The sequence below is a fragment of the Marinifilum sp. N1E240 genome (assembly GCF_009295825.1).
Classification (GTDB): domain Bacteria; phylum Bacteroidota; class Bacteroidia; order Bacteroidales; family Marinifilaceae; genus Marinifilum_A; species Marinifilum_A sediminis.
Genome location: NZ_WHKF01000003.1, coordinates 230,686 through 288,356 on the forward strand (window position 1 = coordinate 230,686; position 57,671 = coordinate 288,356).

Genomic DNA, 57,671 nt, shown 5'->3' on the forward strand with positions numbered 1-57,671 from the left:
CAACGCCCGGCTTCCCCAAATCAGTGCGGAAATCCATAGCGAAATAAGCTAAATCTTCCATTACAATCGTATCGTACTCATTTGCCAATTCCCCAATTGTTCTTAACTCTTCCTCATTGAAACAGATCCAAGCAGGATTGTTTGGGTTGGAGTATATAATACCAGCAATATTTCCTTTCGCCAAAAACTCTTCAAGCTTAGCTCTTAATTTATCTCCACGATAATTGTATACATCAAATGATTCATATTTCTGTCCCATTACCTCTAATTGAGTCTTTTGAACAGGAAATCCCGGATCAATAAATAAAATCGTATCTTTTTTTGCATCGCAACCACCAATTGCCATAAATGCAGCATAACCTCCCTGCATAGAACCAACTGTTGGCACAACACCATCTGGATTTAGATCTACATTCATGAAATTCTTCACAAATTTAGAACCCTCTTCCTTTAACTCGCGAACCCCTTCTAACATAGGATAGGCAGATGCAACTCCATCTTCTAAAGCTTTCTTCTCTGCATCAATTCCGACCTTGGTCGGTTTCAAACCAGGAACTCCCATTTCCATTCTTATGAACTTCTCTCCCGATTCTTCTTCGATCATGTTTACAACGCGAACAACATCACGAATTGATGCATCGCCCATATCATCGATTCCACAAATCTGTAATTTATTATCTACTATTTTTTTATTTATAGGAGTATCAATCATGGTTCTATATTTTCTCTGTTTATTTGGGTTAACAGCGTGAAATAAGATTCTAAATATGCTACTTTCAGTCTTTAAGCATTCAGATCCATCTCACTTAATAATCTTATGCAATTTTACGAATTTTAATAACAATTTAAAACAGTTTAGTCTTATTTGATTGCAATCTAAACAAAGTAATCGTTTTAAATCTATCAAATCATTACCTGTGGTAGTAATTTGATTTTAAATCCAGAAAAAAAGGCTGATCGGTAAACCGTCAGCCTTTAAATATTATCTGAATATTAATAATCTATTCGAATTCTGGCAAAATAATCTTTAACCAGTTTGCGACTCTTTTCTCAGTCATATCCGATTCAAAATCCTCATCAAGAGGCAAACCGATAAATTTCCCGTCAACAAATGCTCTGGATTCATTAAATTCATATCCTTCATCACTTACCTGACCAATAATCTCAGCTCCTGTTTCTTTTATAACATCAGCAAGATCTCCCATTGAATCTACAAAGAAATCAGCGTAAGCAATATGATCACCCAAACCAAAAAGAGCTACTTTTTTGCCTTTTAAATCTAAGCCATTCAATTTTGGTAAAAAGTTATCCCAATCGTTTCCTGTATTATCAGAAGACCATGTGTGTTTTCCTAATGTAGAAATTCCCATAATAATACATGAATATTGCGCGACAACATCCGCATCAACATCCTTTACTTTATGAACTTCTACTTCAGTAGTTGTAATTTTATCAGCTACAATTTTTGCCGCTCTTTCTACATTTCCGCCTTCAGGCCCGTAAAACAATCCAATTTTACTCATAGGACTATATTTTAATGATAGTGTGTTATTGTTTTTATCTTACACAAAGATAAAATTATTTGGAACTTTTCAAACTTGCAATGGCAAGTAAAACACCCAATACAATTCCTAATACCGCAGCAAATAGAACTTGAAAATCAGCAGGCAATAAAAAGGTAATTGTATGAGCTGGAATCCAGAAAAATGGAATAGTTTTTTTGAACACAAAATTCCATTGTACTCCCCAATCCATATTCACAAATATTTTAGAAAACTGAATTGGTCGAAATAAACCAAGAATCGTTCCTCCATTATTCACAATATGGATATCGGTAATTTTATGAAGCGTCATCATTACAGGAGCATAAATCAAATTCATGAAAGCACTTATACTAAATGCAACCAATAATTTACTTCCGGTTAATGGACCTTTCATTGCTTCAACAGCACCTTCCACACCTAAATAAGATAGGAAAATTGGTGTTCCTGTTGCAAAAATTACAAACGCTAATTTAATGGTCAATCCTAAAAATCCCCAAACAATAGCTCGGGGAATAACACCAAAACCCTTTTGATAATAATTACCTGTACGAATTCTTAAACCGATAACCTCTCCAATGGTTGCCAAAATTGCAAATTTCACAAAACTGGTAACCATTCCATGGGCTTTGTTAAAATCAATATAGGCATCAAATACGGTCTGTGATATGAAAAAAGGAAGGAACAATAGCACAAATCCCATCCAAAATAATAAATCTTGTTTTTTCATTTTATCAATAGTTAGATTTAATTTGGAAGCTATATTTTCAACTTCCCTTTTGAAGAAATAGCATGAGAAATTTCCCATGCTATTGTCTTTTTATTTTTCCGCTTGCTCTGTGTAGTTGCCAACACCTTTTAAAAATCCACTTTTCACCTCTTTCCATCTTATAGCAATTCCAATTAACAGAACAACCACAAAACAGATCATCATCTTCTCATTCTTATTAAGGTCTTTCCACTTTCTCATTGCAAACTATAATTTAAATTCCGAACTGAATTCGGTATTATTTTTCAATTCTGATTCTTGCATCAACTGCAACAACCGCATCTTTGTTTCCCAATAACGGATTTAAGTCCATTTCGAAAATTTCAGGAGCAACTTTCATTAAAGCAGCTACTCTTGTAATTGATTCAGCAAACTTATCTTCGTTAACTGGTTCCTGTCCTCTTACGCCTTTAATGATACCGTAAGATTTCAATCCCTGGATCATTTCATGAGCTTCATCCTTAGCTATTGGAGCAAGAGATGCTTTCACATCTTTCAAAACCTCGATAAAGATACCACCTAAACCACACAATACCATGTGACCAAATTTATCTTCACGCTTTGCGCCGATAAATACCTCTGTACCACTTAGCATTTGTCCTAACATTACAGCGTAGGTATCTTTAATCTGCATCATTCTTTTAAACTCAGAACGAACAGTTGCTTCATCTTTAACGTTAAGAGTAACTCCCCCAACATCAGATTTATGAACAGGTCCAACAACCTTCATCACCAATGGGAAACCAATTTCTTTTGCAAGAGTAACTATCTCCTCTTCGGTATCAGCAACACCTTCTTTAGCTCTTTCAATTCCAGCAGCATCTAACAAATTGTGAAGTTGTTCAGGACTTAAATATCCATTTTCAGCTTCATCAATAATCTTACGAATTCCTGCTTTATCAACCTCAGGCATTTCAATTTCTTCCGGCTGTGGTTTTGTTGTGTGATACACTTTAGCCAAAGCATCACCAAATACTACTTCATCTGGGAAATTGATTCTTCCTTTTGCCAGAAAATGCTCAATTTCATCCTTCACATTAATAATAGATGGAAGAATAGGATAAATCGGTTTTTTACACTCCTTCATTTTCTCGTGAAGAAGATCATATACATCATAAACCGGGAATAATCCTGGACTACCAAAGATTACTGCCATCGCATCGATGTTATCAAAATCATTTTCACAAGCATCAATAATATCGCCTAATTGCTGAGCTGTACCAGTTGCGAGAAAGTCAATCGGATTTGCTACAGACGATCCTCCGTATAATTTTTCTAATAAAGCATCCGCCTTTGGTCCTTCAATATGTGGAACATCCAAACCATTGTTAGAAAGTGAGTCTGTAAGCATAACTGCAGGTCCGCCAGCATGAGTGATAACTGCAATATTTTTTCCTTTCAATTCAGGATGCATAAAAATAGAGGCAACAGTGGTTAACTCTTCTCTACCACTACAGCGTACAATTCCAGCTTTTTTAAATAATGCATCCACAGCAACATCAGAACTAGCTAAAGCACCGGTATGAGAAGAAGCAGCACGACTACCAGCTTCCGAACTACCAGATTTTACAGCTGCAATCTTACATCCTTTGCGGATCAAAGAAGAAGCATGTTTCAATAACATTTCTGGTTTATCGATATTCTCAATATAAAGAAGCTTTACTTTGGAACTTGTTTCCGGATCGAAGCTCTCATCCATATATTTCAATATCTCCTCAACACCCATTTGTGCCGAATTACCAACCGAATATACGCTTGAGAAAGATAATCCTTTAGGAACACCTGATTCCATAATGAAAACAGCAGTTGCTCCAGAACCAGAAATAAAATCACATCCCTGAGGATCTAAACTTGGGATTGGAGTGGTAAATACTCCATTATAGTTAGAGTTTAAAACACCAACACAGTTAGGTCCAATTAAAGAGCCATCAACTGAGTTTACGATATCAACAATTTCCTGCTCCAGTTTCGCACCTTCTTCATTTTCTTCACTAAATCCAGCTGAAAGAATAATAAAAGCTCTGGTGTTTCTTTCTTCGGCAAGAAACTTAATTGTAGATGGACAAAATTTAGCTGCAATTGCTAAAATCGCTAAATCAACCTGAGGCAAATCCTTAGGATCTTTAAAGGATTTAACTCCTTGCACCTCGTCCATTTTAGGATTCGCCACATAAAGCTCACCCTTAAAATCTCCATCAATAAGGTTTTTCAATACCTTTCCACCAGGTTTTTGTACATCATCGGAACCTCCAACAACAACAATACTTTGGGGGTTAAGTAACTGTTCGTTTATCATGATTTGTTATTTATAATTTTGCGATTTTCCGACAAATATAGTAATAATACACTCCTAACAATTTGATTTTTCATACAATCCGTAAGTAAAAATCATTTTATTGCTTCTAATATTACAATTTAGAATATTTCTAAGATTCATTTTTTCAAACGATTGCAAAAAACATGTAATTTCGGAGATTCAAGTGCGTAACTCCAATTTGTAACCAATGGTACAAAAAGCTAGAAATTTATAAGTATTTTTGCCATTGAAATTAAAGAAGATTGTAACTAATGACAAAAAGTGTTGAGCAGATCTTACAGCAAGATCAATTTACCAGAGAAGATATCATTCGCCTGCTAAAATCTAAAGATGAAGACGAAAAAGCTTTATTTGTCAAATCTTCAGAAATCAAATTAAAGTACATTGGTAAGAATGTACACTTTCGTGGATTGGTGGAATTTTCAAACATCTGTAAAAAAGATTGTTTGTACTGCGGTATTAGAGCCGGAAATCAGAATGTAGACAGATATGATATTGCGGACGAAGAAATATTAAAAGCTGCAAAATTTGCCTACAAGAACAATTACGGATCAATGGTTTTGCAATCAGGCGAAAGATCCGATCAAACATTTGTTGACAGAATTACCAATCTTTTGAAAGAAATAAAAAAGCTTAGTAATGACGAACTTGGAATTACCATTTCGCTTGGTGAACAAAGCAAAGAAACCTATCAAAAATGGTTCGACGCAGGTGCTCACCGTTATCTATTAAGAATTGAATCGAGTAATAAAGAACTCTACAACAAAATACACCCAGACAACGAAGAGCACTCTCACGAGACACGACTTAAATGCCTACAATCGCTTCAGGATATCGGATACCAAACCGGTACAGGTGTAATGATCGGTATTCCATTTCAGACCTATGAAGATTTGGCAAATGATCTTCTGTTCATGAAAAAGTTCGATATCGATATGGTAGGAATGGGACCATTTATTGAGCATGATGAAACTCCAATGTATGAGTATCGTGATCAATTAATGAGCTTAAATGATCGTTTTCGCTTGACTCTTAAAATGATTGCAGTATTAAGAATCATGATGAAAGATATCAATATTGCATCTGCAACTGCTTTGCAAGCAATTGATCCATTGGGAAGAGAAAAAGCACTTCGCCTTGGAGCCAATATCATTATGCCAAATATTACTCCTACAAAAGAGAGAGCCAATTACCTTTTATACCAAAACAAACCTTGTATTGATGAAGGTGCTGATGATTGCACCAATTGCATGGAGGCAAGAATTAACATGGCAGATGGTGAAATTGGCTATGGAGAGTGGGGAGATTCGAGACACTATGCCAGCAGAAGGAAAAATTCTTAAAAAGAAGAACTCATATTAAGACTTAAAAAATAATACCTAAAGTGTTTTCAACTTTAGGTATTTTAGACTCTTCTCTACTCTTGCCATAATAATTCCAATCGTTGGTTAAGTGAAAAAATTTTTATGACTGCCGATTGTCATTCATTCTGCAGCTAGAAATTTCCCAAGCACATTGTTCGAGTGACAATTCTCAAATTGAATTTAAGTGGATAGGTTGATCGAGAGAAAAAAGCCTTTTAAAACTTCCAAGGGCATTGTCAGTTGTAAAAAAGAGATTTTGAACTTAAAAAGGTGCCTTTTCACAGATAAAAAACTACTTTTCAACTTCAAAGACATGTTGTCATTCAGAAAAAATGCATTCTTGAAATTAAAATACACGTTTCCTTTCGAAAAAAATGGCTTTAAATTTCAAAAGGCCTCTTTTCATTCGAAAAACGCCTCTAAAAATTTCCAAATTGGCATTGCCACACGATCAATGTATTAATTTGTCTTTAAAAATGACATTGCCACCTGAACAATATGCCTAAAAAAAATTCATGCGATGCTCATCGTTGGAGAAACGATGTTATGAATTTGACCATTTGTATTCAAAATATCAGTAACATTTGAATAAAAATCTTAACATGTCAATAACAAAAAACTAAGCCATACCACCATACAAACACTTTCAATTCCTTTAAAAAAATTGTACCTTAAATCGCATTAGTACATTTGAGATCAGTAAAGGAGTTTTTTATGAGAAAATTGATGTTCGCCTGGATTTGTCTTTGCTTGATTTTATTCCCCAATTATCAATCGAAAGCTCAACAATACAGTTTCCAAAACTATTCTTTGGAAGAAGGATTGCCACAATCCGAAATCTTTAGTCTGATACAGGACAAAAAAGGAAATTTGTGGCTAGGAACCAATGGCGGTGGTATTTCCCGCTTTAATGGTAAGGATTTTATTTCATACAACAGAAGGCATGGACTTGCGGATAACAACATTCGCTCACTTTATCAGGATGCCAATGAATTGTTGTGGATAGGTACTAGCATTGGAATTTCCAATTTTAATGGGGTGTCGTTCAAAAACTATGGTGTGAATGATAGTGTTCCCAATGCTGTTTACATTAGAATCCTGGAAGATAAAAAAGGTCGGATCTGGGCAATGGGAGTCGATCAAGCCAACCGACAACTCATTTACAGAGAAAAAGGTCAGTTTAAAGATTTTATAAAAGAACACGAAGATGTTCTAAATAGAAATCAGGTTCGCAACATCTTAATGGATAATTTTGGCACAATTTACATTGTCACTATTGATGGACTCTTTGAATATAGAGATGAAAAACTTTCGAGGTCACCACTTAATGATATTCCAGAATTTGAAGGACAAATTGTTGTACCCGCATTAATGGATGAATCAGATCAATTGTGGTTTTCAAATTTCATTCCGAATTATGGCTTAGTTTTTTATAAAATGATAAATGGAAAACCTATTAAAATTGAGTTGCCGAATGGCATTCCTCCGCAAAATATAGGTTCCGTTACTCTTGATTCAGAACAAAGGCTTTGGATTAGTGTTTTTGGAACAGGTGTTCTCGTAATCGATAAAAATCACTCCAAAATAATAGATGCCAGCCGAGGACTGATCAATCCATTTATTAACAACATTGTAGAAGACCGCGAAGGAAATATATGGATGACAACCAGTGGCAATGGACTTATAAAATATGGCAATAACAAATTCCTATCTCTCGATTTTACTAACGATGTTGGAGGCAATATTGTTCGTGCAATTATGCAGGATTCTAAAAATAACTACTGGTTTAGTATATCAGGGAAAGGTGTAGTTCAGTACAAAAGAAACGAAAGAAAAGCATTTACACCACAAGATCATCCTGGCTTATTAAACATTCGTGATTTTCATGAATTACCAAATGGAAACATATTAATGTCGGGCTTCAATGGACTAATTGAGTTTAATGGAAATTCTTTTCGTGATGTTACAGATCGTTATGGATTACCTGCAGGCAGCGGTGTGATTGATATATTGGAACAAGATGGCGAAATGTGGCTTACCACTCAAGGGTTTGGAGTAATTCATTACGATAAAAAAGGAAAAAGAACTCAAATATCAGCCCAAAGTCATGGTCTAAAAACCAATCAGATAACCAATGTTTTTGTTGATTCTAAAAAGCGCGCCTGGTTTTCTCACTTTCAGGGATTAAGTATGTTCGAGAAAGATACCGTCATCAATTACGATGAAAACAATGGGCTGAATTACAAATGGGTAATGCAGGTAACTGAAGATACATCAGGAAGAATATGGGCTGCAACATTTAGCGGTGGCATTAACATTTGGGATGATAAAAAGTGGACTTACCTAACTACAGAAGAAGGACTGAGTTCGGATATTGCCTACTCGATATTAAAAGACAAATATGGCTCAATTTGGGTGGGAGCTCAAAATGGAGTTGATCGAATTGACTGCGATAAATCCGGTGCTATCAAAAACATTCGAAACTATAATAAATTTGATGGTTTTATTGGAATAGAAAACAATGGTTCATGCAACTACACGGATAAAAAAGGGAATTTATGGTTTGGTACCATAAATGGCGCTATGATGTTCAATCCCACTAAGGACATCATAAATCCAAATCCCCCGATTATTCAACTTACCGATATAAAGTTATTTTTTAGAAAAGTTAACTGGCGCGATGAAAAATACAGCCAATGTTTATGTGGAGTAAATCCATGGTTTCCTCTTCCTCAGGATTTAAGATTAACTCATGATATGCATCATCTTACCTTTAATTTTGAGGCTTTAAGTTATAAAGCTCCAGAAAAGGTAAAGTACCAGTGGAAACTGGAAGGCTTAGATCAGGATTGGTCACCAATTACATCAAAAAATGAAGCTATTTATTCACGTATACCACCTGGAGAGTATACCTTTAAAATAATTGCATCCAATAGCGATGGAAAATGGACTCCTAACGCCTACGAATACCATTTCGAAATTCGACCTCCATGGTACAACACCTGGTGGGCAATTAGTACGGGTATTATTCTTCTTGCTCTGCTAATTTATGGAATAATGCGAGTAAGATTGAGAAACATACAACAAAAGAAAATTGAATTAGAACATCTTGTAAAAGAAAAAACTAAAGAAGTTAGGCATCAAAAAAGAGAAATTGAGTCACAAAATAAAATTCTGGAAAATCAGAAGGATGAGATTTTACAACAATCTCACAACCTTCAAAAATCATATATGAACTTGATTCACTTGAATGATATTGGCAAAGTGATAACCGCAAATTTAGCGGTGGAGAGCATTATTGATACTGTATATGAATCGGTAAACGAACTAATGGATGCCTCAATATTTGGCATTGGAATCCATCACAAAGAAAACAACAGTTTACTATTTCCTAGAATAAAAGAAGATGGTAAAAACCTTGATTCTGTAGATTTTGCCTTGGAAGATGAAACAAGGTTAGCGGTATATTGTTTCAAAAAGAAAAAAGATGTTTTCATTTCTGATTTGGAAAAGGAATATCACAAATACATTACTAAAATTATTCCGGTAGAAAAATCAGGAACTCCAAAATCTGTTATCTATTTACCTCTAAAAATAAATGATATTGTAACAGGAGTCATCACGGTTCAAAGTTTCAGGACAAATGCATATCAGGAGTATCATTTATCACTACTCCAGAACATTGCAGTTTATGCAAGTATTGCTGTAGATAACGCTCAATCGTACCGAAAAATACAGGTTCAGAGCAAGCGCTTACAAAAAGCTAACAGAGATATTAACCTTCAAAAAGAAGAGATACAGCAAAAAAATACAGAATTAACAGAACTGAATCACGAGAAAAACCATTTAATTGGAATTATTGCCCACGATTTAAAAAATCCATTAACATCTACAATATCCATTACTGAATATCTTAAAGATAAAATGAATTCGAATGGAGAGTCGGAAGATTTTGAAAATGTAAGCTTCATGCTGAATGCCTTGCAGAGAATGAATAGGATGATTTCTAAAATTTTAGATATTGGAGTTATTGAATCCAAATCAATAAATATGCAATTGGAAAAAACCAATTTAAGAAAATTAATGGAGATTGTTAACATTCATTTTAAGGATCATTTGCACAAGAAACATTTAACACTTACTATCGATGCTGAAGACTCTTTTGCTATGGTTGATCCTAATTACATGACTCAGGTTTATGAAAACTTAATCTCTAATGCGATAAAATTTTCACCATTAAACAAGAACATTAATGTTAAGATCTGGGAGGAAGGAAAAAAGGTGAGATCACTTGTAAGTGATGAAGGACCTGGCATTCCAATTGAAGATCAGAGCAAGCTATTCGGAAAATTTCAAGTTTTAAGTACAAAACCAACGGCAGGAGAAAAATCGACAGGCTTAGGTCTATCAATCGTAAAAAAATATGTAGAAGCAATGCAAGGTAAAGTTTGGTGTGAAAGTGAACCTGGAAAAGGATCAAAGTTCTTTATTGATATTGATAAAGCAATATAAATAGAAAATGTCCGGGCAAAAGCTCGGACATTTCTTTTTATTCTTATTGCCTAATCAAAGCAAGCTAAAATAATTTTTAAAAGTAAAGATCACGCTCACCCTTTTTCACCAATTCAAGACGAGTCTCTAATTCTTCAATCTTTTGGATATCCTGTAATTCTTTCTTTTTTATATCAATTAGCTTGTATCCCTTTTCTTTCATTTCCTCAGTACCATAATCTTCCAGATATTCTGCAAGTGTAAGTATGGCATTCTGAGCACAATATCTCTTGATGAATCCAGGGACAGAAAATTCCATAAAGTGCTCACCTGTTCTTCCTTTTCGGTAACATGCAGTACAAAAAGATGGCAGGTATTTTTTATCCAACAATTCATCAATTACTTCTCCCAATGATCGAGTATCGCCAATTTCGAATTGTTCATGTTCTAATTTTTGTTTCTTCGCTGAATCCTCCGAGTAGCCACCTAACTGGATATTTGTTCCTGCATCAATCTGCGAAACTCCTAAACGAATAACTTCGGCTCTAATTTCCTGAGACTCTCTGGCAGTAAGAATCATTCCCGTATATGGAACAGCCAATCGCAAAATTGCAACCAATCTAATAAACTCATCATCACTAACCTCGAATTTAGGATCAATTGTAGAATCGGATGCTGCTTTTATTCTTGGAAATGAAATTGTGTGCGGTCCAACATTATAGCATGCCTCAAAATGATTCACATGACGAACCAATCCCATCACGTCAAATTTCCAATCGTACAAGCCAAATAATGCTCCAATTCCTACATCATCAATTAAAGCTTCCTGAGCACGATCTAAACCAGTTAAACGCCAGTCAAAATCCTTTTTTTGTCCACTAATATGATATTTTGCGTAAGCTTCTCTATGGTATGTTTCCTGAAAAATCTGATACGTACCAATACCTGCTTCCTTTACTTTTTTATATCCTTCGATATCTAAAGGGGCGGCATTTATATTTACTCGACGAATTTCTCCATTACCTGATTTCACCTCATAAACCGTACGAACGGAGTCAGCAATAAAATCGGCATCGTACATTGGATGCTCTCCGTAAACGAGTATTAATCTTTTCTGACCATTATCTTCAAGCGCCTTCACTTCCGATTTAATCTGCGAATGAGCCAATGTAGTTCTTACCTGCTTCTTATTCGAAGCTCTAAATCCACAATACGTACAATTATTTACACATTTATTGCCAACATATAAAGGAGCAAAAATTACGATTCTATCACCGTAAACTTTTTCCTTTAATGTTCGTGCTCCTTCCTTTATTTCTTCAATAAGCTCAGGATCTTCAGTTTTTAATAAAACGGCAGTTTCCTGAAGACTCAAACGATTTTTATCCAACGATTTTTGAATAATTCGACGAACATTTTCTTTTGAGGCATCAGCTGCTTCCAGAATTTCCCAAATTTCAGATTCATCAATAAAAGGTTTCATCCTTTCATCCTTTATCCGATACTCTTGAGGTTTGTAGATCATTTTCATTTTACACGCTGTATCTGTTCGAAACAATAGCTCAACAAGCCATATTGTTTCAATGTATTTTGTTTGTTTTCAAAACAAAATTAATCATTATTATTTTGGAATAAGAACAAATTGGAGTTTGAGGTCCAAATTTTCTATTTAAAAATTAAAACACAAAAAAACCCTCAACATATGTTAAGGGTTTTTATAGAATTGTATATATCGTTATTGATATTTTCTTTTAATAAACCAGCGCTCAAATAAGCTCATTTCTATTGTTACACGACCAAAATCTTCACGAATATTATCATTATCCGTTGTTCCCATCTGCCCGAATTCAAATGAAATATTTAGCATTCCCTTTCCTTTCGCCATAGGTAGACCCAAACCAAAACTCACTCCTTTGGTATTTATTCTTTCGCTTTCAACTTTTATATATCCAGTATCATAAAAAGCACCAAATCGGTAAGATAATTTTTTAAGAAATTTAGTAGCATAACCATCATTAGCGTTATAATTCATACCAACACTAAATCTGTTTCGGTCCTTTAACTGATTAGACTCCTTAAAAATTTCAGTTTCACTCCATCTTTCATGAAGGTAATCTGCGCCAATCCACAATTGCTTATTTTTTGTAAAACCTAAACCAAAGCCATAAGACATAGGAACATCAAAAGATCCCCGATCTAATGTATTCTTGTAAATGGTATCTCCTACGCTTGACTGATAGTTAGTCACATAAAGCTTTCTCTTTGATCGAACACCTAATTCTGGCTGAAATTTAGCACCTACAGTAACATCCCATTCTCGGTTCAACTCTCCAGTATACTGAAGTCCAAAGTCAAAATATATTCCTTGAGATATCAATTGTTGCTGGCTTGAATAAACATATGAACTTCCTTGAAGAACAACAATTTCATCCGTAGTATTATTACCGAATAAAAAATTAGTATTAACACCTAATGATAAATTTTCTAATATAGAAACTCCATTAGCCAGTGTTAATTTATTCAAACCTCCACTACCTGTTAATGTTCTCTGTATATAATCATAATCACTACCTGTAACCTTTTCTCTTGTCGAAATATCATAACCAACATTCGTATATGGAGTCAATGAAACCGCGGTAGCAACTCTAGGAGATACTCTAAAACCAAAAGATAATTGTGAAAAATTATTATCATGTACTAAATCTGATTTACCCTTCTGATTCAGGTTTGTCGTTTTTGAAACTAGACCTACATTAAATATGAATTTTAAGCTATCCAAATTTGCTAAAGCAGCAGGGTTATAGATATCAATACTATTAGAATTCCTAAATGCCATTCCAGTTCCACCCATAGCCGATGAAATTCCATTCACTGGCTGGCTTAATTCACCTAAACCATAGTATGAATAAGGTGAGGATGTATTGTTTTGAGCAACAGCATTTATCGTTCCAAAAAGAGTAACGAATAAAATAATAGCAGAAAAGATATTTTTATTACTTCTGAATAACATATGTCGCTTTTAATTTAAATTCAAAATCTGTTTTATCATCATTTGTCAATACCATTCTTTCCATAGATGTACTCAAGGTTGAACTCGGGATAGAAATAAGAAGAGATTCTTCATCATCTATACCAGTATCTAAAATTGTATTCACATAATTGGTAATATCAAAAGTAAAATATGATCCTTCATCATATTCAACATCTTCAAAGAAAGTTGCAGACAACAAACTACCCGTAAGAGGATTAGTTAATGCAGTCAACATATTATTCTCATCATCAGAAGTAAATACATTAAATGTTGAAGGTAATCTAAAAATATCTTCGTCGTAAGTTGATTGTGCCGGGTAAAAAACCAATTCCGCTTTCAAAAGAGAACCAGATAATCCAATTTTAGCCAATTCATCTAAATGTGGAATTTCCAATTTGGTCATAATACCAACTCCACCCTGCATAAAAGTCAAATCATTTGTATCCTCAGATTTAATATCAAATTCTTGTTCTACTAAATCTTCTAATAAGGTACCTGTTCTATCCGTATTAAAATTTGTAAACATATATGAACTTGCCCCAACCGGAAAGTCATGATACAATACTTTTCCAGAATTGTCACTACTTGTTTCGTGATAATACAATCTTATATTTAGCGTATCTGCAGTCCTAAAATTCAATATTGCTGCGTCATTATCATCTGCAGGTCTGAAAGCTATTCCCTGCAAGAAATTCTCCCATTCTGCGCTACCATTCAAAATTTCATCTCGATCTATTGCCTTTTGAATCAAATCTTCTCCGAAAACAGGATCCAACTCAATTCTTAAGTTATACCAACTACCATCATCATCAGTTCTATATGGTCTTGGTCTAAAAGTTTTCGAACCAAGTGGTTCTGGATCAATTTCAAAAGAACTCACATTATACAAGTTACCATCATCTTCCAATTCTATTTCTTCCAAAACTTTATGGATATGAATAGTTTGCAACTTGGTAGTATCTCCATAGTAACTCTGATTATAATAAGTTACCAAAATTAATGAGTCAAATATTGGATCATCATTCGCCTCCAACTTAAATGAACCACCCAAGCCAATTTTTGTATAAGAGTTTGCAGAAACTACACCCAAATAAGGATCAATATATCTACCCACAATCATATTTCCATAACCCGAGGTAGGTATGGAATCGAGAATAACAGTAGAAGCATTTATCGTAAATGTGTCAATCAAACGAACATCTGTTGAGTTGTCAATAAGGTTACCACCCAACTCATGCTCTTCAAATCCATCGGAGTTACAGCTAACAAAAAAGATGGACAGGAGTAGTAAAAAGAAACTTATTCTTTGCATATTTTCTATATTCTAAAATAAAGTTCAACAAATGAAATCAAATTCAAGGCAGGAATGAACTTTTATAGATAAATTATTAAAAATTATCGGACAAATGTAGTTAAAATATCGACAAACCCGAAGAGGGAATTCGATTTGTTAAATTTTCTAAATTAATTTTAGGTTTTTTAAGTTTAGAAAACCTATAGTTTAGTTTTTTATTTATATTTGTCGATCAGATAAAATCACCGGGTATTTTGCAAGAGTATAGAATTCCTGTTTTATACCTAACAATTACGGATTAATTATAAACAACATAACGGTAATCGACCCGGAAACAAATTTAACTTTGAAAAATCATAACAAATGAGACAAAGATTATTACTAGGTATTATTGCAACCCTAACAATTTTCACCAGCTGTAGCAGCGGTGACGATCTTGACGGTAACTGGATCAAGCGCTCAAGTTACGACGGTCGTGTTCGTAGCAATGCTGTTTGTTTTGTTATTGACAACGAAGCATACGTTGGGACTGGTTACGACGGTGATGACCGATTGATTGACTTTAGAAAATACAATGGAGAACTTGATAGCTGGTCTGCATCACCTTCAACTGGTGATAGTGATGCTGTACCTTCTTTCCCAGGTGAAGCAAGACAATCTGCTGTTGGATTCGCTGCAGGTGGAAAAGGTTATGTAGGAACTGGATTTGACGGTGACGTTACCAGATTTGCTGATTTTTGGGAATACAATCCTGCAACTAAAACATGGACTCAAATTGCAGACCTTCCAGGTGGTGCAAGACAAGAAGCTATTGGTTTTGGTATTGGAGATATGGGATATGTTGGAACAGGTTACGGATTCCTTGACGGAGATGACAAAAATGAATTGAAAGATTTTTGGCAGTTAAATACAACTACTGGAGAGTGGACTAACCTAGGATTTAGTGGTGAAAAGCTAAGAGGCGGATCTGCTTTTGTTATTGACAACAAAGCTTATGTTTGTTTAGGAAGAAGTAATGGTGTTGCTGTAAACGACCTATATTCTTTTGATCCGACTTTGGAAGGTGATAGCAAGTGGACAAGATTAACTGATCTTGATGATGATGACATCAATAAAGATGGTGATATCTTACGTTACAATGCTGTTACATTTGTAATGGATGGAAAAGGTTATGTTGCTGGTGGTAGCAATGGTTTCCTTAAAAGAGATGTTTGGGAATTTGATCCTACAAAAAGAAATGGTCAGGGAGACTGGGATGAGAAAACTGAGTTAGAAGATGAAGTTGCTAGTAGAGAATATGCTGTTGGTTTTACTGTAAACAACAGAGGATATATGGCTACAGGTAGTGCATCTGGAGTTAGACTTGACGATGTTTGGGAATTTGATCCTAACATGGAAGAAGACGATGAAGATAACTAATCGATAATAAATCAAGGGTTGTATTTTTTACAACCCTTTTTTTTGCTCTATAGTAAAAATGAAAAAATCAGTAATTATAATTTCAATTGTAGCAATTGCAATTATAGCGGTTCTATACTTTTTAAAAAATGAAAAAATAGAACCGGAAACAACAAAAAGAGATCCAATAAACTGGACACTTGAAACGAAACAGATTGATAATGGTTGGGCGTATACTATTTATCAGAATGGCACTAAAACCATTTTTCAAGAAAGAATACCAGCAATACCGGTAAATACTCCTTTTGAATCAGAAAGAACAGCCAAAATGGTTGGTGAAAAAATGCTAGAAAAAATTAAGAATGGTAAAATGCCTTCCATCTCAAAATCAGAATTAATCGAAATGGGAATAGTTGATTCATTACTTCAGCCCATTTTACAAAAAAAATAAAATACTTTAACACTCTTTAACCTCCTCGTTAAAGAGTGTTAAACCTCATTAATAAACAAGAAAAGCTACTATATTAGTAGTTATGATTCTTGAAAGCATTATCCTCGATCGCGACCTTACTCACATTGAAAATCTCAAAAAATATGAAGATTTTCTTCCCTACCTTAAAATAGATGCCTGCTTTACTAATATTGATAACGCAAAGCATTATCTAAAAAATAAGAAAGTAGATATTATCTTCACAGGTCTGGAGTTCATTCAAAATAACTCTATAGAAAAGCTGAATTTAAACTCGATCGATACAGAAATTATTCTTAGTTTAAACACCCCATCTTTTGAGTTTAAAAACCACTGCATGGGCGCATTCGATTACTTAATGAAGCCTGTACCTTTTGAAAAATTCATCAAACCTCTTAATAGAATTTACACTCAAAAATTACCTACAACCAATAATAAGTCGAAACCAAGTTTCAATAACGACTTCTTCTTCATAAAGAACAATTCAGTTATTGAAAAAGTGCGATATAACGATGTTTTGTTCTTTAAAGGAATGAAAGATTACATTTGGATACAAACAGTGAACAAACGTATTATTACGCTTCAAACAATGAAAAATTTATGTGAAAATTTACCTTCGGATAGATTCATCCGAATTCATCGATCATTCATTGTTTCCTTAAATCATATCGACTGCATAGATCGAAACCGCATCGTAATTGGTAAGGAAAGAATTCCAATAGGAGAAACGTATCGCCAACCTTTTTTCTCTGCATTAAAAGAATTGGAGTTAATTTGGGATTAAAATAAAAAACCTCCGACAAACTGCCGGAGGTTTTAAAATCTATATCAAATTATTAAGCTTGATATTCTTTAATGATGTCAGCAACATCACCGGCTGCAACACGTCCGAAAACACGCTCACCGATAGTTACTACTGGCGCCAAACCACAAGCTCCTACACAACGCAGACAGCTAATTGAGAATTTTCCATCCTCAGTAGTTTCGCCAACAGGAACATCTAATTGACGTTTGAACTCTTCTAACACTTTCTCTGCACCTCTAACGTAACAAGCAGTTCCCATACAAATTGAGATTGGGAATTCTCCTTTAGGTACCATTGAGAAGAATGAGTAGAATGTTACTACACCATAAACGTGAGCAACCGAAACATTCAATTCTCTAGCAATGATCTCCTGAACTTCTGCAGGCAGGTAACCAAAAGTTTCCTGAGCCTTGTGAAGCACATTAATCAATTCGCTTCCTTCATTATTAAATGATTTGCAAATCTCCACAAGCGTATCCACCTTAGATTTTGCTAATTTAATTTTTGCCATAATATAAACTCCTTATATTAATTGGATTTTGTTAATCCTAATGGTTCAAAATAATTTATTCAATCTCAATATCCTTACTCTTATCGAAATAATGAGTATGCAATAATTTATGAGATAATTCACTACAAGGCTTACCCAAGAAATCTTCATACAATTTAATAATGTATGGATTCTCGTGAGATTTACGGATCGCCTTACCTTCATCTTCGCGATAAAGAGCAGCAGCACGCTTCTTCAAAATTGAAGAATCACCATGGTGCAATGGCTGACCACCACCACCAATACAACCACCAGGACAAGCCATGATCTCGATTGCATGATATTCTGATTTACCATCACGGATATCTTCAAGAAGTTTACGAGCATTACCCAATCCATGTGCAATACCAATATTTATTGGAAGACCATCAAAATCAACAGTTGCGCTACGAATACCTTCCATACCACGTAGAGCTTCAAAATCAACTTTCTCAAGAGTTTTACCAGTATACACTTCGTAAGCAGTACGAGCAGCAGCTTCGATTACACCACCTGTTGTACCAAAAATTACACCTGCACCTGTAGACTCTCCAAGAGGATTATCAAAATCTTCTTCTGGAAGAGTATTTAAATCCATGTTAGCCTGCTTAATCAAGTTAGCCAACTCTCTTGTTGAGATCGAATAGTTCACATCAGGATCACCATCAACCTTAAACTCGTCACGTTGACACTCGTATTTCTTAGCCAAACAAGGCATGATAGAAACAACGATCATATCCTCACGCTTGATACCCATTTCTTTTGCCAAATAGTTTTTAGCAATAGGACCAAACATTTGCTGAGGAGAACGAGCTGTTGAAGGAATATCCTTCATTTCTGGGAAGTGGTGCTCGAAAAAATTCACCCAACCAGGACAACAAGAAGTCAAGATTGGAAGCTTTACGTCCTTATCTCCATCTAAATGCTTCTGCAAACGCTCTAACAACTCAGTACCTTCCTCCATAATAGTAAGGTCGGCAGCAAAATCAGTATCGAAAACGCTATTGAAACCTAATTGACGAAGAGCTGAAACCATTTTACCAGTTACCAAAGTTCCTGGCTCCATTCCGAATTCTTCACCTAAAGCAGCACGAACAGCAGGAGCTGTTTGAACAACCACTGTTTTCTTAGGATCAGCAAGATCACGAATCAACTGATTAGTATGATCTTTCTCGGTTAATGCACCTGTAGGACATACAGCCACACACTGACCGCAATAAGTACAAGTTGACTTCTCCAAGTCCATTTCGAAAGCTGGAGCAACAACCGACTCGAATCCTCTGTTTACAGCTGAAAGAGCACCTACTGTTTGTACATCGTTACACATCGTTTCGCAACGACGACACATGATACACTTATCCATATCACGAATGATAGATGGAGAGTAATCTACTTTGTAAGTTGACTGCTCACCTTTATAGTGCAATTCACGAACACCAAACTGATGCGCCATAGTTTGTAAATCACAGTTTCCTGATTTTGCACAAACCAAACAGTCAAATGGGTGATCAGAAAGCATCAACTCCATTACAGTTTTACGAGCATTTAATACTCTCATGTTGTGAGTATGGATTACCATTCCTTCCTCACATTTAGAGTTACATGAAGGAGCTAAATTACGACGCCCTTCAACCTCTACGACACAAATTCGGCAACCACCAGGTTTGTGTTCAATTCCCATATCGCCAAGGTGCATATAACAAAGCGTAGGAATTTCTATTCCTAGTTCCTTGGCAGCTTGAAAAATAGTAGTTCCCTGAGCAACTTCTATTTGTTTATTATCAATGGTTAATTTGATCATTTTTTCCATTTTAAGATCCTCCTTATTGAATGCTTATCGCATTAAACTTACATTTCTCCATACAAGCACCACACTTGATACATGTTGCAGTATCGATAATATGAGCCTCTTTACGATCTCCTGCAATACAATCAACAGGACAATTACGAGCACAAAGCGTACATCCAACACAAAGTTCAGGATCAATAACGTACTGCATTAATGCCTTACACTGACCTGATGGACATTTGTGATCTTCAACGTGAGCCATATACTCATCATAGAAATTTTCAATTGTTGAAAGAACAGGGTTTGGTGAAGTCTGTCCTAATCCACAAAGAGAAGTATCTTTAATTACAGTACTCAAGTTTCTTAATAAATCAAGATCTTCCTTAGTACCTTTTCCTTCTGTAATTTTATCAAGCAATTCGTACAAACGCTTGTTACCAACACGACAAGGAGTACATTTACCACATGATTCTTCAACAGTAAAATCTAAATAGAATTTAGCCATAGAAACCATACAGTCATCCTCATCCATAACAATCATTCCACCTGATCCCATCATAGAACCAACAGCAAGAAGATTATCAAAATCGATTGGAGTATCCAAGTGCGCTTCAGTTAGGCAACCTCCAGAAGGTCCACCAGTTTGAACAGCTTTGAATTTTTTACCATCTTTAATTCCACCACCAATTTCGTAAATTACCTCACGAAGAGTAGTTCCCATAGGTACCTCGATCAAACCAACATTGTTGATTTTTCCAGCCAAAGCAAACACTTTTGTTCCTTTAGATTTTTCAGTACCAATTTTATTAAACCAATTTGCTCCTTTGTTAATGATAACAGGAATGTTGGCAAATGTTTCAACGTTATTTACGTTAGTAGGCTTTCCGTTGTAACCCGATTCAGCTGGGAATGGAGGCTTAACAGTTGGCTCACCACGAAGACCTTCCATTGAATGAATCAATGCAGTTTCCTCACCGCATACAAATGCTCCAGCACCATAACGCATTTCAACATCAAAGTTGAAACCAGAACCAAGGATATCATTTCCTAACAAACCATATTCTCTAGCCTGAGCGATAGCAACCTTTAAACGATCAATTGCCAATGGATACTCAGCACGGATATAGATCACGCCTTTGTCAGCTCCCATTGTGTAACCACAAATGGCCATAGCCTCTAACACGGAGTGTGGATCACCTTCCAAAATAGAACGATCCATAAATGCTCCCGGGTCTCCCTCATCGGCATTACAAACCACATATTTCTGATCAGCATCGTTCTTAGCAGCAAATTCCCACTTCAATCCTGTTGGGAAACCTCCACCTCCTCGTCCGCGTAGACCAGATTCTTTAATTTCATTAATTACTGATTGAGGAGTCATCTCAGCCAAACATTTTCCTAATGCAGCATATCCATCAGTTCCGATGAACTCATCGATATTTTCCGGATTGATAAAACCACAGTTACGAAGAGCTATACGAATTTGCTTTTTATAAAAGCCCATATGTTTTGAATCACTCACCACTTCTTTTTTATCAGGATCTGTGTAAAGTAAACGCATTACTTTACGACCTTTGATAATGTGCTCTTCGATAATTTCTTCAGCATCTTCAGGCTTCACTTCAATGTAGAAAGTGTTATCTGGCAGAATCTTAACGATAGGACCTTTTTCACAAAAGCCAAAGCAACCAGTCATTACCACCTGAACTTCTTCTTCAAGCCCTTTAGCTTTTAGAGCGTCCTGTAGATTATTTTGAATAGCCTCACTTGCAGATGCACGACATCCTGTACCTCCACAAATAAGAATATGCATTTTATACTTTTCCATAATTGCAGTTTCTTTTACGTTTAGTTGTCAATAGTTTTGTAGTTAACAGGAATTATGCCATCTACCAATTCGCCTAACTTGATATATTTTTCAACAATCTCATCAGCTTTTTTAAGATCAACATCTCCAAAAACAACAGGCTCTTTGCCTGGCATTGTAACTTCAATAGTAGGTTCAGCATAACAGTACCCCATACATCCTGTCTGAGTCACAATAGTTTGAATACCTCTTTTTGAAGTTTCATCAATCAGAAACTCCATCACCTCTTTAGCTCCTGATGCAATTCCGCAAGTTGCCATAGCAACTTTAATTTGCACCTGGCTCTCTGGATCGTTGCTCTTCTCCCTAAGATCCATTTTTTTATGCAGCTCTTCTTTTATCTTCTTCAGATCTGCAAGGGATTTAACTTTTGCCATAATCTCAAATTATTAAAGGTTATAATTTATTTATATTAACGTGTTTAGGTTCTCATTAATCATTTCTTTCAGATATTTCATAATTTCAGGATCTGAAACAGAAACTCCTTCCAAAACTTCTTTTACTTCCTTCGTATCAAAAACATATTCACCTTCATCAGTAATATGTTGATACAAAAAATCCATTTCCGGGTTTGCTCCAACAAGCAAAACCATGGTACCGGCAATATCTCCCAATGAAGGTCTATCCAAATGCGAATGTGAGAAAACTGCTTTTAAGCAAGTTCCCTCTCCTTCTACCGATGATAATTCCATTTTTCCTCCTGTTTGCTCTGCATTTTGTTTTAACAAAGACAAACCTAAACCTACTTTTCGAGTAGTTCTGGTGGTAAAAAAAGGATCAGTAACTTTAGCCAATAACTCTTCAGACATACCAAACCCATCATCCTTAATCGATATTGAAAACAGATCATCCTTTAGACTCTCTTTAATTTCCAACTCAACCAAAGATGCTTCAGCTCTCACCGAATTTTGGATGATATCCATTATATGCATCGACAAATCTTTCATTCTTCTAGTTCTATTTTTCGATCATTTTCAGATCTCAATGCTTTGCTTACCTCTCCAAAACTTAATTCTTCCATATAGAAATTAGTCCAAGCATTACCAATATTATCTACATAATGAGCATCAGAACTTTGTATAAAGTTGTATTTGCTCAAATATTTATTCTTTTTTAAAAACTCACTCTTTGTGGTGTGAAGAGATATTTCCAAAGCATCAACATTTAAATCGGGCGGTAAAAAACCCAACTGACTGATAATACTATTCATTGTTTTATTGATGTGTGCTGGTATAAACAAACCATTTAAGGAATGTACTTTCTGTTCTATCTCTTCAATACCTTGATTTAAACCAGAAATCAATAAACAATCCACCTCATCAATAATCTCCTCATCTTCGTTAACCACCACCTGATATCCAAACCTATTTGAATCGTTAGGTATTTTTGGCAAATGCTGATCAAGGTATTGCTGGAAAACTGTCAATTGCTCTTCATTCTCGAAAAAACACAAACAATGGACTTCTTCCTTGGTTGTCACCTCTGCTCCCATCAAAACCATAATTCCTTCCTTTGCTGCCAAATCTTTAATTAAAGGGGCATGTAAAGTTGAATTGTGATCAGTTATTCCCAATATGTCAATACCACGTTCCTTAGCTATTCGAACAATATTTACCGGACTCATCTCCAAATCACCACAGGGAGATAAAACAGTATGCGTATGCAAATCTGCCCGGAATTTTTTCATTCTCTTACTAAGCTTTAATCAATTCGTATAACTTTCCAGTTAGTTCAAAAGCCTCTTCTTCTGATGATAGAATAGGAATTCCTTCCTCGTTGCTTTGCTCTGCAGCATCGACCTCTGGTTCATATCCTTTTACCAAAACAATAGCAGCCAACTCCTTTAGTGAGGCAATCGCCATAATGTTTTTATGAGTTTGCAAAGTCACCCAAACATGGTTTTCATCAGCATTTCCCATAACATCACTCAAAAGATCAGATGTATATCCACCTTCAATCTCACGATCTAATCCTTGTTCGCCACTGCAAACTTTCAAGCCTAACTTTTCAACTATATCTTTTACTTTCATTGTATCTTAATGATCGTTTAAATTCTTTTTTTCAAATCTTCTTTTTCCCCAGGTATTCTCTGAAATATCGAATGATTCCAGTGGTGATATTAAACCTTCTTTGGTTAACATCTTTTGTAGGAAAACGCACTGAGTCATTTTTGCTTTACCCTGAACAACATCTTCAGCCAAAGCCTGACAGCGTGGAGCTCCACATGCGCCACAATCTATTTGTGGTAATACTTTCATAATTCGATTAATCTTCTTCATCTTTTGCATCGCCACCATCATATCAGAATCTAAACTCAATATTGATCGTGGTTCAACTTTATTAATCGATATATTTTCCATTAGGTAAGGTCTAAACCTTTCTATTTCCTTTTCTTCAAGAACAACTGGTTTATTTCGGTGATACCAAGCTGCTCTTTTTCTCAAACGCTCAATAGCCAGAAATCTATTTTCAGTAGTTAAGACGCCTCCCGTGCAAGAATGATCACATGCTCTTAATTCCAAAAAATCCACATCTGTAATTTCTTCGTTCTCTAACTTTTCAAGAACTTCAATTACATTGTGAATTTCATCAATAGCCAAACATCTTCCAGAATATTGAGAAGCTTCACCATTGGTTAAGGTCCAGCCAATACTTCTTCTCGACATATGGATATTTTCGGGATATTTTTTGGTCTCTTTTTTATTTTGTTTGATGCTTAAAAGAACCTTATTGTAAATGAAATCCATATTAATCACTCCATCTATCAACGATTGTTCTTCTCCAACCGGACTTTTTACCGCAGCAATTTTTGCAGCACAAGGAGTCACATAGAAAATTCCAATTTCATTTTTGGTAAATCCTTTATCTTGTAATTTCTTACGATAAAACTGAGCAGAAATATCAATTACCGGCTTCAACTGAATAATATTATCCACCAAAGCTGGGAATTTGACCTGAATCAATCGGACAATTGCTGGGCAGAAACTTGATATAAACGGTCTTTCCTGATTGTGTTTATGCATGTATTTTTTTGTAGCATCAGAAAGTACTCCAACTGCACCGTCCACTTCATACACATGAGTAAACCCCAACTCTTTTATCTCTTCATAAACCTGAACTTCAGAAACACCATCAGGAAACTGCCCCAAAAGAACAGTAGGTAATAAAGCGACTCTTTGCTTATAATTAAAGATCTGGGTAAAGTCATCTTGCTCTACAATGATTGCATTTACCGGACAAGCCTTTAAACATTCTCCACAATCAACACAAGCATTTTTATTGATGTTAGCAGTTCCATTCTTCACACGAATCGCAGATGTTGGACATACATTCATACAGTGTGTACATCCAATACACACCTCATCCACAACCTTTAACGCATGATAAAAATGAACCTTTTCCATCACAAACTATTTCAAATAGTTAATTAATTCAACCTTGGTTCCAACATCAACCTTACTGGTAATATTCATATGATCAGAGTTTCGCTTAATATTTGGCAAGCCCATTCCTGCACCAAATCCCATCTCGCGAACCTTTGGTGTTGCAGTAGAATAACCTTCCTGCATTGCCTGATCGATATCAGGAATACCCGGACCATTATCCTCAATGCGAACAATTACTTTATCAGGTTCAATTTCCACGTACATTGTACCATCAAAAGCATGAGCAACAACATTAACTTCAGCTTCATACAAAGAAACAACTGTTCTTTTAATAATTTTTGGATTCACATTTAACTGCTTCAGGATTTTTTTCACCCCGCTAGATGCTGTACCTGCCTTGGAAAAATTTCCTCCTTCAATTTCAAATTTAAATTCCATTCCCCCTTTTTTAGTAAACCGGATTTAATCCTAAATCACAAAGAGCTGAACAAGCTCTAAACATTGAATAACCACACTCAATTAAAGTGATTTCATTCTCACAAGCCAATTCCTTCATTTCTTGCGAAACCTTTTTATCTCTAACAAACAAAATGAAAGAGATATCAGACATTTCTGAAGTTCGGATGGTTTGTAGGTTATTTAAACCTGTAATTAAAAGAAGATTTTCTGTATCTATAGTAAGTACATCACTCATTAAGTCCGACGCAAATCCAAACTGAACTTCCTTATTCAAATCACTCTCTCCACAAATAACACGTGCATTAAGTTTATCAACTACATCTGCCACTTTCACCATATCGCAGTATTAAATTATGTTTATCTAAACACTCTTTTATGTGGCACTAAGATAAGAAATTGAGGTAGATTAATAAATGATATATAAAGGAATAGAGGCAAATGCTATAAATAAATATTTAGTCTAAATAACGTTGTTTTAACTATAGATTCTAAATAAAAATAATGTTTGGACATGTTATAAGTAAGACTAGGAAATAATTCAGATTTATTGATACTTTCAAATAGTAAATCTTTTAAATCAAAACAGTATTTTTAACTATATTCGTTAAAAGTAAACCACTTTAATTAATAGCACTTTATTTCTTTATTAATGAGCAAAAAAACTCCACATATACTCGTTTTAATTCAAGATTATAAACACTTAACAGGTGCAATTAAATATGCATTTAAATTGGCACACATTTTCAAGGCTGAAATAGCTATTGCAAATATGCTTTCCACTAATAGTAAACCTATTGATTTCAATTTAGATCAGCTAATAAAACAATTTAATACGAATTCTATTGCATACAAGGAAATTGAACTTGGAAGGATAGAGAAAGAACCTAATAATACAATTAAGTTACTCGATGTAGTCTTTATTGTGAGTGAATTCCCATCAAAAAACTTATCGGGATTTTTTAGGAGAAACCCTATTTTCAAATTACTTTATAAAGCTAAAGTGCCCAGTTTTATTATAGGTGAACACACCTCTTTAGATTGTGATTTAAAGAATATTATTGTACCAGTAGATTACAAAAAAGAAACCAAAGAAAAGATGATTTGGGCAAGCTATTTTGGTCGTTTTAATCAAGCTGTAATCCATTTAATAGTTCCAAAAGAGAAGAATGAATCAATTCTAAGAAAAATAAAAGCCACTTTGCTTTTTACCAAGAAAATGTACGAGCAATTTAGCTTCGATTATAAAATAGTTAAAACATCATCGAAAAGTAAGAGAATTAAAGAAGTGTCTTTTCTGTTTTCGGAGAAGTTCCAGTCTGATCTAATTTTATTGCTTTCACATGGTAATAATGATTGGTATGGTAACAATTTTGGTCCTGGAGAGATAAAAAGGTACCTGCTCAAGAAGAAAAATCCAATTTTATTTATAAATCCATTAAAAGATTACTATCTACCATGCAGCTAGTTGCATTATTATTGATGATTACATAGAAATAATAGATGTATTATAGTGATCGAAAAACATTAAAAATCGACTTGTATTGTTATCTTTAAAGGGCAGATCGAAGATTAGACAACAAACAACATCAACTTTAATTTTCTTTTAAAATCTGTTTAATTATCAATATAAAAAAAGGAATTACCATCAGGGTAATTCCTTTTTTTTATATCATATTTTTAAAGCTTATTCTTTAACAATATTCATTTCATCTAATAAATATCCTGCGCCAGCAAATTTATCTACGATAAAAAGTACGTAACGAATATCCAGAGAAACGTTACGACAGATTTCCGCATCATACATCAGGTCTGACATTACTCCTTCCCAGGCACGGTCGAAATTTAAACCAATAAGTTCACCATTCGCATTAAGTACCGGACTACCAGAGTTTCCTCCTGTGGTGTGATTTGTTGCAGCAAAACAAACTGGCATTTCACCCGCTTTGTTGGCATACATTCCAAAATCTTTTTCATGATACAAATCTCTCAACTTTTGAGGAACATCATAATCAAAAATTTCAGGATTGTCTTTCTCTATTATTCCTTCAAGAGTAGTGTAATGTTCATAATTTACAGCATTTCTAGCCTTATAACCAGATACTTTTCCATAATGAACTCTAAAAGTAGAATTCGCATCAGGGTAAAACACTTTTTCTGGTTGCATCTCCATTAAACCAGCCATATAATTACGCTGTAGTTTTACTGTCTTAGCATTTAACTTTCCATAAACAGGAGCAATTTCAGACTCATAAAAGAATCTAATACTATTAGCTAATACATAAATAGGATCCTTAGTCAGCTTCTTGCCCATTGACAACTTATAGTTTGCCAATAAATTCTCTAGCTTGTTCTGATCAGCAAAAAACGATTTATCCAAAGCTTTTGTCGCGTAAGCTTCAAAATCGCCTTTGTATTTATCTCTAATCGTAATAATCTCCTTAGGTAGATACTTGTCCTCTAAATTATCACTATACATCTTTAAAGTAGCAGCAAGTAGCTTTCTATCAGTTGGCAGATTATAATTCTTAAAGAATTTTATGCTTTCTTTTTTAAGGTCATCAACTTTTCCAGCCACCTGATCAACATCCTTCTTTGTTAGTTGAGCTAATGATTTAAATTTTTCAGCAAAATCAACTGCTTCAGCACCTCTAAATCCAGCTTCAAGGGCATAATCTCTCGCTAGACTGATAGGAGCTAACTCCTTGTATAAGCCTTCCATTTCTTTCAAAATTCCGGCATATTTCTTCTTAAGTTCCGGCTGTGAATTCGCCCATTTTTCAAACTGAGCTTCTAATTCTTGCTTTTTCTCGATGGCATTCAACCTACGAAGACCTTTAATTTCACCTTGCCATCTTTTCCAAGAGTTTGCAACTCCAGCATATTTTGCAGAATATTGAATTCTTACCAATGGAGAAGCATCCATATCTGCTCTCATTAAATCCAATTTCTTAGTTCTAATTTTGATCTTGTGAGGATTATCCACCTCAGTCATCATTTTTAAAGCATGAGAAGTTAGATATTCTGTTGTTGTTCCTGGATATCCAAAAACCATCGTAAAATCACCTTGATCGACACCTTTTAAAGAAATTTTAAAGGATTGCTTTGGCTGCATTGGCACATTATCATTTGAATATGATGCCGGCTTATTATCCTTGTCTGCATAAATTCTAAACATTGAAAAATCACCAGTATGACGTGGCCACATCCAGTTATCGGTATCACCACCAAATTTTCCAATAGCTGATGGAGGAGCGCCTACTAATCGAACATCTTTAAAAATTTCATATACCGACAAGAAATACTGATTTCCATTGAAGAATGGCTTCACACTTGCTCTATAGTGTGAATCTTTTTCCGCAGCTTCAACAATTTTCTTGATGTGCTTACGGATCATTTTTTCACGATCAGCTTCTTTTGTTTCATCAGTAATACTATCTAAAACTTGTGCTGTCACATCATCCATACGAATTAAAAACGAAGCTGTAATACCTTCATTTACCAATTCTTCTTTTTGATTCATAGCCCAGAATCCGTCCTTTAAGTAATCGTTCTCAAGTGTTGAATGATTCTGAATTGCACCATACCCACAGTGGTGATTTGTTACTATCAATCCCTTATCTGAGATCAATTCTCCTGTACAGAAGTGGCGAAAAGGTCTTCCTTCGCGTCCCAACCCAATAACAGCATCTTTCAAACAAGCTTTGTTGATATCGTAAATATCATCCGCCGTTAATTTGAAACCTGCTTTTTGCATGTCTTCAATATTGTACTTTTTTAAAAGCATAGGAATCCACATTCCCTCATCTGCTTTTACCTGACCTCCCACAAACAGTACTACTGCCATAAGAAGTAAACCCAATTTTCTCTTCATTTTATCTATATGTTGTTTAAGTAATTCTTTAATCTTAAAACTCACTAAGTTCCTGATATAAACGCTGAATTGGCAATCCTACCACGTTAAAGTACGATCCTTCAATTCCATCAATACCAATAAAACCAATCCACTCCTGGATGCCATATGCACCAGCTTTATCAAAAGGTTTATAGTTGTCGATATAGTAATTGATCTCCTCTTCGGATAATATCTTAAAATGCACATTAGTGGTTGTGGCAAAACTCACCTTTTTTTCTTTACTCATTAAGCAAACTCCACTAATCACCTGGTGCGCTCTTCCTGATAAAGCTCGCAACATTTTTACGGCATCATTTCTATCTTTTGGCTTACCCAAAATCCAATCGTCAATGCACACAATTGTATCAGCCGTTATCACCAATTCATTCGATACAACATCTTCCTTAAAAGCCTTGCCCTTTAATTCGGCAAGGTAAACTGGAATTTCCTCAGGAGTTAATCCGTCAGGATACACCTCCTCTACATCTTTGGTTTTTAATTCGAACGATAATCCCAATTCCTTTAACATTTGATGACGTCGAGGAGATTGAGATGCTAATATTAATTGATAATCTTTCAGATTATTCAACATGTCTTTTTTATTAATTAAATATTTAAAATAATAATGCCTTCTACATCCAACATATTCTTATATCATAGTTTATTGACGATATAATTCACTACAAAAGCGTAGGAAATGCCTGTAAGAATAGCAAATCGTAATAAAAACACACCTAATTTGAACTTATCTCCCACTTTATATTTTGCCACTTTATAAGCCAAAATAACAATTGGTAATATAATTAGAATGGCAAAATACCAAGGTGTGATATTATCCATTGGTGCATTCAAAAACTGATACCAAACACCAAATACGGATACTGACAAAAATAAAAGCAAAGTCACAATTACAATCTTAGACCATTTTAATCCAATAACCACTGGAAGACTTCTTCTTTGTATTTCACTATCTCCTTTTATCGATAATAAATCTCTTATAAATTGACCAATTAAAGCCGCCAAAAAAGTGAAAAATGAGAATGAGCCAACCCAGTACAATAGATAATTAAAATCTGTTTTAGATGCCAAAAGAACATCGGCATATTTTTTATTTAATGGTGGTATCTCGTAAATCACTACTAAAAAAGGAATAGCTGCCGATATCATCGCCATAATAAAGCTTCCCAGTAAAAAATAATATTTGTAGGAAGTTGAATAAAACCACAACAAACCTCCCGCCATAAAGAAGATGAATACAAATTGCCAATGTCCAATTTTATAAGAAACATAAGCTCCCAACAGAACCGATATTGCCATAAATACCTGATGCATTAGTAAAGCAATTCTTCTTTTTACCAAACGACCAACAATTACATCTTTCTTGTTAAAACGATCAGCCTTTGTGTCGAAATAATCATTGATAATATATCCGGCAGCAGCCATAAACAGAGTTGCCAGTACCAAAATAGCAAAATCGATATCAGCCAACTGAAGCTTAATTCTATTTATTCCCAAAATTGGTTCAATAATAAAGTAACGCATTACAATTTGTATTAATGCGATAATAATTAAGTTCGGAAATCGGACTAACTTCAAGTATTTGCTCATTTCGATTGGAGTTTAATAGAGAGAATTAAATGCTTTGAATATTTGTATCTGATTCGTACCATTTTGAGTGAGCACGTAACACTTGTTCAATTACATCTCTCACACAACCATATCCACCGTCTTTATCAGATATGTAATTTGAAATTGCCTTAATTTGCTCAACAGCATTTGCAGGACAAGTAGGAACACCAATTCTTTTCATCACTTCAAAATCTGGTAAATCATCGCCCATATACATGATATGATCCGGATTTAAGTCATGTTTTGAAATGAAATCCTCAAAATCTTTAATTTTATTCTTCGATGCCATATAGATGTCTTTCACTCCCAATCCACGATATCTTTTCTCAACAGCATCAGATATTCCTCCAGTAATAATTGCAACAGGATATCCCTTTTTTACTGCATACTGAATTGCATAACCATCTTTGGTATTTGCTGTTCGCAACATTTCTCCATTTGAATCAATCACAATACACTCATTGGATAATACTCCATCCACATCAAAAATGAAAGCTTTAACTTTCATTAAATCTTCTTTAAAAAACGCCATACTGGTTAATATCTATATTATTATACTATTTATTGTTTTCGAAATGCATCTTAAAAATGCTTTCACTCACAAAACTATACAATTTTTGAAAATCAGGAGTATCTTTTAATGCCTTCTGATGTGAAGTCATGATTTCCTCATCGAAACGGACCGCAGGACCCGTTTGGGCAGATAAAGGATTCAAATCTATAACTTTCTGAGCGGTCTCTTGAATCAATGGAGTTAACAGCTTAAAATCTACATCTTTTTCTTCTAATAATTTCTGCCCGATGCTATACATGTGATTGGCAAAATTACAGGTAAAAACAGCAGCCAAATGCAGTTGTTTTCTCTGCTCCGAGGATATCGAATTCAAGTTTGAAGAAATCCTCTCTCCCAATTGAAATAAATCTTCCTCCAATCCAATATTATTGGCTTCGATACAAATAGGAATATCCGAGAAATCGACTTTTCGTTGTTTAGAGAAGGTTTGTAAAGGATAAAAAACACCAAAATGCTTAGTATAATTTTCGAAAATATCCATAGGAATACTGCCCGCAGTATGTACCGCATTACCAATTGGTAATGAAATTTGATCCAATACAGCTTGTAGAGCCTTATCGCTTAAAGCAAAAATGTACAAATTGGCATTTGGGACAATATCCTTAAGCAAATTGGTATATCGCGAATTAACTTTATCAGCAAGTATTTTAGCCGACTCTATAGTTCTGCTATATACTTGTAAAACCTCAATTCCATTTTCGTGGAGTGCGATAGAAAGTTGTGTAGCTAAATTCCCAGCACCTATCATTACAACATTTTGAATCATATGGCAGATATTAAACAATTCCTAATTCTTGCGGCGAGGCAGCAATGTTTTTCAAAGGAACTTTACCCCTGTCAATCATTCCAAAAAGTTTCTCACAGCCCTTCACTAAATCTTCGTACATGTCTTCGGCAACCAAAACCAATCTCTCGTCTACAAAGTCTAAATGTTCTGCCTCTTCGGGCTGATTATCTCTGGAACAAAGCAAGAGCGATTTACTGGGAACGAACGAATGTGTTAATTGATTTCTCAATCTATCGTACAGCCAAAAATCCTTATTCACTGCTCGGTAATCATTACCCATTAATATATTTAATGATTTAGAAAATCGTTTTGATGATTGAGCACGAGCTTTTAAGGGTTTATTATCCAAAAAACAACCCAATGCCTCTATTGCCTGTCCCATCATTATGAATGAAAAGAAATAGAATCCTTCCTTTTGCAATCGTCCAATTTCGTCGACGAATATTTTGCGGATAAATTCTTTCTCCTGTTCAGCTTTTTCTTTGTCCATATGGCAAATATATACAGATATTATCGAATTGCATTTGAATTATCAGGGAATCGAATTGTAATTTTAAATTGTAAGAAAAAATAGTTTATCTAGCTAACACATCAAACAATTAACAAAAAAATGGTTCATACAAATCGTTTAAATCCAAACAAAAAATGCTGCTTTTACGGGCAGCATTCCAACTTATTAATTTCATTCAGCAATTAAAAAGAAAACTGCACTCGGGTTTGAATCATATTAAAATTTTCGATTCCATTAAGGGCATAGCGATCAACAGCTATGTTTGAAACATTTAATTTCAGGATTATATTAGAACTTGCATACCAATTACAGCCTAAAGTATAATCTTTTTGCATGCCTCCCATTGCATATATGCCTCTATCATTTAGGCTCATTTCATTGTATCTGGCTAATATTTCAATTGCTCCTGTTTTAGGTCGATTTAATCTAGCTGATTTCGATTTATAAGAATATTTCCCTCCTTTTATGAGCATTGCAACTTGAGTATACCAACCATCCGCACTATAATTTTTATAGCCTGATTCTCTATTGACTTTTACCTTAATTAACTCCGATTGAAACGAAAAATTATTAATTGCCCCGACAAGTTCAACTGCATATTTCATTTCAGATTTTACATGATTTAATTCAACATCAAGAAAATTTACTTTTTCGATATGAGTTCCTGCTCTTGAATAATATCGAACCAACCTATCCTTTCGAGAAAGGTTTTCAAGTATTCGGTAATTACCCGATAAACCCAAGTGCAATATATTAAGATCTGTTTTAACAGGAACAATTACCATACGCGATGAAAAACCATATCCATCTTCAAAACTAAGTTCAGCTTTACTTTTTTCTCTCTTCGAATAAACATAATAATTATAAGAATTTATTTTTTCCTTACTGTAGTTTATTTTGCTTCCAAAAATCCCTACTCCTAAATAATAGTATTCATTCCATCTATTGTATTCTACACCTATATTTCGACCAGGTCTAAATGCTTCAACCGAACTCGAAACATGCATAAATTTAATATCATTTGTACTTTCAGTTTGCTCAACTCCAAATGGTTCAAAAAAATATCCTGCCCTTACAAAGCAATTTTCATTAATTTTATATTTAATAAAAATATCTTTTAAAGATACTTCCAATTCCGAAAAGTCGATATTAATACGAGCACTCCATTTCGTTCGAAAATCTGCATCCAGACGTAATCTTAAATCTCTAATTTCTCCACCACTCTTTAATTCAGTTTCATCATTAAAATAAATGGCAGCATCTGCAAACATTCTTCCACCAAACTCAAACCTAAACTGCTCATTTTTTGTTTGAAACTTATAACTGTCTTTCTTTAGAAATCTATTAAGTGTAAAATTGTTTTGTGATAATATATGACTCGTAAAAACAAGAGACAAAAGAAAAATTAAAGAAACTCTTTTCATTTTAATACTTAGCTAATTTTAATGATAGAACATAATAGAAAACAAATATAATCATACATAAAATTAGAATAAGAATAAATTAGTGCATTAAAAAGGTGTTATTCTGAGAATAACACCTTCCTTTTACTTTTCTTAATTTATTTCATTAAAAAGAAAACTGCAATCGGGTTTGTATCATATTAAAGTTCTCTTCTCCATTTAATGCATATTCATCCAACTCAACATTGGTAAAATTAAATTTCATTAAAATGTTGTGATTTACATACCATGTACATCCTAAAGTTAAATCTTTTTGTTTTCCACCCATTATATTTGAATCAGTATGATTCAAGTCAGTTACGTTGTACCTGGCAAGAAATTCAACTGAACCAGGATCTGGTTTAGCCAAACGTGCTGATTTCATTTTATACTTGTAATCTCCACCTTTAAGCAACCATCCTAGCTGTGCATACCATCCTTGCGAATCATAATCCTCATAATCTGATTTTCTTGAAACTGATGCTTCAATATATTCCCCTTGAAATGATATCGGTCCATTTGCAGCAATCATCTCTAAGCCTATTTTCACTTGACTTTCAGCATGATTAACTTTAGCATCAATAAACCTTCTTCTTTCGATATGAGTTGCAGCTCTAGAGCGATATCTAATAAATTCAGGATTTGGATCATCATGTTCGTCAAAACCTGCGGCATCCGCTGTTCGGTATGTTCCGGAAACACCAATATGAAAAATTCCATCGTCGCTATTTATAGGAGCAAAAGCTAATCTTGAAGTTAAACCATATCCTTCATCACCTTCAGTCTTGTTATTGGTATCGCTACCAAATAAACCAATTTCCCAGAATCTTTTCTTTCCCCAATTAGCATACGATATTCCTAAATTTCTCCCTGGTCGAAAAGCTTCAACCGTGCTCGATGCATGCATAAACTTGGTTGTTTTCGAACTTTCAGTTTGTTCAATACCGAAAGGCTCAAGAAAATGTCCTGCTCGAACGAAACTGTTTTTATTTATCTTATGCATCAACCAAACATCTTTAAGAGAAACTGCTCCATCGGCAAAACCAATATTAATTTTAGCATCCCATTTTTTCCAAAGAGTAGCTTTCATTAATAAGCGAATGTCACGAATTTCACTTCCGCTACTTAAATCAGTTTCATCATCGAAATAAGCTGCAGCATCCATGTATACACGTCCTCCCATTCCAAATTTAAACTGACCATCGTCAGTTGCAACTTGAAGAGAGCCTTTGTTGACGCTTAGTTTTAAATTATTAGAATCTTGCGCAAATAGACTTCCTGCCAAAAGACATAAGCAGCAGGCAATAAAATAGTGTTTTTTCATTTTAAATCGATTTATAATTAGGCGTTTAGTATTTTGCATGCTAAATGTAACAAATTGAATTGTTAGATTAAGAATAAATAATCCTTCCTACAGTAGTTGGTAATCAAAATGCAATTCAATCGACACATTATCTTAATAACATGCGGCAAAACTAATGGCTTTAAAAGAAGATACACAAGTAAACATTTTAAGGAAAGGTTAATTCGACTTAACGAAAATTTAACATTGGAATTGAATGCATAAAAAAGAGGCTTCCATAATGGAAGCCTCCTAAGCTTAAGTTTTAAAACTTAATTATTTCTTGAAAATACCAAGATCTTTCAATTCTGAAGAACTGATGTATTCTAGGTAAGAAGCAACTTTTGCTTTACCCATTTTAACGAATACTTCACATGAAGCTTTGTATTTGTCATTTCTAGTAGTATCAGTCAACAACAAGTATCCCATAATGATATATCCTGCCATCTCAACTAAACGACGAGCATGGAAATCAAGGAAATCGTTGTGATCAGCAGTAGCATTAATTTCGTTTACTTTAGCTACAGCTTCTTCGTACTTCGCAGTCATACCTTTTAAAGTAGTTCTGATGTATTCGTACTGAGGATTTAAATCAGAAGCTTCATACTCCTTAATTTGAGCTAAATATGCACCAGTAGTTACTCCACGAACAGCAGCTACAACCTGTAACTGAGTAGTTCCTTCGTAAATATTAGTAATACGTGCATCACGAACCAAACGCTCAATTGGGTAATCTTTCATATAACCCGAACCTGCATGAATCTGCAATGAATCGTAAGCAACCTCATTACAAAATTCAGAAGCAAATAACTTCAATAATGGAGTGAATACATCAGCTATTTTCTGATATTTTTTCATATCCATTCTCTCTTCTTTATCTAAAGAACGATCTTGAGAAATGTGGAAGTATGCTTTGTAAACATCAACAAAACGAGCTGTTTCATATAATACTGAACGAGAAGCATTCAATTTCGCTTCCATGTTTGTAAGCATTTCGTAAACCGCAGGGAATTCGATAATTGCTTTACCAAACTGACGACGTTCTTTAGCGTAAGCTAAACCTTCACGGTAAGCTGCTTCAGCGATACCTACAGATTGAGCACCTACACCTAAACGTGCACCGTTCATTAATGACATTACATATTTGATCAATCCCATTTTTCGAGAACCAACCAATTCGGCAGGAGCGTTAGTAAATACCAACTCACAAGTTGGAGAACCAATAATTCCCATTTTGTGCTCGATACGACGAACTTTTACTGCCAGGTGTTTTTTGTCATAGATATACATAGACAAACCACGACCATCAGAAGTTCCTTCTTCAGAACGAGCAAGAACCAATGAAACATCACCATCACCATTGGTAATGAAACGCTTAACACCATTCAAATACCACTGATCTTCTTCTTTGTTGTAAGTTGCTTTTAACTGTACAGCCTGAAGGTCAGAACCAGCATCTGGCTCAGTCAAATCCATTGCAGCAGTAGCACCTTTTGCAAAGCGAGGAAGATAGTTTTCTTTCTGCTCTTTTGAAGCAAACTCATGAATTGTTTCAGCACAATCCTGAAGTCCCCAAATGTTAGCAAAACCACCATCGGCACGAGATACCAATTCAGCAGCCATTACATAAGGTACCATTGGAAAATTCAATCCATCGTATTCACGAGGAAGAGACATACCAATTAAACCTGCTTTTGTTAGTGCTTCGTGATTTTCAGCAGTTCCTTTCGCATAAATAACACGATCGTTTTCAACACGTGGTCCTTCTTGGTCAACACCTTCGGCGTTAGGTCCAATAATATCACCACAAATCTCACCAACGATTTCTAAAGTGCGATCGTAAGAATCCATTGCATCTTCAAAATCCAATGGTGCATAATCGTACTTCTCTTTATCTTCGAAGTTGCGCTCTTTAAGTGCAACAATTTTTTTCATTAGAGGATGATCCAGGTGGAACTTCATATCCTCATTATCTGTATAGAAATTAGCCATTTCTTTGGATGTTTTTTTTGTTAATAATTTAAGCTAAAAAGAAATATCGAATTACTTCGTATTCTCTTTGTACTGCTTAATCATTTTTGGTAATACAGTAGCAATATCACCTGTAATCACGTAATCAGCAAAGTTGTTGATTGGTGCATTCTTATCTGTATTGATCGCGATTACCATAGCTGATTCTTCCATACCTGCAGTATGCTGAATCTGACCTGAAATACCGCAAGCGATATACAACTTAGGACGTACAGTTACACCAGTTTGACCAATTTGACGCTCGTGAGAAGCGAAACCTGCATCAACAGCAGCACGAGAAGCTCCCACTTCACCACCAATTACCTCAGCCAACTCAGTTAACAAATCGAAGTTTGCTTTTGAACCAACACCATAACCACCAGCTACAATAATACCAGCGTTCTTGATATTTACTTTAGATTTCTCCATGTGACGTTCAATCACTTTTACAACGAAATCTTCAGCATTCACATACTTCTCAACATCTAGCTTATTAACTTTTCCTTTGTAAGCATCAGAACGAACTTCTTTCTTCATTACCCCTTCACGAACAGTTGCCATCTGTGGACGACAATCAGGGTTAATGATAGTAGCAACAATGTTACCACCGAATGCTGGACGAATTTGATACAACAAATCCTTATAATCTTTCTTGTTCTTCTTATCTGTGTGGTCACCGATTACAAGACTGGTACAATCTGCAGTCAAACCTGAGTGAAGAGCAGAAGATACACGAGGACCTAAATCACGACCAATGCTTGTAGCACCCATCAAAGCGATTTGTGGCTTTACTTCCTCGAATAATTTCACAATAATAGATGTATGAGGCAGGGTTGTGTATGGATACAAACGCTTATCATCAGCAATCCAAACTTTATCAACTCCATAAGGCATAATTTGCTTCTCAACACCTTTAAGATTCTCTCCAATTACGATAGCTTCTAACTCACACTTTAAATCATCAGCTAGCTTTCTACCTTTGGTAAGAAGTTCAAGACTCACATCAGCAACTTGACCTTCTTCTATTTCGCAATATACAAATACGTTATTCACGGTTTCTTTTTTTTAAATTTTACTTTGTACAGACATAGCATGCTACGTCTCTACCCGATAGTGTGGTTAGCAATTAATTCTTTCATTAACTCACCCATATCTGCATCAGTTGGCTCAAGAACCTTAGCTTCTTTAGCCTGGAAAACTACATTTTCAATAGTTTTTACTTTAGTAGGAGAACCAGTCAAACCAAGCTCTTCAGCTTTGGTTTCAATATCATTAACACTCCATTCGCCAATATTTAAGTAGGGACGATTGTTATGTAATGCGATATAATCTTCATCTGCATTTTGCATTTCTGATACCGCTCTTGCATGCTTGTATTTCATTACAAATTTAGCATTACGAGGGCGACACTCAGGAGCAGAAGCATTAACTGTAACTACCATAGGTAATTTACCTTCTACAGTCTCAACACCACGCTCTAAACGACGCTTAACTACAATCTTACCTTTTTCTGCAGATACTACATCTTCAGCATAAGTAATTTGAGGAATACCTAACTTCTCAGCAACCTGAGGTCCAACCTGAGCAGTATCACCATCAATTGCCTGACGACCTGCGATGATAATGTCAATCTTACCCATTTTTTCTAGAGTACATGACAATGCATAAGAAGTTGCCAAAGTATCAGAACCTGCAAAAGCACGATCCGACAAAAGGATTCCATTGTCTGCTCCACGATATAAACCTTCGCGAATAATTTCCGCAGCTCTACCCGGTCCCATAGTCAATAATGTAACTTCGGTTCCTTCATATTTATCTTTCAAACGTAATGCTTGCTCTAATGCATTCAAATCTTCAGGGTTGAAGATTGCCGGCAAAGCCGCTCTGTTCACAGTTCCATCCGCTTTCATCGCATCTTTCCCAACATTTCTGGTATCGGGAACCTGCTTGGCAAGAACAACAATTTTTAAACCTTTCATTCTATATGTATTTTATCATCAGTTTTTGATGTTGAAGCTAATTGAAGTAATTATCGCAAGTGATAATACATCCACCTTAGAATCAACTAATCACTAATTATTATTTTTTATTCAGGTTTGCTCATCATTCAATTGAATTCATTAAAATCAGAGCTTAGCAAATATAAAGATTAGAGTACTTAAAACAAATCTAGATAGTGAGTGTTCGATCCTAAGAAAATGGCAACAGAACAAAACATCTATCCATCTGTTTTAATGAAATTTAAGCAAAGCTACAACAAATTATTTTGTTTATTCATATTCATCAAATAGAAAGCTGTTTAGGCATTCAAACAGTCAATTATTTACTGAAAAAATTCTTTTACCATCACTTATTTATTCACACAAGTTTTAAACCTAACGAAAAGAGGTCAGTTCAAATAGAAAGAATGCTGGATATAATAAATTCATTATTTTTGGTATTTAATTTATGAATTCGATTGTATGATAACTTTTATAAGTGCAATACTTGCCTTAATTCTTGGATACTTTATTTACGGAAAATTTATAGAACATTTTTTTGGTGCGAATAATAAAATAAAAACACCCGCGGTTCGACTAGGAGATGGCGTTGATTTTATTCCAATGCCGACCTGGAAGATGTTTACCATTCAATTTTTAAATATAGCTGGCTTAGGTCCTATTTTCGGTGCCATTCTTGGCGCAATGTACGGTCCAGTTTCATACATATGGATCGTTTTTGGGTGTATCTTTATGGGAGGTGTACATGATTATTTCTCGGGTATGCTTTCCATTAGAAATGATGGTGCCAGTTTACCTGAAATAGTTGGTAAATATCTAGGAGTAATTGCCAAAATATTATTGGCAATAATAACCTTTGGATTACTAATAATGGTTGGCGTTGCATTTGTTACCGGACCAGCTGGTTTACTAAAAGATTTAACAGGTGGAGGATTGCACTATTGGTTGTACGGAATCTTCGGATATTACTTAATTGCTACACTACTTCCTATTAATAAGATTATCGGGAAAATATATCCAATATTTGGTGCTGCTTTATTAATTATGGCTTTCAGTATTGCTGGTGTGATGATGTTTAATGGTGCAACAGGAAGTTTACAATTGCATGAATTATCAATTGATCAGTTCAAAAATATGCATGCTAATCCAGTTCAAAACATACTGTACCCAATGATGTTTATTGTAATTTCATGCGGTGCCATTTCTGGTTTTCATTCAACTCAATCACCAATGATGGCTCGTTGTATGAAAAAAGAATCGTATGGTAGACCTGTATTTTACGGAGCAATGATTGCAGAAGGAATTGTAGCTATTATTTGGGCTACGGCAGCTATGAATTTTTTCGGTACAACATCAGATTTAAATTCCACATTTATTTCTGGTCACAATCCAGCTTGGATCGTGAATGAAATCTGTAATACATGGCTAGGTAAGGTAGGAGCTATTTTTGCAATTGTAGGTGTAATTGCCTGTCCTATTACAACTGGTGATACAGCTTTTAGAAGTGCCCGATTAATGATAGCAGATTTATTTAAACTCGAACAAAAATCATTAAAAAGCAGGTTACTAGTATCAATTCCTTTATTTGTTACAGGATTTATTCTATCACAACTCAGCTTTGGTACAATATGGAAGTTTCTTGGCTTATTCAATCAATTGTTAGCGATGGTTATGCTTTGGACAGCTGCTATGTATTTGGTAGAACAAAAGAAAAATCACTGGCTGTTAAGTATTCCAGCAACTTTTATGACGGCGATCTGTTTCACCTACTTTCTAGTTGCACCACATATGAATGGTGGTTTAAATATTGATCTATACCTAGGGTACACAATAGGTATTTTAATAGCATCATTGGCTTTTACCTGGTTCTTATTGATAGCTAAACGTAAAACAAAAAGAATACCGTACAAACTAAAAACATCTACACCTTAAATAAATAAATAAATAACGGAAGCCAATATAGCTTCCGTTTCTTTTTTGTTTTTATGCTTGTCCTGTAGGTCCAAAATTCATTGGAATCACCGGTCCTTGTGGTCCTTGATCTGGTTCTACATTTTTAATCGGTCCATTCATAGCTTCGAATTTACTGATGTTATCCTGAAGAGCAAGCATTAATCTTTTAGCATGCTCAGGAGTTAGAATAATTCGAGATTTAACATCTGCTTTTGGTACTCCAGGCATTACTCTAACAAAATCAACTACAAATTCAGATGATGAATGTGTAATAACTGCAAGGTTTGAATACGTTCCCTGTGCTACTTCCTCGGTTAATTGGATATCTATTTGATTGGATTGTTTTTTATCACTCATGACAAGTTCTTTTATAGTTTTAAAATAGTGTATAGGTAAAATTAGGAAATATATTTTGATTGAAGCATTATAAATGAACAATAAAAAAGGGTGTTTCCAAATTGGAAACACCCTTTTATTTTATAGAGTTCTTATCTTAGAAATCTGATTTGGTCTCAAGAAGTTTTTCATATTCTTCTTTAGCTCCAACAACAACATCTTTGTATTCTCTCAAACCTGTACCAGCAGGAATCAAGTGTCCACAAATAACGTTCTCTTTCAGACCTTCAAGTTTATCTATTTTACCGCTAATAGCAGCTTCGTTCAGAACTTTCGTAGTTTCCTGGAACGATGCAGCTGAGATGAAACTCTTAGTTTGAAGAGCAGCACGAGTAATACCTTGCAAAATCTGAGTAGATGTTGCAGCAATAGCCTCACGACCTTCAACTAATTTCAAATCTCTACGTCTCAAGATTGAATTCACATCTCTAAGCTTTCTAGAAGATACAATTTGACCAGCTTTCAATTCATCAGAATCACCAGCATCAACAATGACTTTCTTACCGAAAATTTCATCATTTTCCTGCATGAATACCATCTTATCAATAACTTGTTTTTCTAGGAATTTAGTATCTCCCGGATCAGCGATAATTACTTTACGCATCATCTGGCGTACGATAATCTCAAAGTGCTTATCATTAATTTTCACACCCTGCATACGATATACATCCTGTACCTCGTTCACGATATACTCCTGAACTTTTGTAGGTCCTTTAATAGATAGAATATCTGCTGGTGTTGTAGCACCTTCTGATAACGGAGTACCAGCTCTTACATAGTCATTCTCCTGAACAAGTATTTGCTTAGAAAGAGGTACCAAGTACTTCTTAACATCTCCTGCTTTGGTTGTAACTACAACCTCACGGTTACCACGCTTAATTTTACCGAAAGTAATCTCACCATCAACCTCAGATACAACAGCTGGATTGGATGGATTACGAGCCTCGAATAACTCAGTAACACGAGGAAGACCCCCGGTGATATCACCTGCTTTACCAAGAGCTCTAGGAATCTTAACAACAGATTGACCAGAAACAACCATCTCTCCTTCTGAAACAGAAATGTGAGCACCTACTGGTAAGTTATAAGATTTTAAAACCTCACCAGATGAGTTCAAAATCTTAACACTTGGGTTTTTAGTCTTATCCTTAGATTCAGTAATTACTTTTTCAGCAAAACCAGTCGCTTCATCCGATTCCTCAGTATAAGTAACACCTGCGATTAAGTTTTCGAAGGTAACCTTACCAGAGAATTCGGTAACGATCATTGCATTATAAGGGTCCCATTCACAAATAAGATCACCTTTCTTAACATCTTGACCATCCTTAATATACAATTTAGATCCATAAGGAATTGTATGAGTAGTCAATGTAATGTTTGTATTTTTATCGATAATACGTAATTCTGCCAATCGACCAATAACAACATCGTGCTTAGCTCCTTCTTCAGGAGTATGCTCTACTGTTCTTAATTCTTCAAATTCAGCGTAACCATCGTATTTAGACTCAACAGAGTTTTCGGCAGAAACGTTACCCGCGGTACCCCCTACGTGGAAAGTACGAAGAGTAAGCTGTGTACCCGGCTCACCAATTGACTGAGCTGCAATAACTCCAACTGCTTCACCTTTTTGAACCGCTTTACCTGTTGCAAGATTTCGTCCGTAACATTTAGCACAAACACCTCTTTTTGATTCACAAGTAAGAACTGAACGAATCTCAATTCTTTCGATTGGAGATTTCTCAATAACTTGAGCAATTTCCTCGGTAATTTCAACACCCGACTTGACAATTAAGTCTCCAGAAATAGGATTATAAACATCATGAACGGTAGTTCTACCAAGAATTCTTTCGTATAGTGAAGCTACAACCTCTTCCTGATTCTTAATTGCTGTTGCTGTTAAACCTCTAAGAGTTCCACAATCTTGCTCGTTGATAATTACATCCTGAGCAACATCAACCAAACGACGAGTTAAGTAACCCGCATCAGCAGTTTTAAGAGCCGTATCGGCAAGACCTTTACGCGCACCGTGAGTAGAAATAAAGTACTCAAGAACCGAAAGACCTTCCTTAAAGTTAGAAAGAATTGGATTTTCAATAATCTGACCACCAGTAGCACCTGATTTCTGAGGTTTAGCCATCAGACCACGCATACCACCCAACTGACGAATCTGCTCTCGAGAACCACGGGCTCCTGAATCAAGCATCATGTAAACTGAGTTGAAACCATCGTTATCTGCAGCTAACTGAGTCATCAGTGTTTGAGTTAAGTTCGCATTTACATGCGTCCAAATATCAATAATCTGATTGTAACGCTCGTTGTTGGTAATGAAACCCATATTATAGTTATTCAATACCTCTTCAACCTGAGCATATCCATCAGCTACCAATGATTCTTTTTCAACTGGTACTTTAACATCCGAAAGGTTAAACGATAGTCCACCTTCAAATGCCTTACGATATCCTAAGTCCTTAATATCATCAAGGAATTTAGCACATGCATCAACACCACACTTCTTGAATACATATCCAATAATGTCACGAAGAGCTTTTTTAGTAATCAATTGATTAATAAATCCAGCACCATGAGGAGTAAACTGATTTAAAATAATACGACCAATAGTAGTTTCTACAATAGTATCAACTAACTCATCGTTCTCATTTAAATCTTTAACTTTTACTTTAATCTTACTATGAAGAGCAACAGCTTTCTCATTGAAAGCGATCATAGCCTCTTCTGCAGAGTAAAAAGTTAAACCTTCACCCTTACTACCTTTTCTAGCCTTGGTAATATAATAAAGACCAAGAACCATATCCTGAGAAGGTACAGTTACCGGAGCACCATTAGCTGGATTCAAAATATTGTGAGAACACAACATTAACATTTGAGCCTCTAATACCGCCTCATTACCAAGTGGCAAGTGAACTGCCATCTGGTCACCGTCGAAATCGGCATTGAAACCAGTACATGCTAATGGATGTAGACGAATTGCTTTACCCTCGATTAATTTTGGCTGGAATGACTGAATACCTAAACGGTGAAGAGTAGGAGCACGGTTAAGAAGAACCGGATGTCCTTTCAGTACATTTTCCAAAATATCCCAAACTACAGGATCTTTACGGTCAACAATTTTCTTTGCTGACTTAACAGTCTTTACAATACCACGTTCGATCAACTTACGAATTACGAAAGGCTTGTAAAGTTCTGCTGCCATATCCTTAGGCAAACCACATTCGTGCATTTGCAAATCCGGTCCTACAACAATTACCGAACGTGCAGAATAGTCAACACGCTTACCCAACAAGTTCTGACGAAAACGACCTTGCTTACCTTTCAAAGAATCTGAAAGAGATTTTAAAGGACGATTATTTTCAGTCTTAACTGCATTCGATTTACGTGAGTTATCGAATAATGAATCAACAGATTCCTGAAGCATACGTTTTTCGTTACGTAAGATTACTTCTGGAGCTTTGATTTCAATTAATCTTTTTAGACGATTGTTACGAATAATTACTCTTCGGTATAAATCGTTCAAATCCGATGTCGCAAAACGACCACCATCCAAAGGTACCAATGGACGCAATTCTGGTGGAATTACAGGAACAACTTTTACAATCATCCATTCAGGACGATTAATTCCTTGCGAATCACGGAAAGCCTCAACAACTTGAAGACGCTTTAATGCTTCATTTTTACGCTGCTGCGATGTTTCAGTATTTGCTTTATGACGCAAATCGTAAGATAATGCATCAAGATCTAAACGACCTAGCAAACTGTACAAAGCATCCGCACCCATTTGTGCGATAAATTTATTTGGATCATCATCATCCAAATATTGATTCTCAGCAGGAAGTTCATCAAGAATATCAAGATACTCCTCCTCTGTTAAGAAATCTAAATATTTTATACCATCAGCTGATTTAATACCAGCATTAATCACGACATAACGTTCGTAATAAATGATAGAATCAAGCTTTTTGGTTGGTAATCCCAAAAGATAACCAATTTTATTCGGTAACGATTTGAAATACCAAATGTGTGCTACAGGTACAACCAACTGGATGTGTCCCATACGCTCACGTCTAACCTTTTTCTCGGTTACCTCTACCCCGCATCGGTCACAAACAATACCACGATAACGGATACGCTTGTACTTACCACAATGACACTCATAATCTTTAACAGGACCGAAAATTCTTTCACAGAATAATCCGTCGCGTTCCGGCTTATAAGTACGATAATTGATGGTTTCAGGCTTTAAAACTTCGCCGCTCGATCTTTCTAGAATCTCTTCAGGTGAAGCAAGACTGATAGAGATTTTTGTAAAACTGCTCTTTACTTGTTTATCTCTTCTGAATGCCATATGTTGAAAATTAGGAAATTAACAAAATAATTCAATAAAAGTGAATGTACGAAGAATCGCACATTCACTTTATAATAAGGCTTATACTAATTTAACGCTCAAGCCAAGACCTCTTAATTCGTGTAACAACACGTTTAGAGATTCCGGAATACCCGGATTTGGCATAGGATCACCTTTAACGATTGATTCGTATGCTTTCGCACGACCAATAACATCATCCGACTTAACGGTTAGGATTTCCTGTAGAATATGGGCTGCCCCGAAGGCTTCAAGTGCCCAAACCTCCATCTCACCAAAACGCTGACCACCAAACTGAGCTTTACCTCCAAGAGGCTGCTGAGTAATCAATGAATAAGGTCCGATAGAACGAGCATGCATCTTGTCATCAACCATGTGACCAAGTTTCAGCATATAGATAATACCAACTGTTGCTGGCTGATCAAAACGCTCACCTGTTCCTCCATCGTGAAGATAAGCTTTACCGAATGCAGGAACACCTGCCTTGTCAGTATAACTTGTAATCTCATCTAATGACGCACCATCGAAAATAGGAGTAGCAAACTTCAAATCAAGCTCTTTACCTGCCCATCCAAGTACAGTTTCAAATACCTGTCCAAGGTTCATACGAGAAGGTACACCAAGAGGGTTCAAACAAATATCAACAGTAGTTCCATCTTCTAGGAAAGGCATATCTTCATCTCTAACAACTCTAGAAACAATACCTTTATTACCGTGACGACCTGCCATCTTATCACCAATCTGCAATTTACGCTTTTTAGCTACGTAAACTTTCGCCATTTGAATAATACCCGCAGGCATTTCATCACCAATGGTTACATTGTATTTCTTACGCTTATTAAAACTCTCAAGTTCCTTATACTTAATTATATAATTATGCAAAAGTTTCTTGATCGTTTCATTCTTCTCTTTATCGGTAGTCCACTTGTTAGGATTAATATCCATATAATTGATATCCATAAGAAGTTTCTGAGTAAACTTCACTCCTTTAGGAATAATATCAACACTTAAGTAGTCTTTAACACCTTGCGATGTTTTACCGTTAACAAGAATAAAAAGTTTGTCAACCAAACGATTCTTCAACTCGCTAACCTGCTTTACCAATTCTTCATCCAACTTCTGAATAAGTGGCTTGTCAGATTGCTTAGATTTACGGTCACGAATCGAACGAGAGAATAATTTCTTTTCAATAATAACTCCGCGTAATGAAGGAGAAGCTTTTAAAGAAGCATCTTTTACATCACCAGCTTTATCACCAAAAATAGCTCTCAATAATTTTTCTTCCGGAGAAGGATCAGATTCTCCTTTAGGAGTAATCTTACCAATAAGGATATCACCTGGTTCTACGTTAGCACCAATTCTGATCAATCCATTCTCATCAAGATTACGAGTTGCATCTTCACTTACGTTTGGAATATCAGAGGTTAACTCTTCCATACCACGCTTCGTGTCACGCACTTCTAGAGTGTATTCGTCAACATGAACTGATGTAAATACATCATCTTTAACGATACGTTCTGAAATTACGATAGCATCCTCATAGTTGTAACCTTTCCAAGGCATAAACGCAACTTTAAGGTTACGTCCTAGAGCTAACTCACCATCTTGCGTAGCATAACCGTGAGTCATAATCTGTCCTTCAACAACCTTTTGTCCTTTTGTTACAATAGGTTTAAGGTCAATTGTAGTTCCCTGGTTGGTTTTTCCGTATTTCGGAAGATTATATGTTCTTGTGTCTCCTTCGAAACTAACAAATGATTCCTCTTCAGATCGTGCATATTTAACAACAATCTTATTTGCGTCAACAAATTCAATTACACCTTCACCATGAGCGGCGATTTGCGTTCTTGAATCACGAACAAGATCACCTTCCAAACCTGTTCCTACAATAGGAGATTCTGGTTTGATAACCGGTACAGCCTGACGCATCATATTAGATCCCATCAACGCACGGTTAGCATCATCATGCTCAAGGAAAGGAATTAAAGAAGCTGCAATAGAAGCAATCTGGTTAGGAGCAACATCCATCAAATCGATATTATCAATTTCCTCAAATGGGAAGTCACCATCCTTACGAGACTTAGCTTTAGGATTAACAAATGTCCCATCTTCATTTAGTGGAGCATTCGCCTGAGCGATAGTTAAACCTTCTTCTTCTTCTGCTGATAAATATCCAACTCCATCAGACGATAAATCAACTTTACCATCAACTACCTTACGGTACGGAGTTTCAATAAATCCAAGATTATTAATTTTTGCAAACACACAAAGAGAAGAGATCAAACCAATATTTGGTCCCTCAGGTGTCTCAATCGGACAAAGACGTCCGTAGTGAGTGTAGTGTACATCTCGAACCTCGAAACCTGCTCTTTCACGGGAAAGACCACCAGGTCCTAATGCCGACATTCTACGTTTGTGTGTAATCTCAGCAAGTGGATTCGTTTGATCCATGAACTGTGATAATGCATTCGTTCCAAAGAAAGAATTAATCACTGAAGACAAAGTCTTCGAATTGATCAAATCAATAGGGGTAAACACCTCGTTATCACGAACATTCATTCTCTCGCGAATTGTTCTAGCCATACGAGCTAAACCAACACCGAACTGAGTATAAAGTTGTTCACCAACTGTTCTAACACGACGATTACTTAAGTGGTCAATATCATCCACATCAGTACGCGCGTTCAACAATTTGATTAGGTACTTAATAATTTCAATAATGTCTTCCTTAGTCAATACTTTGGTGTCACCATCAGTATTAAGACCAAGTTTTTTATTTATGCGATATCTACCAACATCACCTAAATCATATCTCTTATCAGAGAAGAATAGTTTATCGATAACGTCACGTGCTGTAGCCTCATCTGGTGGCTCAGAGTTACGTAACTGACGATAAATGTGAAGAACAGCTTCTTTTTCAGAGTTACAAGGATCTTTCTGCAATGTATTATAGATAATTGCATAATCCGCTAAATTTTGTTCTTCTTTATGAAGCAAAATTGTTTTTGTACCTGATTCAAGAATTTCTTCTATATGTTCTGGTTCGATTATTGTCTCACGATCAATAACCACCTCATTACGTTCGATTGATACTACCTCTCCCGTATCCTCGTCAACAAAGTCTTCAATCCATGACTTAAGAACACGAGCAGCAAGTTTTCTACCAACGATTTTTTTCAAACCGGTTTTAGAAACCTTGATTTCATCGGCAAGGTCGAAAATCTCTAGGATCTCCTTATCACTTTCGTAACCAATGGCACGAAGAAGTGTTGTAACAGGAAGTTTTTTCTTACGGTCGATGTAAGCAAACATGACATTATTAATGTCGGTTGCAAACTCGATCCAGGAACCTTTGAAAGGAATAATTCTGGCAGAATATAACTTGGTTCCATTTGCGTGTACACTTTGCCCAAAGAATACACCAGGTGAACGGTGAAGCTGAGAAACAACTACACGTTCTGCTCCGTTAACTACAAAAGTACCTTTTTCGGTCATGTAAGGAACAGTTCCAAGATATACATCCTGAATCACTGTGTCAAAATCCTCATGCTCCGGATCAGTACAGTAAAGTTTTAGTTTAGCTTTCAGCGGTACACTGTAAGTTAAACCTCTTTCAATACATTCTTCGATTGAGTAGCGGGGCGGATCAACAAAATAGTCGAGAAACTCCAGTACGAAGTTATTTCGTGTATCTGTAATTGGAAAATTCTCGCTAAATACCTTAAATAATCCTTCGTTCGTTCTTTTCTCTGGAGTAGTTTCCAACTGAAAAAAGTCTTGAAAAGATTTTAATTGTACTTCCAAAAAATCAGGATATAATAACTGATTTTTACTTGAAGCAAAACTAATTCTTTGACTAATAGTATTTGAAGACATTTACTTAAAATTAATTGAACCTAAACGATAATAAACAACAAAAAGGCTTAGAGTACCTAACTGGTACTCTAAACCAAAATAACCTTATATATAGGTTTTAGCGCTTCTATTTAAGTTCAACTTCAGCTCCAGCTTCTTCTAATTGTGCTTTAAGTGCTTCAGCTTCTTCTTTAGAAACTTTTTCTTTCAATGGAGCTGGTGCAGCATCAACTGCAGCCTTAGCTTCCTTAAGACCTAAACCAGTTAATTCTTTAACCAATTTCACAACAGCTAGTTTAGAACCACCAGCAGCTTTAAGAATTACGTCAAACTCAGTTTGTTCTGCAGCACCACCATCAGCACCAGCAGCTGGTCCAGCTACAACTGCAGCAGCAGCAGCAGGCTCAATTCCGTATTCTTCTTTTAGAATCTCAGCTAACTCACTTACTTCCTTAACAGTCAAATTAACTAATTCTTCTGCAAACTTTTTTAAATCTGCCATTTTCCTTCAGTTTTTAAATTTAATTTACTAATATATTACTCTTTTTCTGAAAGTGTTTTCACAACACCAGCAAGGATATTCTTTCCCGATTCCAATGAAGAAATAACGTTCTTGATTGGTGACTGTAATAACGCCACGATATCTCCAACAAGTTCTTCTTTAGACTTAATAGTGCTAAGAGCTTCAAGCTCGTTATCACCAACGTAAATCGACTCTTCAACATAAGCCGCTTTCAGGATAGGTTTATCATGTCCCTTACGGAACTCTTTGATAAGCTTTGCAGGAAGGTTTCCTGTATCTGTAAGCATAAGAGAGGTTGCTCCCTTAAGTACATCATTCAATCCTTCAAACTCTCCTTCTGCTCTTTCCAAAGCATTTCTAAGAAGTGTGTTTTTTACAACAACCAACTTAATATCTTTCTCGAAACACGCTCTACGAAGTGCAGAAGTGTCTTCGGCATTCATTTCTGAAATGTCCGTCAGATAAAAGTGATTTGAAGCATTGATTTCTTCCGTCAAGCTATCAATAATCTGAATTTTTTCTTCCCTTTTCATGATTACTAAGGTCTTGATTAAAAATTAAAATTAGTCAAGTGATTTTGGATCCAACTGGATACCAATACTCATTGTGCTTGACAGGTATACACTCTTCACATAAGTTCCTTTTGCAGCAGATGGCTTAAGCTTATTGATAATGCCAACAAATTCCTTAGCATTTTCTTTAATCTTATCTGCATCAAAAGATACTTTACCGATTGATGAGTGAATAATACCGTATTTATCGACCTTAAAATCAATTTTACCAGCTTTCACTTCGGTAACTGCTTTAGCAATGTCCATTGTTACTGTACCAGACTTAGGATTTGGCATTAAACCACGAGGTCCTAAAACTCGTCCTAAAGCACCAACTTTCGCCATTACAGTAGGCATTGTGATGATAACATCAACATCAGTCCATCCACCTTTGATTTTGGCAACGTAATCGTCAAGACCAACATAGTCAGCCCCAGCAGCTTTAGCTTCTTCTTCCTTATCAGGAGAACATAAAACTAAAACACGAACTTCTTTACCAGTACCATGAGGAAGAGTAACCACACCACGTACCATTTGGTTAGCTTTTCTTGGGTCAACTCCTAAGCGAATATCCATATCCACTGAGGCATCAAATTTGGTAGATGTAATCTCCTTAACCAATTTTGCTGCTTCATCGATAGAATATAGCTTATCAGTATCCACTTTTTCTGAAGCTAACTTTCTATTTTTTGTTAGTTTACCCATTTTAAGTGCAGTATTTTAAAATTATTGATTAAGTGGATTATCACCTGAAATTGTGACACCCATACTTCTTGCCGTACCAGCTACCATACTCATGGCGCTCTCTACTTTAAAAGCATTTAAATCTTTCATTTTCCCCTCTGCAATCGCACGTACCTGATCCCAAGTAATAGAACCAACTTTTTTACGATTAGATTCAGGAGAACCTGATTTTAATTTTGCAGCTTCTAAAATTTGCACAGCTACTGGAGGAGTTTTTGTAATAAATTCAAATGAACTATCAGAATAAACAGTAATCACAACAGGGATTACTTTTCCAGCCTGATCTTGAGTTCTTGCATTGAATTGCTTACAAAAATCCATAATATTTACCCCTTTAGCACCTAATGCCGGTCCTACTGGGGGTGAAGGATTTGCAGCACCACCTTTGATCTGCAATTTGATTAATCCTGCAACTTCTTTAGCCATAGCTTTACTTTTCTAAAAGATTTAATTATTCTTTTTCTACTTGCATGAAACTTAATTCCAAAGGTGTTTTACGTCCGAAGATTTTCACCATAACTTTTAGCTTTTTCTTCTCTGCATTCACCTCTTCAATCACGCCAGTAAAACCATTAAATGGTCCATCAGTCACTTTAACCATTTCACCAACATAATAAGGAATACTAATTTCCTCATCTTTGCCAGCCAGTTCATCGACCTTACCCAGTATGCGGTTCACTTCTGACATACGCATAGGAGTTGGATCGCCGCCTTTTGTATCCCCCAGGAAGCCAATCACATTCGTAATATTACGAAGGATGTGAGGAATTTCTCCAACGAGTGCTGCTTCAATAAGAATGTAACCAGGAAGGAAAATTCTTTCCTTACTAATTTTCTTACCGTTGCGCACCTGAAACACTTTTTCGGTAGGAATGAGAACCTGTGACACATACTCCTGTAGACCAAGATTAGAAATTTCACTATCAATATATTCCTTGACCTTCTTTTCTTTTCCTCCTACAGTCCTTAGAACATACCATTTTCTATCAATTTCAACCATCTTTCTCTAATAAGGAATTAGTGTAACATATTGTATATAACATCCATCAAGTTCTTGAACCCCAAATCCATTACGAAAATCGCAAGTGCAATAATAGTGGAAGCAATCATAACTACAATCGCACTACTTTGAAGCTCAGACCATGATGGCCAAGATACTTTCTGAACTAGTTCTTTATAAACTTCTTCAATGTAAATTTTTAGTTTCATAAGGCAAAATTTGTCTTTGCACGGGAGGAGAGACTCGAACTCCCGACACCTGGTTTTGGAGACCAGTGCTCTACCAACTGAGCTACACCCGTCTATAAGAAGACCGATCCGGTTTCCCGGATCAACCTTATATATGTTCTAATTACTCAACGATTTCAGTAATCTGACCAGCACCTACAGTTCTACCACCTTCACGGATAGCGAAACGTAGACCTAAATCACAAGCTACTGGAGTAATCAACTCAACGTTGATAGTAACATTATCACCTGGCATTACCATTTCAACACCTTCTGGAAGAGTAATCTCACCAGTTACATCAAGAGTTCTGATATAGAACTGAGGACGGTACTTGTTATGGAATGGAGTATGACGTCCACCTTCTTCTTTTTTCAATACGTAAACCTCAGCCTTAATCTTAGTATGAGGAGTAATTGTGTTAGGGTGACAGATAACCATACCACGCTTGATAGCAGATTTATCAATACCTCTTAACAATAGACCTACGTTATCACCAGCTTGACCTTCGTCCAAAATCTTACGGAACATCTCAACACCAGTACAAACAGTTTTCATACCTTCTGCACCAAGACCAATGATCTGTAATTCTTCACTAGTTTTAACGATACCAGTCTCAATACGACCTGTAGCAACAGTACCACGACCAGTAATAGAGAATACATCTTCAACTGGCATTAAGAAAGCCTTATCTACATCACGTGGAGGAAGTGGAATCCAAGTATCCACAGCTTCCATCAACTCCATGATTTTATCTTCCCACTCAGTCTCACCGTTCAAACCACCTAATGCAGAACCTGCAATAATAGGAGTGTTATCACCATCAAACTCGTAAAAATCTAACAATTCACGAACTTCCATCTCAACTAATTCTAGCATCTCTTCATCGTCAACCATGTCAACTTTGTTTAAGAATACTACAATTTTAGGTACATTTACCTGACGAGCTAGAAGGATATGCTCGCGAGTCTGTGGCATAGGACCATCAGTCGCAGCACAAACCAAAATAGCACCATCCATCTGAGCAGCACCAGTTACCATATTCTTCACGTAATCCGCGTGACCTGGACAGTCAACGTGAGCATAGTGACGATTAGCAGTTTGGTATTCTACGTGAGCAGTATTAATAGTAATACCTCTTTCTTTCTCCTCTGGAGCATTATCGATAGAATCGAAAGATGCAACTTCAGAAAGACCTCTTTTCGCCAACACTGTAGTGATAGCAGCAGTTAAGGTAGTTTTACCGTGGTCAACGTGACCGATAGTACCGATATTTACGTGTGGTTTTGACCTGTCAAAATGTTCTTTAGCCATAACTCAATAAGTTAATTAAATATTAGACAACAATTAAAAACAATATTTTAAATCCATTGGTTAATAATGAGCAATAAACTCAAAATTTCGACAACCAATAAAGTGTGAGCGGGAAACGAGACTCAAACTCGCGACCCTCAGCTTGGAAGGCTGATGCTCTATCAACTGAGCTATTCCCGCATAAAAGAAATCATACAATTCCTTTCATTCAAAGTGGGGAGAGCAGGATTCGAACCTACGAAGACGAAGTCAGCGGAGTTACAGTCCGCCCCAGTTGGCCACTTTGGTATCTCCCCAAATATATTTTAAACAGAGCCGATGGAGGGACTCGAACCCACGACCTGCTGATTACAAATCAGCTGCTCTAGCCAGCTGAGCTACATCGGCAAAATGCAAACCACTTATTTAACAAGGCATAGATTTCCCTGAAAATGGTCTGCAAATGTAAAAATATTTTAAATTTATAACAAAATAATCATGTGTTTTTTATAATTATTTTGCGCGAAGCTTTTCTTTGTGTTTCACCACCTGCTTTCGTAGTGCCTCAATGGCAGAATCTGTTGATTCTTCGAATGTCTTACTTTGCTTTTTTGCAAAAAAATCGCCACCCTTCACATTAAGGCTAACTTCAACAATTTTATTTTCTGCACTCGCAGCTTTCTCAACTTTAAGAAACACTTCCGCTCCAAGCACATCATCATTAAGCTTCATTATTTTTTCAAGCTTGCTCTCAATAAAATTCTCCAACTTTACATCAGCCACAAAACCGATAGATTGAATATTTATATTCATACTTATTCCTCCAAAATTTATGCTCTCGGATGAGCTTGTTTGTATATATTATTTAAACGCTCGAATGAAGTATGAGTATAAATCTGCGTTGCTGAAAGATTGGAATGACCCAGCAATTCTTTAACAGCATTTAATTCCGCACCATTATTTAATAAATGAGTTGCGAAAGTATGCCTCAAGACATGCGGACTCCGCTTTGTCATTGTTGTAATTTTAGATAAATGTTTAACCACTACCCTATACAACAATTTTTCGTAAACAGGCACCCCCTTTTTAGTTACAAAAAGAAAATCATTCCCGCGATCAAAAGTCTTTTGTTTCACATCAAGATATTCATCAAGAAGATCTTCTAAACTTTTACTTATCGGAATGATTCTTTCCTTATTTCTTTTTCCTAATACTTTCACCAAAGATGTTCCACGATCAAAATCATTTTCCTTAAGATTCATCAATTCAGACAATCTCATTCCAGTCTGATAAAACAACTCAAGAATAAATCTATCTCGAACACCTTCGAAACCTCCACCAAAATCAATTTCTCGCAAAAGCAACATTGAATGCTCTCCAACAAAACCTGGCAATTTCTTTGCTTGCTTGGGTCCCACCACACGATCCATTGGATTCGATTCCACAAGTGATTCCCTCAACAGGTATTTAAAATATGATTTTAACGAGGATAATTTCCTATTTACAGTACGTGAACTATTTCCATCATTCATTAAAAAAACGATCCACTTCCGCACATCTTTAAAACTAGCCTCTTCTATTTCCAAACCTAACTCTTCTCTTGATAAAAATTCATCAAACTGAGTTAAATCACAGTCATAAGACAGAATAGTATGTACAGAATATCGTTTTTCGTATTGCAAATAAGATAGAAAAGATTCCTTAAAACTCATACATCCGGGATATTTATCCGTCAGGATAATCCAAGATACAAAAAATTAAGATATCAAGGAACTAATCCAAAAAAAAATCAATCTTCAGCTTGTTGCATTGCTTGAACATAGATTGCATGTAATTTCTCTTCTCTTCTTTTGATAGATGGTTTTTTATAAACCTGTCTTCCTCTAAGTTCTTTAATTACACCAGTTTTTTCAAATTTTCTTTTGAATTTTTTCAAGGCTCTTTCAATGTTTTCGCCTTCTTTCATAGGAATAACAATCATAATTTTCTCCTTTAAATTTTATGTTTTTCTAAGTGAGCCGCAAATTTATCAATTCAATCAGTATTATTCAAATTTATTTCAATAAAAGTATCGAAATTCTCTCCTTCTTAAGAAATTAGATCAAAAATACGACTGTGCAAAGTTAGAAAATAAGCTGTTCTTTCTCAAATATCTCTAATCATTTTAATCTAATGAAAGATAAGGAGATAATTTACCAAATATTGAATCAGACAACAACCCCTTATCCCTCAACTCCTCAACAGAGTTAAAATCTCCCATTCTATGCCGATATCGTACAATATCATTTGCAATTCTATCTTTTATATAAGGATGACTTTTTAATTTATCTTTATTAAAAGAATTTATTCCCATTTTTAAAATTAATGAAGAATCAACAGTAATTAATCCTGAAAACCGTAAATAACGCTCCTTTGAAATCCCATAAACTTCAATTAATTGTTCCTTATTTGAATAACCACCCAATAACTTCCGATATTTTATAATTCGACTGGATAATACTTTTCCTATTCCTGGCAATTTTTTTAATTCACTAGTATCACTACTATTCAATTCAATCAATTTATATTCTTTATCAATTTTCTCAGGAATAACTAAATCGATATTTATATATGGCATCAGTACTAAAAGTTTAGCAGAATCAAAACCATATATCTTCTTAAGATCTTTAGCCTCTTTAAAACTACCACCTTTCTCTATGTACTTTTGAATCCGATTGGCAATTTTACTATCTACACCTAAACTATCCCAACCAGAATAAGATAAAGTATTGGGATCGAATGGAAACAGATAAGATATTTTCGACACCTTTTTTGACTTATACCTATTCACAGTCTGTATTTTCTTGAAAGTAATATATTCATCAAGTAGATTTAAATCTTCATTTGTGAAACCATAAATCTTAAGCAAATCACCCTTCTTATAAAAAATGCCTCCTGCTTTTCGATATCTTATTAAATTTTTTATTTGAAAATTAGACAAGCCCAATTGATTTAGTTGAACTTCCGTTACGGAATTAGGATCGAAAGAAAAGTAATTGTATTGATTCTGTTTCGATT

The 57,671-nt window shown here is 35.4% G+C and carries 50 protein-coding genes and 4 tRNA genes (2 of these 54 only partly in view); 7 read left to right on the forward strand and 47 right to left on the reverse strand.

Going from position 1 to position 57,671, the window contains the following annotated elements; genetic code table 11:
• The 5 genes from GCQ56_RS09985 to GCQ56_RS10000 form a co-directional block, all read right to left on the reverse strand.
• Positions 1–712: the 5' portion of a pyridoxal phosphate-dependent aminotransferase gene (locus GCQ56_RS09985; RefSeq protein WP_152734330.1), read on the reverse strand. 617 nt of this gene lie to the left of the window's left edge; only the first 712 of its 1,329 coding nucleotides appear in the window; it begins with the start codon at positions 710–712; its stop codon lies beyond the left edge, outside the window.
• A gap of 289 nt (positions 713–1,001) precedes the next feature.
• Positions 1,002–1,523, reverse strand: a complete 522-nt coding sequence (locus GCQ56_RS09990) for a flavodoxin (RefSeq protein ID WP_152734331.1) — start codon at positions 1,521–1,523, stop codon at positions 1,002–1,004.
• Positions 1,524–1,578: 55 nt separating this feature from the next.
• Positions 1,579–2,271, reverse strand: coding sequence for a hypothetical protein (locus GCQ56_RS09995; RefSeq protein ID WP_152734332.1), 693 nt, complete (start codon positions 2,269–2,271; stop codon positions 1,579–1,581).
• Between the two features lie 90 nt (positions 2,272–2,361).
• Positions 2,362–2,511 carry a hypothetical protein gene (locus GCQ56_RS20280; RefSeq protein ID WP_193323762.1) on the reverse strand — a complete coding sequence of 50 codons (150 nt, stop codon included), beginning with the start codon at positions 2,509–2,511 and terminating at the stop codon, positions 2,362–2,364.
• Between the two features lie 37 nt (positions 2,512–2,548).
• Positions 2,549–4,606: an acetate--CoA ligase family protein gene (locus GCQ56_RS10000; RefSeq protein ID WP_152734333.1), complete on the reverse strand. Its 2,058-nt coding sequence runs from the start codon at positions 4,604–4,606 to the stop codon at positions 2,549–2,551.
• Positions 4,607–4,878: 272 nt separating this feature from the next.
• On the opposite strand from GCQ56_RS10000, the gene hydE reads away from it, so the two are divergent.
• Together hydE and GCQ56_RS10010 are read left to right on the forward strand one after the other, a co-directional pair.
• On the forward strand, positions 4,879–5,970 hold the full coding sequence (hydE, locus tag GCQ56_RS10005) for a [FeFe] hydrogenase H-cluster radical SAM maturase HydE (RefSeq protein ID WP_152734334.1): 1,092 nt from the start codon (positions 4,879–4,881) through the stop codon (positions 5,968–5,970).
• A gap of 735 nt (positions 5,971–6,705) precedes the next feature.
• Complete coding sequence (locus tag GCQ56_RS10010) at positions 6,706–10,503, forward strand: two-component regulator propeller domain-containing protein (protein ID WP_152734335.1); 3,798 nt, start codon at positions 6,706–6,708, stop codon at positions 10,501–10,503.
• A gap of 76 nt (positions 10,504–10,579) precedes the next feature.
• On the opposite strand, the gene hydG is transcribed toward GCQ56_RS10010, so the two are convergent.
• The 3 genes from hydG to GCQ56_RS10025 all read right to left on the reverse strand — a co-directional run bounded on the left by hydG (position 10,580) and on the right by GCQ56_RS10025 (position 14,825).
• Positions 10,580–12,013 (reverse strand): [FeFe] hydrogenase H-cluster radical SAM maturase HydG, encoded by a 1,434-nt coding sequence (gene hydG / locus GCQ56_RS10015; RefSeq protein WP_152734336.1) that lies wholly within the window; start codon positions 12,011–12,013, stop codon positions 10,580–10,582.
• Positions 12,014–12,217: 204 nt separating this feature from the next.
• On the reverse strand, positions 12,218–13,492 hold the full coding sequence (locus GCQ56_RS10020) for a hypothetical protein (protein ID WP_152734337.1): 1,275 nt from the start codon (positions 13,490–13,492) through the stop codon (positions 12,218–12,220).
• Positions 13,476–14,825, reverse strand: coding sequence for a DUF4270 family protein (locus GCQ56_RS10025; RefSeq protein WP_152734338.1), 1,350 nt, complete (start codon positions 14,823–14,825; stop codon positions 13,476–13,478). Before GCQ56_RS10025 ends, GCQ56_RS10020 begins: the two co-directional genes overlap by 17 nt.
• 345 nt (positions 14,826–15,170) lie before the next feature.
• On the opposite strand from GCQ56_RS10025, the gene GCQ56_RS10030 reads away from it, so the two are divergent.
• The 3 genes from GCQ56_RS10030 (at position 15,171) to GCQ56_RS10040 (ending at position 17,458) form a co-directional block, all read left to right on the forward strand.
• Positions 15,171–16,226, forward strand: a complete 1,056-nt coding sequence (locus GCQ56_RS10030; protein ID WP_152734339.1) for a kelch repeat-containing protein — start codon at positions 15,171–15,173, stop codon at positions 16,224–16,226.
• Between the two features lie 58 nt (positions 16,227–16,284).
• Positions 16,285–16,656 carry a DUF4907 domain-containing protein gene (locus GCQ56_RS10035; protein ID WP_152734340.1) on the forward strand — a complete coding sequence of 124 codons (372 nt, stop codon included), beginning with the start codon at positions 16,285–16,287 and terminating at the stop codon, positions 16,654–16,656.
• Between the two features lie 82 nt (positions 16,657–16,738).
• Complete coding sequence (locus GCQ56_RS10040; RefSeq protein WP_152734341.1) at positions 16,739–17,458, forward strand: LytTR family DNA-binding domain-containing protein; 720 nt, start codon at positions 16,739–16,741, stop codon at positions 17,456–17,458.
• 52 nt (positions 17,459–17,510) lie between these two features.
• On the opposite strand, the gene GCQ56_RS10045 is transcribed toward GCQ56_RS10040, so the two are convergent.
• The 10 genes from GCQ56_RS10045 to GCQ56_RS10090 are packed head-to-tail and all read right to left on the reverse strand — an operon-like array spanning position 17,511 to position 25,846.
• Positions 17,511–17,990, reverse strand: coding sequence for an NAD(P)H-dependent oxidoreductase subunit E (locus GCQ56_RS10045; RefSeq protein WP_152734342.1), 480 nt, complete (start codon positions 17,988–17,990; stop codon positions 17,511–17,513).
• A gap of 55 nt (positions 17,991–18,045) precedes the next feature.
• On the reverse strand, positions 18,046–19,818 hold the full coding sequence (locus tag GCQ56_RS10050; protein WP_152734343.1) for an NADH-dependent [FeFe] hydrogenase, group A6: 1,773 nt from the start codon (positions 19,816–19,818) through the stop codon (positions 18,046–18,048).
• 13 nt (positions 19,819–19,831) lie between these two features.
• Entirely contained in the window at positions 19,832–21,625 is a 1,794-nt protein-coding gene (locus tag GCQ56_RS10055) for an NADH-quinone oxidoreductase subunit NuoF (protein ID WP_152734344.1), read from the reverse strand.
• 20 nt (positions 21,626–21,645) lie between these two features.
• The gene (locus GCQ56_RS10060; RefSeq protein ID WP_152734345.1) at positions 21,646–22,041 is read right to left on the reverse strand and encodes a ferredoxin; all 396 of its coding nucleotides are present in this window, start codon (positions 22,039–22,041) and stop codon (positions 21,646–21,648) included.
• 30 nt (positions 22,042–22,071) lie between these two features.
• The gene (locus GCQ56_RS10065) at positions 22,072–22,611 is read right to left on the reverse strand and encodes an ATP-binding protein (protein ID WP_152734346.1); all 540 of its coding nucleotides are present in this window, start codon (positions 22,609–22,611) and stop codon (positions 22,072–22,074) included.
• A complete protein-coding gene (locus GCQ56_RS10070) occupies positions 22,608–23,351 on the reverse strand; it encodes a PHP domain-containing protein (RefSeq protein ID WP_152734347.1) in 744 nt (247 codons plus the stop codon). The genes GCQ56_RS10065 and GCQ56_RS10070 overlap by 4 nt, the downstream gene beginning before the upstream one ends.
• A gap of 7 nt (positions 23,352–23,358) precedes the next feature.
• Entirely contained in the window at positions 23,359–23,694 is a 336-nt protein-coding gene (locus GCQ56_RS10075; protein ID WP_152734348.1) for a DRTGG domain-containing protein, read from the reverse strand.
• A 6-nt stretch (positions 23,695–23,700) separates the two neighbouring features.
• The gene (locus tag GCQ56_RS10080; RefSeq protein ID WP_152734349.1) at positions 23,701–25,068 is read right to left on the reverse strand and encodes a [Fe-Fe] hydrogenase large subunit C-terminal domain-containing protein; all 1,368 of its coding nucleotides are present in this window, start codon (positions 25,066–25,068) and stop codon (positions 23,701–23,703) included.
• Between the two features lie 6 nt (positions 25,069–25,074).
• Positions 25,075–25,488 (reverse strand): ATP-binding protein, encoded by a 414-nt coding sequence (locus GCQ56_RS10085; RefSeq protein ID WP_152734350.1) that lies wholly within the window; start codon positions 25,486–25,488, stop codon positions 25,075–25,077.
• A 10-nt stretch (positions 25,489–25,498) separates the two neighbouring features.
• Positions 25,499–25,846: a DRTGG domain-containing protein gene (locus GCQ56_RS10090; RefSeq protein ID WP_152734351.1), complete on the reverse strand. Its 348-nt coding sequence runs from the start codon at positions 25,844–25,846 to the stop codon at positions 25,499–25,501.
• 312 nt (positions 25,847–26,158) lie between these two features.
• On the opposite strand from GCQ56_RS10090, the gene GCQ56_RS10095 reads away from it, so the two are divergent.
• Positions 26,159–26,974: a hypothetical protein gene (locus tag GCQ56_RS10095; protein WP_152734352.1), complete on the forward strand. Its 816-nt coding sequence runs from the start codon at positions 26,159–26,161 to the stop codon at positions 26,972–26,974.
• A 219-nt stretch (positions 26,975–27,193) separates the two neighbouring features.
• On the opposite strand, the gene GCQ56_RS10100 is transcribed toward GCQ56_RS10095, so the two are convergent.
• The 11 genes from GCQ56_RS10100 to GCQ56_RS10150 all read right to left on the reverse strand — a co-directional run bounded on the left by GCQ56_RS10100 (position 27,194) and on the right by GCQ56_RS10150 (position 39,675).
• A complete protein-coding gene (locus GCQ56_RS10100) occupies positions 27,194–29,380 on the reverse strand; it encodes a S46 family peptidase (RefSeq protein WP_152734353.1) in 2,187 nt (728 codons plus the stop codon).
• Between the two features lie 34 nt (positions 29,381–29,414).
• Positions 29,415–29,993: a Maf-like protein gene (locus GCQ56_RS10105; protein ID WP_152734354.1), complete on the reverse strand. Its 579-nt coding sequence runs from the start codon at positions 29,991–29,993 to the stop codon at positions 29,415–29,417.
• Between the two features lie 62 nt (positions 29,994–30,055).
• Entirely contained in the window at positions 30,056–31,009 is a 954-nt protein-coding gene (locus GCQ56_RS10110) for a UbiA family prenyltransferase (protein ID WP_152734355.1), read from the reverse strand.
• A gap of 25 nt (positions 31,010–31,034) precedes the next feature.
• The gene (locus tag GCQ56_RS10115; protein ID WP_227006046.1) at positions 31,035–31,538 is read right to left on the reverse strand and encodes an HAD family hydrolase; all 504 of its coding nucleotides are present in this window, start codon (positions 31,536–31,538) and stop codon (positions 31,035–31,037) included.
• Positions 31,539–31,587: 49 nt separating this feature from the next.
• On the reverse strand, positions 31,588–32,370 hold the full coding sequence (locus GCQ56_RS10120) for a Rossmann-like and DUF2520 domain-containing protein (RefSeq protein ID WP_152734357.1): 783 nt from the start codon (positions 32,368–32,370) through the stop codon (positions 31,588–31,590).
• Between the two features lie 10 nt (positions 32,371–32,380).
• The gene (locus GCQ56_RS10125; RefSeq protein ID WP_152734358.1) at positions 32,381–32,881 is read right to left on the reverse strand and encodes a hypothetical protein; all 501 of its coding nucleotides are present in this window, start codon (positions 32,879–32,881) and stop codon (positions 32,381–32,383) included.
• Positions 32,882–33,084: 203 nt separating this feature from the next.
• On the reverse strand, positions 33,085–34,326 hold the full coding sequence (locus tag GCQ56_RS10130; protein ID WP_152734359.1) for an OprO/OprP family phosphate-selective porin: 1,242 nt from the start codon (positions 34,324–34,326) through the stop codon (positions 33,085–33,087).
• A 145-nt stretch (positions 34,327–34,471) separates the two neighbouring features.
• A complete protein-coding gene (locus tag GCQ56_RS10135; protein ID WP_193323763.1) occupies positions 34,472–35,668 on the reverse strand; it encodes an OprO/OprP family phosphate-selective porin in 1,197 nt (398 codons plus the stop codon).
• 294 nt (positions 35,669–35,962) lie between these two features.
• Complete coding sequence (locus tag GCQ56_RS10140) at positions 35,963–37,678, reverse strand: acyl-CoA dehydrogenase family protein (RefSeq protein WP_152734361.1); 1,716 nt, start codon at positions 37,676–37,678, stop codon at positions 35,963–35,965.
• A 51-nt stretch (positions 37,679–37,729) separates the two neighbouring features.
• Positions 37,730–38,749, reverse strand: a complete 1,020-nt coding sequence (locus GCQ56_RS20770; RefSeq protein WP_299993546.1) for an electron transfer flavoprotein subunit alpha/FixB family protein — start codon at positions 38,747–38,749, stop codon at positions 37,730–37,732.
• Positions 38,750–38,799: 50 nt separating this feature from the next.
• Complete coding sequence (locus GCQ56_RS10150; RefSeq protein ID WP_152734362.1) at positions 38,800–39,675, reverse strand: electron transfer flavoprotein subunit beta/FixA family protein; 876 nt, start codon at positions 39,673–39,675, stop codon at positions 38,800–38,802.
• 483 nt (positions 39,676–40,158) lie between these two features.
• Between GCQ56_RS10150 and GCQ56_RS10155 the strand changes: the two genes are divergently transcribed.
• Positions 40,159–41,628, forward strand: coding sequence for a carbon starvation protein A (locus GCQ56_RS10155; protein ID WP_152734363.1), 1,470 nt, complete (start codon positions 40,159–40,161; stop codon positions 41,626–41,628).
• A gap of 51 nt (positions 41,629–41,679) precedes the next feature.
• Here GCQ56_RS10155 and GCQ56_RS10160 read toward each other — a convergent pair whose 3' ends face one another.
• The 18 genes from GCQ56_RS10160 to GCQ56_RS10245 all read right to left on the reverse strand — a co-directional run.
• On the reverse strand, positions 41,680–42,006 hold the full coding sequence (locus GCQ56_RS10160) for a DUF3467 domain-containing protein (protein ID WP_152734364.1): 327 nt from the start codon (positions 42,004–42,006) through the stop codon (positions 41,680–41,682).
• A gap of 136 nt (positions 42,007–42,142) precedes the next feature.
• Complete coding sequence (gene rpoC, locus GCQ56_RS10165) at positions 42,143–46,405, reverse strand: DNA-directed RNA polymerase subunit beta' (RefSeq protein ID WP_152734365.1); 4,263 nt, start codon at positions 46,403–46,405, stop codon at positions 42,143–42,145.
• Between the two features lie 81 nt (positions 46,406–46,486).
• Positions 46,487–50,299, reverse strand: a complete 3,813-nt coding sequence (gene rpoB, locus GCQ56_RS10170; protein WP_152734366.1) for a DNA-directed RNA polymerase subunit beta — start codon at positions 50,297–50,299, stop codon at positions 46,487–46,489.
• Positions 50,300–50,405: 106 nt separating this feature from the next.
• A complete protein-coding gene (rplL, locus tag GCQ56_RS10175; RefSeq protein WP_152734367.1) occupies positions 50,406–50,780 on the reverse strand; it encodes a 50S ribosomal protein L7/L12 in 375 nt (124 codons plus the stop codon).
• A gap of 35 nt (positions 50,781–50,815) precedes the next feature.
• On the reverse strand, positions 50,816–51,334 hold the full coding sequence (rplJ, locus tag GCQ56_RS10180; protein ID WP_152734368.1) for a 50S ribosomal protein L10: 519 nt from the start codon (positions 51,332–51,334) through the stop codon (positions 50,816–50,818).
• 30 nt (positions 51,335–51,364) lie between these two features.
• Positions 51,365–52,057: a 50S ribosomal protein L1 gene (gene rplA / locus GCQ56_RS10185; RefSeq protein WP_152734369.1), complete on the reverse strand. Its 693-nt coding sequence runs from the start codon at positions 52,055–52,057 to the stop codon at positions 51,365–51,367.
• A gap of 21 nt (positions 52,058–52,078) precedes the next feature.
• Positions 52,079–52,522 carry a 50S ribosomal protein L11 gene (rplK, locus tag GCQ56_RS10190; RefSeq protein ID WP_152734370.1) on the reverse strand — a complete coding sequence of 148 codons (444 nt, stop codon included), beginning with the start codon at positions 52,520–52,522 and terminating at the stop codon, positions 52,079–52,081.
• A gap of 25 nt (positions 52,523–52,547) precedes the next feature.
• On the reverse strand, positions 52,548–53,096 hold the full coding sequence (gene nusG, locus GCQ56_RS10195) for a transcription termination/antitermination protein NusG (protein ID WP_152734371.1): 549 nt from the start codon (positions 53,094–53,096) through the stop codon (positions 52,548–52,550).
• Between the two features lie 17 nt (positions 53,097–53,113).
• Entirely contained in the window at positions 53,114–53,305 is a 192-nt protein-coding gene (gene secE / locus GCQ56_RS20775) for a preprotein translocase subunit SecE (protein WP_152734372.1), read from the reverse strand.
• A 19-nt stretch (positions 53,306–53,324) separates the two neighbouring features.
• Positions 53,325–53,397 (reverse strand) — tRNA-Trp (locus GCQ56_RS10205).
• A 50-nt stretch (positions 53,398–53,447) separates the two neighbouring features.
• Positions 53,448–54,635 (reverse strand): elongation factor Tu, encoded by a 1,188-nt coding sequence (gene tuf, locus GCQ56_RS10210; RefSeq protein WP_152734373.1) that lies wholly within the window; start codon positions 54,633–54,635, stop codon positions 53,448–53,450.
• A gap of 107 nt (positions 54,636–54,742) precedes the next feature.
• A tRNA-Gly gene (locus GCQ56_RS10215) sits at positions 54,743–54,815 on the reverse strand.
• Positions 54,816–54,849: 34 nt separating this feature from the next.
• Positions 54,850–54,931, reverse strand: a tRNA-Tyr gene (locus GCQ56_RS10220).
• A 17-nt stretch (positions 54,932–54,948) separates the two neighbouring features.
• Positions 54,949–55,022: transfer RNA gene (locus GCQ56_RS10225), tRNA-Thr, on the reverse strand.
• A gap of 105 nt (positions 55,023–55,127) precedes the next feature.
• Positions 55,128–55,427 (reverse strand): ribosome hibernation-promoting factor, HPF/YfiA family, encoded by a 300-nt coding sequence (hpf, locus tag GCQ56_RS10230; protein WP_152734374.1) that lies wholly within the window; start codon positions 55,425–55,427, stop codon positions 55,128–55,130.
• A 17-nt stretch (positions 55,428–55,444) separates the two neighbouring features.
• Positions 55,445–56,326 (reverse strand): tyrosine-type recombinase/integrase, encoded by an 882-nt coding sequence (locus GCQ56_RS10235; protein WP_152734375.1) that lies wholly within the window; start codon positions 56,324–56,326, stop codon positions 55,445–55,447.
• A 77-nt stretch (positions 56,327–56,403) separates the two neighbouring features.
• A complete protein-coding gene (gene rpsU, locus GCQ56_RS10240; protein ID WP_152734376.1) occupies positions 56,404–56,595 on the reverse strand; it encodes a 30S ribosomal protein S21 in 192 nt (63 codons plus the stop codon).
• A gap of 183 nt (positions 56,596–56,778) precedes the next feature.
• On the reverse strand, positions 56,779–57,671 hold the 3' portion of the coding sequence (locus GCQ56_RS10245; RefSeq protein WP_152734377.1) for a ComEA family DNA-binding protein. Its footprint extends 199 nt past the window's final position; the window shows 893 of its 1,092 coding nt (coding positions 200–1,092); its start codon lies beyond the right edge, outside the window; it ends in the stop codon at positions 56,779–56,781.

Bases quoted from the DNA above. Each gene is read 5' to 3' on its own strand.
- GCQ56_RS10150 (WP_152734362.1), bottom strand. From the start codon at position 39,675: ATGAAAGGTTTAAAAATTGTTGTTCTTGCCAAGCAGGTTCCCGATACC.
- GCQ56_RS10010 (WP_152734335.1), top strand. From the start codon at position 6,706: ATGAGAAAATTGATGTTCGCCTGGATTTGTCTTTGCTTGATTTTATTC.
- GCQ56_RS10115 (WP_227006046.1), bottom strand. From the start codon at position 31,538: ATGAAAGTTAAAGCTTTCATTTTTGATGTGGATGGAGTATTATCCAAT.
- GCQ56_RS10065 (WP_152734346.1), bottom strand. From the start codon at position 22,611: ATGAAAGATTTGTCGATGCATATAATGGATATCATCCAAAATTCGGTG.
- rplL (WP_152734367.1), bottom strand. From the start codon at position 50,780: ATGGCAGATTTAAAAAAGTTTGCAGAAGAATTAGTTAATTTGACTGTT.
- secE (WP_152734372.1), bottom strand. From the start codon at position 53,305: ATGAAACTAAAAATTTACATTGAAGAAGTTTATAAAGAACTAGTTCAG.
- hydE (WP_152734334.1), top strand. From the start codon at position 4,879: ATGACAAAAAGTGTTGAGCAGATCTTACAGCAAGATCAATTTACCAGA.
- rpoB (WP_152734366.1), bottom strand. From the start codon at position 50,299: ATGTCTTCAAATACTATTAGTCAAAGAATTAGTTTTGCTTCAAGTAAA.
- rplJ (WP_152734368.1), bottom strand. From the start codon at position 51,334: ATGAAAAGGGAAGAAAAAATTCAGATTATTGATAGCTTGACGGAAGAA.
- GCQ56_RS10135 (WP_193323763.1), bottom strand. From the start codon at position 35,668: ATGAAAAAACACTATTTTATTGCCTGCTGCTTATGTCTTTTGGCAGGA.
- GCQ56_RS10105 (WP_152734354.1), bottom strand. From the start codon at position 29,993: ATGTTGAATAATCTGAAAGATTATCAATTAATATTAGCATCTCAATCT.
- GCQ56_RS10075 (WP_152734348.1), bottom strand. From the start codon at position 23,694: ATGAAAGTAAAAGATATAGTTGAAAAGTTAGGCTTGAAAGTTTGCAGT.
- GCQ56_RS10090 (WP_152734351.1), bottom strand. From the start codon at position 25,846: ATGGTGAAAGTGGCAGATGTAGTTGATAAACTTAATGCACGTGTTATT.
- GCQ56_RS10140 (WP_152734361.1), bottom strand. From the start codon at position 37,678: ATGGCTAATTTCTATACAGATAATGAGGATATGAAGTTCCACCTGGAT.
- GCQ56_RS10070 (WP_152734347.1), bottom strand. From the start codon at position 23,351: ATGAAAAAATTCCGGGCAGATTTGCATACGCATACTGTTTTATCTCCC.
- GCQ56_RS10045 (WP_152734342.1), bottom strand. From the start codon at position 17,990: ATGGCAAAAATTAAATTAGCAAAATCTAAGGTGGATACGCTTGTGGAG.
- GCQ56_RS10035 (WP_152734340.1), top strand. From the start codon at position 16,285: ATGAAAAAATCAGTAATTATAATTTCAATTGTAGCAATTGCAATTATA.
- GCQ56_RS10100 (WP_152734353.1), bottom strand. From the start codon at position 29,380: ATGAAGAGAAAATTGGGTTTACTTCTTATGGCAGTAGTACTGTTTGTG.
- GCQ56_RS10110 (WP_152734355.1), bottom strand. From the start codon at position 31,009: ATGAGCAAATACTTGAAGTTAGTCCGATTTCCGAACTTAATTATTATC.
- hydG (WP_152734336.1), bottom strand. From the start codon at position 12,013: ATGAAAATGATCTACAAACCTCAAGAGTATCGGATAAAGGATGAAAGG.
- tuf (WP_152734373.1), bottom strand. From the start codon at position 54,635: ATGGCTAAAGAACATTTTGACAGGTCAAAACCACACGTAAATATCGGT.
- nusG (WP_152734371.1), bottom strand. From the start codon at position 53,096: ATGGTTGAAATTGATAGAAAATGGTATGTTCTAAGGACTGTAGGAGGA.
- GCQ56_RS10055 (WP_152734344.1), bottom strand. From the start codon at position 21,625: ATGGAAAAGTATAAAATGCATATTCTTATTTGTGGAGGTACAGGATGT.
- GCQ56_RS10155 (WP_152734363.1), top strand. From the start codon at position 40,159: ATGATAACTTTTATAAGTGCAATACTTGCCTTAATTCTTGGATACTTT.
- GCQ56_RS10160 (WP_152734364.1), bottom strand. From the start codon at position 42,006: ATGAGTGATAAAAAACAATCCAATCAAATAGATATCCAATTAACCGAG.
- GCQ56_RS10235 (WP_152734375.1), bottom strand. From the start codon at position 56,326: ATGAGTTTTAAGGAATCTTTTCTATCTTATTTGCAATACGAAAAACGA.
- rplA (WP_152734369.1), bottom strand. From the start codon at position 52,057: ATGGGTAAACTAACAAAAAATAGAAAGTTAGCTTCAGAAAAAGTGGAT.
- GCQ56_RS10085 (WP_152734350.1), bottom strand. From the start codon at position 25,488: ATGGAATTTAAATTTGAAATTGAAGGAGGAAATTTTTCCAAGGCAGGT.
- GCQ56_RS09990 (WP_152734331.1), bottom strand. From the start codon at position 1,523: ATGAGTAAAATTGGATTGTTTTACGGGCCTGAAGGCGGAAATGTAGAA.
- rplK (WP_152734370.1), bottom strand. From the start codon at position 52,522: ATGGCTAAAGAAGTTGCAGGATTAATCAAATTGCAGATCAAAGGTGGT.
- GCQ56_RS09995 (WP_152734332.1), bottom strand. From the start codon at position 2,271: ATGAAAAAACAAGATTTATTATTTTGGATGGGATTTGTGCTATTGTTC.
- GCQ56_RS10125 (WP_152734358.1), bottom strand. From the start codon at position 32,881: ATGGACAAAGAAAAAGCTGAACAGGAGAAAGAATTTATCCGCAAAATA.
- rpoC (WP_152734365.1), bottom strand. From the start codon at position 46,405: ATGGCATTCAGAAGAGATAAACAAGTAAAGAGCAGTTTTACAAAAATC.
- GCQ56_RS10130 (WP_152734359.1), bottom strand. From the start codon at position 34,326: ATGAAAAGAGTTTCTTTAATTTTTCTTTTGTCTCTTGTTTTTACGAGT.
- GCQ56_RS10020 (WP_152734337.1), bottom strand. From the start codon at position 13,492: ATGTTATTCAGAAGTAATAAAAATATCTTTTCTGCTATTATTTTATTC.
- GCQ56_RS10080 (WP_152734349.1), bottom strand. From the start codon at position 25,068: ATGGAAAAGGTTCATTTTTATCATGCGTTAAAGGTTGTGGATGAGGTG.
- GCQ56_RS10030 (WP_152734339.1), top strand. From the start codon at position 15,171: ATGAGACAAAGATTATTACTAGGTATTATTGCAACCCTAACAATTTTC.
- GCQ56_RS10000 (WP_152734333.1), bottom strand. From the start codon at position 4,606: ATGATAAACGAACAGTTACTTAACCCCCAAAGTATTGTTGTTGTTGGA.
- GCQ56_RS10095 (WP_152734352.1), top strand. From the start codon at position 26,159: ATGAGCAAAAAAACTCCACATATACTCGTTTTAATTCAAGATTATAAA.
- GCQ56_RS20280 (WP_193323762.1), bottom strand. From the start codon at position 2,511: ATGAGAAAGTGGAAAGACCTTAATAAGAATGAGAAGATGATGATCTGT.
- GCQ56_RS10050 (WP_152734343.1), bottom strand. From the start codon at position 19,818: ATGGAAAAAATGATCAAATTAACCATTGATAATAAACAAATAGAAGTT.
- hpf (WP_152734374.1), bottom strand. From the start codon at position 55,427: ATGAATATAAATATTCAATCTATCGGTTTTGTGGCTGATGTAAAGTTG.
- rpsU (WP_152734376.1), bottom strand. From the start codon at position 56,595: ATGATTGTTATTCCTATGAAAGAAGGCGAAAACATTGAAAGAGCCTTG.
- GCQ56_RS10040 (WP_152734341.1), top strand. From the start codon at position 16,739: ATGATTCTTGAAAGCATTATCCTCGATCGCGACCTTACTCACATTGAA.
- GCQ56_RS10120 (WP_152734357.1), bottom strand. From the start codon at position 32,370: ATGATTCAAAATGTTGTAATGATAGGTGCTGGGAATTTAGCTACACAA.
- GCQ56_RS10060 (WP_152734345.1), bottom strand. From the start codon at position 22,041: ATGGCAAAAGTTAAATCCCTTGCAGATCTGAAGAAGATAAAAGAAGAG.
- GCQ56_RS10025 (WP_152734338.1), bottom strand. From the start codon at position 14,825: ATGCAAAGAATAAGTTTCTTTTTACTACTCCTGTCCATCTTTTTTGTT.